Annotated in this window: 52 protein-coding genes and 1 pseudogene (1 of these 53 running past the window's edge); 35 read left to right on the forward strand and 18 right to left on the reverse strand. The window is 44.4% G+C overall.

What is annotated here, in order from left to right:
- From tamL to LWP20_RS16550, 9 genes are all read left to right on the forward strand, one after another.
- Positions 1 to 1,981, forward strand: the 3' portion of a protein-coding gene (gene tamL, locus LWP20_RS16510) for a translocation and assembly module lipoprotein TamL (protein ID WP_242929281.1). The gene continues 386 nt to the left of window position 1, outside the view; 1,981 of the gene's 2,367 nt are visible here — the last part of the coding sequence; its start codon lies off the left edge, out of view; the stop codon is at positions 1,979 to 1,981.
- A gap of 252 nt (positions 1,982 to 2,233) precedes the next feature.
- The gene (locus LWP20_RS16515) at positions 2,234 to 3,517 is read left to right on the forward strand and encodes a metal-dependent hydrolase family protein (RefSeq protein ID WP_242929282.1); all 1,284 of its coding nucleotides are present in this window, start codon (positions 2,234 to 2,236) and stop codon (positions 3,515 to 3,517) included.
- Positions 3,518 to 3,802: 285 nt separating this feature from the next.
- Positions 3,803 to 4,237 carry an HYC_CC_PP family protein gene (locus LWP20_RS16520; protein ID WP_242929283.1) on the forward strand — a complete coding sequence of 145 codons (435 nt, stop codon included), beginning with the start codon at positions 3,803 to 3,805 and terminating at the stop codon, positions 4,235 to 4,237.
- Between the two features lie 157 nt (positions 4,238 to 4,394).
- A complete protein-coding gene (locus LWP20_RS16525; protein ID WP_242929284.1) occupies positions 4,395 to 5,681 on the forward strand; it encodes an efflux RND transporter permease subunit in 1,287 nt (428 codons plus the stop codon).
- Positions 5,682 to 5,810: 129 nt separating this feature from the next.
- Positions 5,811 to 7,709, forward strand: a complete 1,899-nt coding sequence (locus tag LWP20_RS16530) for an efflux RND transporter permease subunit (RefSeq protein WP_242929285.1) — start codon at positions 5,811 to 5,813, stop codon at positions 7,707 to 7,709.
- A gap of 49 nt (positions 7,710 to 7,758) precedes the next feature.
- Entirely contained in the window at positions 7,759 to 8,988 is a 1,230-nt protein-coding gene (locus LWP20_RS16535; protein ID WP_242929286.1) for a TolC family protein, read from the forward strand.
- 91 nt (positions 8,989 to 9,079) lie between these two features.
- Complete coding sequence (locus LWP20_RS16540) at positions 9,080 to 10,387, forward strand: heavy metal-binding domain-containing protein (protein ID WP_242929287.1); 1,308 nt, start codon at positions 9,080 to 9,082, stop codon at positions 10,385 to 10,387.
- 75 nt (positions 10,388 to 10,462) lie between these two features.
- The gene (locus tag LWP20_RS16545; RefSeq protein ID WP_242929288.1) at positions 10,463 to 11,662 is read left to right on the forward strand and encodes an efflux RND transporter periplasmic adaptor subunit; all 1,200 of its coding nucleotides are present in this window, start codon (positions 10,463 to 10,465) and stop codon (positions 11,660 to 11,662) included.
- Between the two features lie 314 nt (positions 11,663 to 11,976).
- Positions 11,977 to 12,624 carry a DUF3347 domain-containing protein gene (locus LWP20_RS16550; RefSeq protein WP_242929289.1) on the forward strand — a complete coding sequence of 216 codons (648 nt, stop codon included), beginning with the start codon at positions 11,977 to 11,979 and terminating at the stop codon, positions 12,622 to 12,624.
- A 257-nt stretch (positions 12,625 to 12,881) separates the two neighbouring features.
- Here the strand turns inward: LWP20_RS16550 and LWP20_RS16555 are convergent, their stop codons facing one another.
- Positions 12,882 to 13,220, reverse strand: a complete 339-nt coding sequence (locus tag LWP20_RS16555; protein ID WP_242929290.1) for a hypothetical protein — start codon at positions 13,218 to 13,220, stop codon at positions 12,882 to 12,884.
- 467 nt (positions 13,221 to 13,687) lie between these two features.
- Between LWP20_RS16555 and LWP20_RS16560 the strand changes: the two genes are divergently transcribed.
- The 3 genes from LWP20_RS16560 (at position 13,688) to LWP20_RS16570 (ending at position 16,042) form a co-directional block, all read left to right on the forward strand.
- Complete coding sequence (locus LWP20_RS16560) at positions 13,688 to 14,140, forward strand: hypothetical protein (RefSeq protein WP_242929291.1); 453 nt, start codon at positions 13,688 to 13,690, stop codon at positions 14,138 to 14,140.
- A 151-nt stretch (positions 14,141 to 14,291) separates the two neighbouring features.
- Positions 14,292 to 15,452, forward strand: a complete 1,161-nt coding sequence (locus LWP20_RS16565; protein ID WP_242929292.1) for a DmpA family aminopeptidase — start codon at positions 14,292 to 14,294, stop codon at positions 15,450 to 15,452.
- A 167-nt stretch (positions 15,453 to 15,619) separates the two neighbouring features.
- Positions 15,620 to 16,042, forward strand: a complete 423-nt coding sequence (locus LWP20_RS16570) for a hypothetical protein (RefSeq protein WP_242929293.1) — start codon at positions 15,620 to 15,622, stop codon at positions 16,040 to 16,042.
- 82 nt (positions 16,043 to 16,124) lie between these two features.
- Here the strand turns inward: LWP20_RS16570 and LWP20_RS16575 are convergent, their stop codons facing one another.
- The gene (locus LWP20_RS16575) at positions 16,125 to 16,571 is read right to left on the reverse strand and encodes a nucleoside deaminase (RefSeq protein WP_242929294.1); all 447 of its coding nucleotides are present in this window, start codon (positions 16,569 to 16,571) and stop codon (positions 16,125 to 16,127) included.
- A 182-nt stretch (positions 16,572 to 16,753) separates the two neighbouring features.
- Here LWP20_RS16575 and LWP20_RS16580 point away from each other — a divergent pair, with 182 nt between their 5' ends.
- Together LWP20_RS16580 and LWP20_RS16585 are read left to right on the forward strand one after the other, a co-directional pair.
- Positions 16,754 to 17,791, forward strand: a complete 1,038-nt coding sequence (locus LWP20_RS16580; RefSeq protein WP_242929295.1) for a COX15/CtaA family protein — start codon at positions 16,754 to 16,756, stop codon at positions 17,789 to 17,791.
- 194 nt (positions 17,792 to 17,985) lie between these two features.
- The gene (locus tag LWP20_RS16585; RefSeq protein ID WP_242929296.1) at positions 17,986 to 18,312 is read left to right on the forward strand and encodes a hypothetical protein; all 327 of its coding nucleotides are present in this window, start codon (positions 17,986 to 17,988) and stop codon (positions 18,310 to 18,312) included.
- A 151-nt stretch (positions 18,313 to 18,463) separates the two neighbouring features.
- On the opposite strand, the gene LWP20_RS16590 is transcribed toward LWP20_RS16585, so the two are convergent.
- Both LWP20_RS16590 and LWP20_RS16595 read right to left on the reverse strand, forming a co-directional pair.
- Positions 18,464 to 18,739, reverse strand: a complete 276-nt coding sequence (locus LWP20_RS16590) for a hypothetical protein (RefSeq protein WP_242929297.1) — start codon at positions 18,737 to 18,739, stop codon at positions 18,464 to 18,466.
- Between the two features lie 120 nt (positions 18,740 to 18,859).
- Positions 18,860 to 19,306, reverse strand: a complete 447-nt coding sequence (locus LWP20_RS16595; protein WP_242929298.1) for a hypothetical protein — start codon at positions 19,304 to 19,306, stop codon at positions 18,860 to 18,862.
- A gap of 265 nt (positions 19,307 to 19,571) precedes the next feature.
- Between LWP20_RS16595 and LWP20_RS16600 the strand changes: the two genes are divergently transcribed.
- A complete protein-coding gene (locus LWP20_RS16600) occupies positions 19,572 to 19,781 on the forward strand; it encodes a response regulator transcription factor (protein WP_242929299.1) in 210 nt (69 codons plus the stop codon).
- A 28-nt stretch (positions 19,782 to 19,809) separates the two neighbouring features.
- On the opposite strand, the gene LWP20_RS16605 is transcribed toward LWP20_RS16600, so the two are convergent.
- Positions 19,810 to 20,520, reverse strand: a complete 711-nt coding sequence (locus LWP20_RS16605) for a helix-turn-helix domain-containing protein (RefSeq protein ID WP_242929300.1) — start codon at positions 20,518 to 20,520, stop codon at positions 19,810 to 19,812.
- 446 nt (positions 20,521 to 20,966) lie between these two features.
- Here LWP20_RS16605 and LWP20_RS16610 point away from each other — a divergent pair, with 446 nt between their 5' ends.
- Together LWP20_RS16610 and LWP20_RS16615 are read left to right on the forward strand one after the other, a co-directional pair.
- The gene (locus LWP20_RS16610; protein ID WP_242929301.1) at positions 20,967 to 21,650 is read left to right on the forward strand and encodes a hypothetical protein; all 684 of its coding nucleotides are present in this window, start codon (positions 20,967 to 20,969) and stop codon (positions 21,648 to 21,650) included.
- Positions 21,651 to 22,072: 422 nt separating this feature from the next.
- Entirely contained in the window at positions 22,073 to 22,264 is a 192-nt protein-coding gene (locus LWP20_RS16615; protein ID WP_242929302.1) for a cold-shock protein, read from the forward strand.
- Between the two features lie 224 nt (positions 22,265 to 22,488).
- Here LWP20_RS16615 and LWP20_RS16620 read toward each other — a convergent pair whose 3' ends face one another.
- Together LWP20_RS16620 and mscL are read right to left on the reverse strand one after the other, a co-directional pair.
- Positions 22,489 to 22,785 (reverse strand): hypothetical protein, encoded by a 297-nt coding sequence (locus tag LWP20_RS16620; RefSeq protein WP_242929303.1) that lies wholly within the window; start codon positions 22,783 to 22,785, stop codon positions 22,489 to 22,491.
- A gap of 181 nt (positions 22,786 to 22,966) precedes the next feature.
- Complete coding sequence (gene mscL / locus LWP20_RS16625; RefSeq protein WP_242929304.1) at positions 22,967 to 23,401, reverse strand: large conductance mechanosensitive channel protein MscL; 435 nt, start codon at positions 23,399 to 23,401, stop codon at positions 22,967 to 22,969.
- A gap of 509 nt (positions 23,402 to 23,910) precedes the next feature.
- Here mscL and LWP20_RS16630 point away from each other — a divergent pair.
- The 3 genes from LWP20_RS16630 (at position 23,911) to LWP20_RS16640 (ending at position 27,552) form a co-directional block, all read left to right on the forward strand.
- Entirely contained in the window at positions 23,911 to 24,120 is a 210-nt protein-coding gene (locus LWP20_RS16630) for a hypothetical protein (protein ID WP_242929305.1), read from the forward strand.
- Positions 24,121 to 24,488: 368 nt separating this feature from the next.
- The gene (locus LWP20_RS16635) at positions 24,489 to 25,337 is read left to right on the forward strand and encodes an alpha/beta fold hydrolase (protein ID WP_242929306.1); all 849 of its coding nucleotides are present in this window, start codon (positions 24,489 to 24,491) and stop codon (positions 25,335 to 25,337) included.
- 682 nt (positions 25,338 to 26,019) lie between these two features.
- Positions 26,020 to 27,552 carry a S8 family peptidase gene (locus LWP20_RS16640; protein WP_242929307.1) on the forward strand — a complete coding sequence of 511 codons (1,533 nt, stop codon included), beginning with the start codon at positions 26,020 to 26,022 and terminating at the stop codon, positions 27,550 to 27,552.
- A 92-nt stretch (positions 27,553 to 27,644) separates the two neighbouring features.
- On the opposite strand, the gene LWP20_RS16645 is transcribed toward LWP20_RS16640, so the two are convergent.
- The gene (locus LWP20_RS16645; protein WP_242929308.1) at positions 27,645 to 28,280 is read right to left on the reverse strand and encodes an SRPBCC family protein; all 636 of its coding nucleotides are present in this window, start codon (positions 28,278 to 28,280) and stop codon (positions 27,645 to 27,647) included.
- 294 nt (positions 28,281 to 28,574) lie between these two features.
- Between LWP20_RS16645 and LWP20_RS16650 the strand changes: the two genes are divergently transcribed.
- Positions 28,575 to 29,765 carry a sensor histidine kinase gene (locus LWP20_RS16650; RefSeq protein WP_242929309.1) on the forward strand — a complete coding sequence of 397 codons (1,191 nt, stop codon included), beginning with the start codon at positions 28,575 to 28,577 and terminating at the stop codon, positions 29,763 to 29,765.
- 162 nt (positions 29,766 to 29,927) lie between these two features.
- Here the strand turns inward: LWP20_RS16650 and LWP20_RS16655 are convergent, their stop codons facing one another.
- Positions 29,928 to 30,440 (reverse strand): hypothetical protein, encoded by a 513-nt coding sequence (locus LWP20_RS16655; protein WP_242929310.1) that lies wholly within the window; start codon positions 30,438 to 30,440, stop codon positions 29,928 to 29,930.
- A gap of 165 nt (positions 30,441 to 30,605) precedes the next feature.
- Positions 30,606 to 31,202 carry an AraC family transcriptional regulator gene (locus LWP20_RS16660; RefSeq protein ID WP_262914629.1) on the reverse strand — a complete coding sequence of 199 codons (597 nt, stop codon included), beginning with the start codon at positions 31,200 to 31,202 and terminating at the stop codon, positions 30,606 to 30,608.
- A 278-nt stretch (positions 31,203 to 31,480) separates the two neighbouring features.
- On the opposite strand from LWP20_RS16660, the gene LWP20_RS16665 reads away from it, so the two are divergent.
- The gene (locus LWP20_RS16665; RefSeq protein ID WP_242929311.1) at positions 31,481 to 32,944 is read left to right on the forward strand and encodes an aminoacyl-histidine dipeptidase; all 1,464 of its coding nucleotides are present in this window, start codon (positions 31,481 to 31,483) and stop codon (positions 32,942 to 32,944) included.
- Between the two features lie 789 nt (positions 32,945 to 33,733).
- Here LWP20_RS16665 and LWP20_RS16670 read toward each other — a convergent pair.
- Positions 33,734 to 35,668, reverse strand: a complete 1,935-nt coding sequence (locus LWP20_RS16670) for an ABC-F family ATP-binding cassette domain-containing protein (protein ID WP_242929312.1) — start codon at positions 35,666 to 35,668, stop codon at positions 33,734 to 33,736.
- Positions 35,669 to 35,994: 326 nt separating this feature from the next.
- Between LWP20_RS16670 and LWP20_RS16675 the strand changes: the two genes are divergently transcribed.
- A complete protein-coding gene (locus tag LWP20_RS16675) occupies positions 35,995 to 36,546 on the forward strand; it encodes a 2'-5' RNA ligase family protein (protein ID WP_242929313.1) in 552 nt (183 codons plus the stop codon).
- Between the two features lie 73 nt (positions 36,547 to 36,619).
- Here the strand turns inward: LWP20_RS16675 and LWP20_RS16680 are convergent, their stop codons facing one another.
- Together LWP20_RS16680 and hslV are read right to left on the reverse strand one after the other, a co-directional pair.
- Complete coding sequence (locus LWP20_RS16680; RefSeq protein ID WP_242929314.1) at positions 36,620 to 37,591, reverse strand: deoxyhypusine synthase family protein; 972 nt, start codon at positions 37,589 to 37,591, stop codon at positions 36,620 to 36,622.
- Between the two features lie 167 nt (positions 37,592 to 37,758).
- Positions 37,759 to 38,301 carry an ATP-dependent protease subunit HslV gene (gene hslV / locus LWP20_RS16685; protein ID WP_242929315.1) on the reverse strand — a complete coding sequence of 181 codons (543 nt, stop codon included), beginning with the start codon at positions 38,299 to 38,301 and terminating at the stop codon, positions 37,759 to 37,761.
- A gap of 368 nt (positions 38,302 to 38,669) precedes the next feature.
- On the opposite strand from hslV, the gene LWP20_RS16690 reads away from it, so the two are divergent.
- The 3 genes from LWP20_RS16690 to LWP20_RS16700 all read left to right on the forward strand — a co-directional run bounded on the left by LWP20_RS16690 (position 38,670) and on the right by LWP20_RS16700 (position 42,150).
- Positions 38,670 to 40,334, forward strand: a complete 1,665-nt coding sequence (locus LWP20_RS16690; protein ID WP_242929316.1) for a glycoside hydrolase family 26 protein — start codon at positions 38,670 to 38,672, stop codon at positions 40,332 to 40,334.
- A 175-nt stretch (positions 40,335 to 40,509) separates the two neighbouring features.
- Positions 40,510 to 41,499: an ABC transporter ATP-binding protein gene (locus tag LWP20_RS16695; protein WP_242929317.1), complete on the forward strand. Its 990-nt coding sequence runs from the start codon at positions 40,510 to 40,512 to the stop codon at positions 41,497 to 41,499.
- 114 nt (positions 41,500 to 41,613) lie between these two features.
- Positions 41,614 to 42,150, forward strand: coding sequence for a DUF922 domain-containing protein (locus LWP20_RS16700; RefSeq protein ID WP_242929318.1), 537 nt, complete (start codon positions 41,614 to 41,616; stop codon positions 42,148 to 42,150).
- A 126-nt stretch (positions 42,151 to 42,276) separates the two neighbouring features.
- On the opposite strand, the gene LWP20_RS16705 is transcribed toward LWP20_RS16700, so the two are convergent.
- Together LWP20_RS16705 and LWP20_RS16710 are read right to left on the reverse strand one after the other, a co-directional pair.
- Positions 42,277 to 43,947 carry a pyruvate dehydrogenase complex dihydrolipoamide acetyltransferase gene (locus LWP20_RS16705; RefSeq protein WP_242929319.1) on the reverse strand — a complete coding sequence of 557 codons (1,671 nt, stop codon included), beginning with the start codon at positions 43,945 to 43,947 and terminating at the stop codon, positions 42,277 to 42,279.
- Positions 43,948 to 44,070: 123 nt separating this feature from the next.
- Positions 44,071 to 44,697, reverse strand: coding sequence for a histidine phosphatase family protein (locus LWP20_RS16710; RefSeq protein WP_242929320.1), 627 nt, complete (start codon positions 44,695 to 44,697; stop codon positions 44,071 to 44,073).
- A 59-nt stretch (positions 44,698 to 44,756) separates the two neighbouring features.
- Between LWP20_RS16710 and LWP20_RS16715 the strand changes: the two genes are divergently transcribed.
- From LWP20_RS16715 to LWP20_RS16750, 8 genes and pseudogenes are all read left to right on the forward strand, one after another.
- Complete coding sequence (locus tag LWP20_RS16715; RefSeq protein WP_242929321.1) at positions 44,757 to 45,176, forward strand: PaaI family thioesterase; 420 nt, start codon at positions 44,757 to 44,759, stop codon at positions 45,174 to 45,176.
- 4 nt (positions 45,177 to 45,180) lie between these two features.
- Entirely contained in the window at positions 45,181 to 46,401 is a 1,221-nt protein-coding gene (locus LWP20_RS16720) for an isochorismate synthase (protein WP_242929322.1), read from the forward strand.
- A gap of 107 nt (positions 46,402 to 46,508) precedes the next feature.
- The gene (gene menD, locus LWP20_RS16725; RefSeq protein WP_242929323.1) at positions 46,509 to 48,212 is read left to right on the forward strand and encodes a 2-succinyl-5-enolpyruvyl-6-hydroxy-3-cyclohexene-1-carboxylic-acid synthase; all 1,704 of its coding nucleotides are present in this window, start codon (positions 46,509 to 46,511) and stop codon (positions 48,210 to 48,212) included.
- A gap of 713 nt (positions 48,213 to 48,925) precedes the next feature.
- On the forward strand, positions 48,926 to 49,381 hold the full coding sequence (locus LWP20_RS16730; protein ID WP_242929324.1) for a DoxX family protein: 456 nt from the start codon (positions 48,926 to 48,928) through the stop codon (positions 49,379 to 49,381).
- 175 nt (positions 49,382 to 49,556) lie between these two features.
- A pseudogene (locus LWP20_RS16735) lies at positions 49,557 to 49,700 on the forward strand (1,4-dihydroxy-2-naphthoyl-CoA synthase); the annotation flags it as partial.
- A 174-nt stretch (positions 49,701 to 49,874) separates the two neighbouring features.
- Complete coding sequence (locus LWP20_RS16740; protein WP_242929325.1) at positions 49,875 to 50,966, forward strand: AMP-binding protein; 1,092 nt, start codon at positions 49,875 to 49,877, stop codon at positions 50,964 to 50,966.
- Positions 50,967 to 51,123: 157 nt separating this feature from the next.
- Positions 51,124 to 52,056: a DUF1835 domain-containing protein gene (locus tag LWP20_RS16745; RefSeq protein ID WP_242929326.1), complete on the forward strand. Its 933-nt coding sequence runs from the start codon at positions 51,124 to 51,126 to the stop codon at positions 52,054 to 52,056.
- A 92-nt stretch (positions 52,057 to 52,148) separates the two neighbouring features.
- On the forward strand, positions 52,149 to 52,565 hold the full coding sequence (locus LWP20_RS16750) for a T9SS type A sorting domain-containing protein (protein WP_242929327.1): 417 nt from the start codon (positions 52,149 to 52,151) through the stop codon (positions 52,563 to 52,565).
- An 80-nt stretch (positions 52,566 to 52,645) separates the two neighbouring features.
- Here the strand turns inward: LWP20_RS16750 and hutG are convergent, their stop codons facing one another.
- The 3 genes from hutG to hutU form a co-directional block, all read right to left on the reverse strand.
- The gene (gene hutG, locus LWP20_RS16755; protein ID WP_242929328.1) at positions 52,646 to 53,620 is read right to left on the reverse strand and encodes a formimidoylglutamase; all 975 of its coding nucleotides are present in this window, start codon (positions 53,618 to 53,620) and stop codon (positions 52,646 to 52,648) included.
- A 35-nt stretch (positions 53,621 to 53,655) separates the two neighbouring features.
- Positions 53,656 to 54,900, reverse strand: a complete 1,245-nt coding sequence (gene hutI / locus LWP20_RS16760) for an imidazolonepropionase (RefSeq protein ID WP_242929329.1) — start codon at positions 54,898 to 54,900, stop codon at positions 53,656 to 53,658.
- A 110-nt stretch (positions 54,901 to 55,010) separates the two neighbouring features.
- Positions 55,011 to 56,723: a urocanate hydratase gene (gene hutU, locus LWP20_RS16765; protein WP_242929330.1), complete on the reverse strand. Its 1,713-nt coding sequence runs from the start codon at positions 56,721 to 56,723 to the stop codon at positions 55,011 to 55,013.
- A 119-nt stretch (positions 56,724 to 56,842) separates the two neighbouring features.
- On the opposite strand from hutU, the gene LWP20_RS16770 reads away from it, so the two are divergent.
- Entirely contained in the window at positions 56,843 to 57,466 is a 624-nt protein-coding gene (locus LWP20_RS16770) for a class I SAM-dependent methyltransferase (protein ID WP_242929331.1), read from the forward strand.
- The last annotated feature ends 205 nt before the right edge of the window (positions 57,467 to 57,671 follow it).

A 57,671-nucleotide genomic window follows, 5' to 3' on the forward strand; every position in this document is an offset into this window, starting at 1 on the left:
CCGCGGCTATTTCGATAATGAAGTAGAAAGCGCGACCAAGGTTAAAAAGAAAATGGCCACCATTACCTGGACTGCCACTGTAGAGCCTCCTTACCGCTTACGCAATATCAAATTCCCGGAAGATGACTCTTTAAAAGTAAACGCACGTATCCGGGAAACCAAAGCCGAATCACTATTAAAACCGGGCGATATTTATAACCTGCAGAACATGGTGTTGGAACGCGAGCGCATTGATCAGCAACTAAAAAATAAAGGCTACTATTATTTTGGCCCCGATCTCTTGCTTTTCAGCGTGGATACTACAGTAGGTAACCGCCAGGCCGATGTGATGCTGCGTGTAAAAAAAGGCTCGCCGGTAAGAGCGTTGCAGTCTTTTAACCTGGAGGATATTTACATTTTTGCCAATTACTCGCTCGCCGACAGTTTATCTACCAGCGACACCATCCGTTATGAGAAGTATTATTACATACCCAACGAAAACTATGTAAAAGCCAGGCACCTGCTAAAAGGAGTTTTCCTGGTACAAGACAGCTTATACTCGCGCCAGAATCACTTACTTACTACCAGCCGCCTGATGGAGTTAGGAGCCTACAAATACGCCAACATCCGTTATGTGCCTGATACAGCCGATCAGGGTAAACTCGATGCCTTCATCTACCTCACGCCCAGTCTGAAAAAATCATTGCGCGTAGAGGCACAGATGGTAAGCAAATCGAACAACTTTGCCGGGCCGGGCATAACAGCCTCGTTCAGAAACCGCAACGCATTTAAAGGCTCCGAATTACTAACTCTTAACCTTACAGGTAGTTTTGAGAGCCAGGTTGGCGGCCGCACCACTACAAGTGATACTCCTGAAGATAAGCAAACCCAGAACCTGACATCTTACGAATTAACAGCCCAGAGCACACTAACATTTCCGAGGGTACTGGCACCTTTTAAAGTAAGTAACCTTCGCTCAGAATTTGCCCCGAATACCCGTATCACAGCCGGTTATAGTTTCCTGAACAGGGTACAGTTTTTCCAGATGAACTCATACAATTTAACTTACGGCTACAACTGGCGCCCCCGCAGAGCTATAACCCACGAAATAACACCCATAAACGTGCAATATGTGCGGCTGGGCAGGGTAACACCCGAGTTTGCAAAGCGGTTACAGGAAAACACATTTTTGCAGCGCAGCTTTGAGAACCAGTTTATACTTGGCTCCATGTACCAATTTACTTTGAACACGCAACCATTTACAGAACGCGTGCACCAGTTCTATAATAACTTTAACATAGATGTATCCGGTAACCTGGCCAATGCCGCACAAACGCTCTTAGGTTATGAAAAACCTACCGACGAAGCACCACGCACTATTATAAACCAGGCATACTCGCAGTATACCCGTCTTGAGAATGATTTCCGCTATTACTTCAACTTTAATAAGCAAACCCAGTTAGCAACCCGTTTAATTGCCGGTGTGGGTAAACCTTACGGCAACTCCAGTACGCTGCCTTATGTGAAACAATTTACAATTGGCGGCCCTAACAGCATCAGGGCATTCAGGGCGCGCAGCCTGGGGCCGGGCACGTATGATGTACCAGATGAGCAAGCTTTTTCTTACTTCGACCAGACCGGCGATATTAAACTGGAAGCCAACATAGAATACCGTTTCCCGATAACCGGCTTTTTCAGAGGTGCCCTTTTTGTGGATGCAGGTAACATCTGGCTACTCGAAGATTATACAAACCCGGAAGGTATAATTGAAAAGCCGGGAGGCAAGTTTAACGCTGGAAACCTGTTTAGCGAGCTGGCTATCGGCACCGGTTTTGGCCTGCGTGTAGATGTGGAGTTTTTCGTAATCCGTTTCGATTTTGGCATACCGGTACAGAACCCAAGCCTGCCTGAAGGCCAGCGAAATGTACTGGGCAATTTTAAACCCCGCTTAAGAGGCGAAGATGGAATGGTGTTGAATATTGCTATTGGTTATCCATTTTAAGGAAATGAAGATCGTTGTGTTATTAATGCAGCAATTTTATACTTTAAAGCAAGTTCAGCCTTCCCAAATGCATAGCTTATAAAGTATAGCTTACTTAAATAGGCAACAGTAAAAAATAAAGTATAAAGTATAAACTATTAGCAAACTATAAACCTAGCAGTAACAACCCGGCTTTATCAAAAGTAGGTTATTTATACTTTCCTATTTTCTTCTTACCTTTTCAGAACTGTATAATCATACTTTTGCCAGGCCATGACCGCTCACCCTTGTATCCGGACACTTTTACTTATCATATTTATACTTTCTGCAGGTAGTCTTTCAGCCCAAACCAAAAGCACCGATAAGTATATATTGTTAAAACCGGATCGTGTTTTTGATGGCGAACGCATGCAAGAAGGCTGGCAGGTACTTGTAAAAAACGACAAAATAGAAGCCGCCGGCTCAGGTATAAATGTACCCTCGCAAACACAGGTTATTGAGCTTAAAGGCACCACCCTTTTGCCGGGTTTGATTGAAGGCCATAGCCACCTTTTTCTGCACCCCTACAACGAAACCGCCTGGAACGATCAGGTTTTGAAAGAATCGAGAGCAGAAAGAATTGCCCGCGCTACCGTGCATGCCGAAAAAACCCTAATGGCTGGCTTTACCACTGTGCGCGACCTCGGAACAGAAGGCGCCGGTTTTGATGATGTGGGTTTAAAGCAGGCCATCGAGAAAAACATTATACCTGGCCCGCGCATGCTCGTTGCCACCAAAGCCATTGTAGCTACAGGAAGTTATGGCCCTAAAGAATTGAGCTATGAGATAGATACACCAATCGGGGCTGCTGAAGCCGACGGAACTGATGCGCTGATCAAAGAAGTCCGTACCCAGATTGGAAAAGGTGCCGATATTATAAAAGTATACGCCGATTATAGATGGGGCACTAAAAAGGAAGCACAGCCTACTTTTACAGTAGATGAATTGAAAACAATTGTAGAAGTAGCAGGCAGCAGTGGCCGACCAGTTGTGGCGCATGCCTCTACTGCAGAAGGTATGAAACGAGCTGCCCTGGCCGGAGTATCCACCATCGAACACGGCGACGATGCCACACCGGAAGTATACCGCCTGATGAAAAAACACAACGTAGCTTTCTGTCCTACCCTGGCTGCCGGCGACGCCACTTCCCAGTACCGCGGCTGGAAAAAAGGCAGTGATCCGGAACCAGAACGCATTAAGGCAAAACGGAAAAGTTTTGCAGAAGCGCTTAAAGCTGATGTTACGATAGTGATGGGTGGCGATGTTGGTGTCTTTACACACGGCGACAATGCCCGCGAAATGGAAATGATGGTAGATTATGGCATGAAACCCTTACAAGTGCTCCGTTCCGCCACTTCCGTAAACGCCGATGTTTTCAGAATTGGTGATTCAGTTGGTAGAATTAAAACCGGTTTACTGGCAGATATTATTGCAGTGGAAGGCGATCCTTCCAAAACTATTTCTGATGTACGGAATGTGAAGTTGGTGATGAAAGGCGGCACTGTATACAAGCAATAGGTTTTATACCTGGTAGAAAATTATCAAAATTCAGAAGTATAAGTAGAAATAACAGACAGACCCGTTTTAAGGTGAACAATTGTTGATTTATACTTCTAAGATCCAACTCTCTCCTGTTATGTAGATGACAATAATACGTTCAGATAATATTCTTCTTTTAATAAAGGAGATTTTATAAACGTTTGAGCTAGAAAATATAAAACTGTAAAACTTTTAAGCAAAAGTGTAAAACTTTAATGCTAGTTATTGTTTTACTTTGTACCTGCTAACGTATAGCACCAAAACATGAAACTATACCGCCAGATTTTATTGCTTGCCCTTACGCTGCTGGTGTTTGTCTCCTCGACAGGCATCTCGGTTGGCATGCATTTGTGTGGTGGTGAGTTGCGTGATATTGCCTTTTTCGGTGCTGAGGCCGATTGCCCGATGGAGCAGCAGAAAGAAAAGCTGCCTGCCTGCCACAAAGTACCTGCTTCTGATGATAAGGCTAAAGATTGCTGCGACGACCATACCCTGGTTTTTGAACACGCTGATGCTACCTCAGATTCAAAAGCACTTATACTTACAAAAGCCTTAGACCTGAAATTTGTAGCTGCTTTTAAAGCAGTTATACTTCAGTTCTTTGCACCTGAGACTGATCTCAAACCAACTTACGCGCTCTACGAGTCGCCCCCTATTGCCCGGGACATTCCTGTTCTCGTGCAGTCATTCCTGCTATAACCTTACAGATTCCTGATGCCAACATTTGGCTGACCTAGCTGTGTCTTTTCCTAAAGATATGGACTGCTCAGGCTATACTTCATACTTCGGCATCAAGCTATACCTGCCACTTTCCTGTGGCTCCTCAATTTCCTGTTAAGGTTATACTTATACTTACATGATTGCGAAATTAATTTCTTTTTCGCTCCGTAACCGTTTCATTGTGCTGCTTATTTCTGCGGCACTGTTCGGCTGGGGCTTATATTCGGTGCAGACAAACAAGGTGGACGCTATCCCCGATCTGTCCGAAAACCAGGTGATCGTCTTTACCGAATGGATGGGCCGCAGCCCACAGATCATCGAAGACCAGATCACCTACCCGCTTGTGACCAACCTGCAGGGCCTGCCCGAGGTGAAGTATGTGCGCGGCAGTTCGATGTTCGGCATGAGCTTTATCTATGTCATTTTTGAAGACGAGACCGATGTATACTGGGCCCGTGAGCGGGTGCTGGAGCGCCTGAGCTCTGTTGGCAACATGCTGCCTGAAGGCGTTGCTCCTACCCTTGGCCCGGACGGTACGGGCGTAGGCCACATCCTATGGTATACTTTAGACGCTCCAGGCATGGACCTGGGCGAGCAACGCGCCCTGCAGGACTGGTATGTGAAATTCGGTTTGCAGAACGTGAAAGGTGTGAGCGAAGTAGCCTCCTTCGGCGGCTTCCAGAAGCAATACCAGATCACCCTTGATCCCAATAAACTTACATACTATAAGCTTTCCGTGCCGCAGGTTATCCAGTCCATTCGGGCCAATAACAACGAAGCCGGCGGCCGCAAATTCGAGCTTTCCGATATCGGTTACATCATCAAAACTTCGGGCTACCTTCAGTCGGCGGAAGAGATCCAGAACATTGCCATCACTACCAACAACACCATTCCGGTGCGGGTGCGCGATGTGGCCTCGGTGCAGATGACGGGCGAAAGCCGCCTGGGTATTTTTGATGTAAACGGCGAAGGCGAAGCGGTTGGCGGCATTGTAGTGATGCGCTACGGCGAGAACGCCGATGAGGTGATCGACAATGTGAAAGTGAAGATGGAGGAAGTCGCCAAAGGTCTTCCGAAAGGTGTGAAATTCAACATTGTCTACGACCGCAGCGGCTTGATCAACGAGTCGATAGATTCCATCAGAACTACCCTTATAGAGGAAATGCTGGTAGCTTCGGCAATTGTATTCCTGTTCCTATTCCACTGGCGCAGTGCTCTGGTTATACTTATCCAGCTGCCGCTCTCGGTTGCCATCGGTTTTATACTTCTCAATGCCTTCGGTATTTCATCCAACATCATGTCGCTAACCGGTATTGCCCTGTCAATCGGTGTGATCGTTGACGACGCCATTGTGATGGTAGAGAATGCCTACCGGCATTTAGCGGATGCTCAGAAAGGGAAAAAATGGATGGAAGAAGAGTAATGTGATTGAGCTATACCTATGTCATTTCGAGCTCAGCGAGAAATCTGATACAGAATACATTCAGATCTCTCCTATCGTCGAGATGACATAAGAAAATTCACTCAAACACTCATTCAAAATTGAATCAACATGAAATTATCAAAAGAAGATAGAATCCGGATCATTGAGAAGGCTGCCAAGCAGGTGGGGCCGAGCGTATTCTGGAGTACCATAATCGTGATCACGTCTTTCCTGCCGGTGTTCCTGCTCACGGGCCAGGAGGGCAAGCTGTTTGGTCCGCTGGCATGGACGAAGACATTTATACTTATTGTGGATGCCATTGTGGCTATCACACTTACGCCTGTGCTGATCTCCTTTTTCCTGAAAGGGAAATTCAAGGAAGAGACAGCTAACCCTATTAACCGCGCACTGGAACGTGTGTATGGGCCTTTGCTGCGTTGGTGCCTGAACTGGCGCAAAACAACTATAGGAGTGAATATACTTGCCCTACTGGTAGCTATCCCTATGCTCTTTAGTTTGGGAACTGAATTTATGCCGCCGCTGGACGAAGGCTCTATCCTGTTCATGCCGGTAACGCTGCCCGATATTTCCAATGCCGAAGCCAAGCGCATTCTGCAGGTGCAGGACAAGATCATCAAATCGGTGCCGGAAGTAGAAAGCGTGTTGGGCAAAGCCGGTCGTGCCAGCACCGCCACCGACAACTCCCCTATCAGTATGATTGAAACCATCATCATGCTGAAACCGCAGTCGGAATGGCGAGAAGGTATAACCAAACAGGATATCATCCGCGAACTCGATACCAAGCTACAGATTCCTGGTGTGGTGAACGGCTGGACACAACCGATCATCAACCGCATAAACATGCTGGCCACCGGTATCCGTACCGATGTAGGCGTTAAAGTATACGGCCAGAACCTGGACTCTATTGCAGCGGTGTCGGAAAAGGTTAGAACGGCGCTGCGTGATGTACCGGGTGTGAATGACCTGTACGTAGAACCGATCACAGGTGGTAAGTACCTCGAAATTGACATTAACCGCGAATCTCTGAGCCGCTATGGACTGACGGTAGATGACGTGAACATGATCGTGGAATCTGCTTTGGGTGGAACGCCAATTGGAAACACCATCGAAGGTCGTCAGCGCTTTAGTATTAACGTACGTCTGGCGCAGGAGTACCGCAACAGCGTGGAGCGCATTCAGCGCATTCCGATCCAGACGGCTTCTGCGGGTACCATTCCGCTTTCTTCGGTGGCTACGGTTGGTTTTACAGATGGTCCACCCATGATCACTTCCGAAAATGCGCAGCTGCGCGGAGCCGTACTCTTCAACGTGCGCGACCGCGACCTTGGCAGTACTGTAAAGGAAGCCATGGAGAAGATAAGCAACGAAGTAACAGGTATACCAAACGGCTATTACCTGGATTGGAGTGGCCAGTGGGAAAACCAGGTACGCGCTACCCAGACGCTGCAGCTTATCATTCCGCTGGTGGTAGTAATTATCTTCCTGATCTTATACTTCTCTTTTAACTCCCTGAAAGAAGCTTTCTTCAGTTTGGTAACTATACCGTTCGCGCTCATCGGCGGCGTGTTCATCGTCTACTTTTATGGCGTGAATTTGTCGGTGGCTGTGGCAGTAGGCTTTATCGCACTGTTCGGTATGGCCATTGAAACGGGTATGCTGATGGTGGTGTACCTGAATGAAGCCATGAAAGAGCTGGTAGAACTTAAAGGCAACTCCCACGAAACCATTACCAAACAGGACATCCGCGACTTTGTATTTAAAGGTGCAGTGAAGCGCCTGCGTCCGAAGATCATGACGGTATCAGTTTCTCTTTTCGGTCTGATTCCGGTGCTCTGGGCAACGGGTGTGGGTACCGATGTAATGTTACCGATCGTGCTTCCGCTGATCGGAGGCGTATTTACCTCTTCCATCCACATCCTGCTGGTTACGCCGGTGGTGTTTGAAATGGTGAAAGAATATGAATTAAAGAAACACGGCAAACTGGATATCTACGATGTTAAGCATTAAGAAATATAACATACATATTCCTCTCCCCGGAGGGGTCAAAGGTGGGTTAATGGTAGCTATACTTTATACCTTAATTATACTTCCCACACAGGCCCAGCAAACCATGAACCTGGACAGCGTACTGCAGCGGATAAGCAAAAACAATCCCATGCTGCAGATGTACGAATCGAGATCTAAAGCTATGGATGCTTATACCGAAGGCGCTAAAAGCTGGATGACACCTATGGTAGGTGGCGGTGTTTTCATGTATCCTTATCCGGGAGCTGAAGTGATGGAAGACCGCGACAAGGGCTCGATCATGGTTTCGGCGGAGCAGGATGTGCCCAACCCGGTAAAGCTGCGGGCCAAGGAAAAGTACATGAAATCCAGGGCTGGCATTGAGCTAGCGGCAAAGGATGTAACCTACAACCAGCTGCGCGCTGAGGCCAAAACCGCTTACTACAATTGGGTGGTGCTGGAGAAACAGATGGCAGTGCTGAAAGATAACGAGCGCATTATGGAGTTCATGCTGAAGCTGGCCCGAATCCGCTACCCCTACAGCCAGGGCAAACTGGGCAGCATTTACAAGGCGGAGGCCAGGCTGCACGAAGTGAAGAACATGCAGCTGATGACGGCCAACCAGATCGAACAGCAGAACGTGCAGCTCAATACCCTGATGAATCTGCCTAAAGACCAGAAGTATAAAATTGACACCACGATAACCATACCGGAACCTGCCATACTTGCTGTAGATACTACCTACCTGACCGGTGCCCGCAGCGACGTGCGCCAGCTCGACAGAACCATCGAATCGATGCAGCTCAATGTGCAGATGGAGAAACTGGAACGATTACCGGACTTTAAACTGCGCTTCGACCACATGTACCCGCGCGACCCAATGATGCCGCAGCAGTTCACGGCGATGGGCATGATCTCGATACCGATCGCGCCCTGGTCGTCGAAGATGTACAAGGCCAACACCAAAGCCATGAACCTGGAGATACAAAGCATGCAGCGCGAGCGCGAATCTATCCTGAACGAAGCACAAGGTATGGCCCGCAACATGGCCCTGGAGCTGAACACCATGCGCCAGCAGGCAGACAACTATCACAACAAGATCATTCCGGCTTTTAAAAAGAACTACGATGTGACCATGCTGGCTTACGAGCAAAACAACGCCGATCTGCCTTTGGTGATCGATGCCTGGGAGTCGCTGAACATGGCTCAGATGGAGTACCTGAAGATCCTTCAGTCGCTCTTCCAGATGACCGTGAACTACGAAAAAGAGATAGAGAGATAAATTAATTATGAATTACTGACTTTTGAATAACTGAATGAATTCCTTATTTCTTATTCAATTATTCAGTCATTCATTCATTCAAAATTAGATCATGAAACGATACCTGAACATACTTTTCCTGGCGCTGGCTATACTGATGGCGGCCTGCAAAGGGGAAGACCATAACCATGCAGCAGGCGCTACGGAGTATACCTGCCCGATGCACCCTCAGATCGTGCAGGACAAGCCCGGCACCTGCCCTATCTGCGGCATGGACCTGGTGCCAAAAGCGGTGCATGGCGATGGCGTGGAGATAACCGAAGACCTGGCTTTCCTGCTGAAACCTACCAACAGCACCGTAGTCGCCAGCATTGCCACTACCAAACCGGAGCAGAAAACGGCAGAGGCAAGTATAAAAATGGATGGCATTATCACCTATGATCCGCGCAGGGTGTACTCGGTGCCGGCACGCGTGGGTGGGCGCATTGAGAAGCTGTTTGTGAAGTATAATTTCCAGCCGATCCGCAAAGGACAGAAGCTGATGGAAATATACAGCCCGGACCTGATCACAGCACAGAAAGAACTTTTATACTTAGTACAGTCGGCTCCGGAAGATAAGCAATTGATACAGGCTGCCAGACAGAAACTGCAGTACCTCGGTGCTACCAACGAGCAGATCAACCGCCTTATTAGCCGCGGCGAAGAGAGCTATACTTTTGCGCTTTACAGTCCTTATGACGGCTACGTGATAGACCTGAATGCAACTGCTCCGGCAGCCACGGCAAGTATGGCAGCGCCCCCCGCAGCAGCCAGTGCAGGAGGCGGTATGGACGTGATGGGCGGAGGCAATGCAGCCGCAGCCACTACACCACCCGCAACTCCAGCCGGACAAGCTATACAATTGCGTGAAGGCATGTATGTAACGGTTGGTCAGCCGTTGGTGCGCGTAGTAAATGCAGAGCAGCTATGGGCTGAATTTAATGTGCCTGCCGGCGAGATGAGTTCCCTTTCTAAAGGCTCTCCTGTAGTGATCTCGTTCCCGCAGTTGCCGGGCGAAAAACTGGAAGCAAAAGTAGATTTCTTTCAGCCGTTTTTTGATGAAGGCGAGAACTTTGCCAAAGTGCGGGTATACCTGCCACGTGACAACAAACAGGTGATGGTAGGCCAGCTGGTGAGCGCCGAAGCCACTTATAAAACGGCAGCTGCATTATGGGTACCAAAAGCAGCTGTGCTGGATATCGGAACAAAAACCGTTGCTTTCAAGAAAGTAGATGGCGTATTTGAGCCAGTAGCCGTTACCACAGGCGCAGGTGCAGGTAATGAGATCCAGATCACATCAGGCCTGAAACAGACAGATGTGATCGCCACCAACGCACAGTTCCTGGTAGACAGCGAAAGCTTTATTAAGGTTAGTAATTGAATAACTGACTTATGAATGACTGAATAATTCAAAATCTTATTCAGTCATTCAATTATTCAAAATTCAAAATTAAACATGAAACGATACATAAACATACTTTTCCTGCTGGTTGCTATACTTGTAGCGGCCTGCTCTGCAGAAGAAAAATCACATGCAGAGGGTGAAAAGCCAACCTATACCTGCCCGATGCACCCGCAAATTGTGCAGAATGAACCCGGCACCTGCCCTATCTGCTTCATGGACCTGGTGCCGGTTACGCAGTCAGGAAAAGAGAACGGGGAGCTTATGCTGAGCGAGAGTCAGATCGCGCTGGGCAACATCAAAACCAAACGCGTTAAGTCAGGCTCTGTGGGCAGCAATGCTATACTTACCGGTAAGCTGGTGCTCGACGAAACCCAGACCGATGTGATCAGCAGTCGCGCCGCCGGACGAATTGAAAAACTATACCTGAAAGAAAGCGGACAAACTATAAAAAAAGGCCAGCCACTATACGAACTATACTCTGAAGAACTCCTGACGCTGCAACGCGAGTACCTGCTGGCTTTGGCGCAAAACCGTGAATTAGGGAAAGAAAACCCGCGCTTTGCTTCGTTTCTGGAAGCTGCCAAAAAGAAGCTTCTACTTTACGGCTTAACCGAAGGCCAGATCCGCAATCTTGCCAGAACAGGACAGGTTAGTCCAAGAATTACGTTTGTAGCCCCTGCAGGTGGTGTGGTAACGGAAGTAGCCGCTGCCGAAGGACAATATGTAGCAGAAGGGGGCGTGCTTTATCGCTTGGGAAAACTGGGCAAGATATGGGTAGAGGCCGAGCTGTATCCGCAGGAAGTTCCCAACGTGAAAGAAGGCGACGAGATCAAGGTATCGGTAGAAGGTTTTGGCCAGGAGCCGGTAACGGCAAAAGTTACTTTCATCAGCCCCGAGTTCAGGGCGGGTAGCCAGGTAGCCATACTTCGTGCCGAGCTGCCAAACCCGAACAACCAGTACTTACCGGGCATGCAGGCTAACGTTATACTTCCTTCAGATACGGGTTCATCGCTTACCTTGCCTACCGACGCCGTAATCCGCGACGAAAAAGGTGCGCATGTTTGGGTGCAGTCGGGTAAGGATACGTTCAAAGCCCGAATGGTTACGCTTGGCGAAGAAAGCGCTGATAATGTAGCTATACTTTCCGGTCTTAAGGAAAACGACAAAGTGGTGGTATCGGGCGCATACCTGCTGTATAGTGAGTTCGTGCTCAAAAAAGGCGTAGACCCGATGGCCGGCCATCAGCATTAATTTATACTTTGACTATTGGAAATAACCCACCACTGCCCCTCCGAGGAGGGATTTATACTTGCTCCTAATAGAAAAAGGGAAATAATAATGCAGGTTACTATTCCCCTCCTCGGAGGGGTTAGGGGTGGGTAAATCAATATCAGAAATATACTTGTATAGTTAATATGAAAGACTGCTGCAAAACAGGCGATGAAGAACCTAAAAGCAAATGGAGTAAATGGTGGAAGGTCATAGTTATTTCTGCCGTGGTACTGGCCATACTTATTGTACTTATGAATCAAATCAATTTTTAACTTTATACTTTATTCCAAAACATGAAAAACATCATGAAGAAAACGTTTGTAGCTGCTGCCCTTGCAGCGTTTGTACTGACCTCCTGTGGAGAGAACAAGCAGGAAACTACCGGTAACGATCATGCTCAGCACGAAGGCATGGAGCATGCTGACAGCGCCTCTGTAGAACCTACAACAACAGCAGTGGTAGTTGAAGTACCTGATTATTCGTCGGCTGCTGCTCCCGTAAAATCTCAGTTGGAGGCGATAGTAAGCGATTATATGAAGGTTAAAGATGGTCTTGTAGCTTCAAATGCACAGAATGCGCAAACTGGAGCAAAAGCTATACTTGCCGCAGCCGAAAAAGTTGATGTATCAGCACTGGGTGAAGAGCAAAAAACCTTTGCAGAAGAAAAACTTGGTGAGGTAAAGCAAAGCGCATCTAAAATAGCAGAATCTGCAGACCTGGCAGCACAACGCGGACAACTAGAGTTGCTTTCTGAAGCTACTTTTGCACTGGCAAAAGCTTTTGGTGTATCTAGCCAGACACTGTACTACCAGCATTGCCCGATGGCTAACAACGATCAGGGTGCTTACTGGTTAAGTACTGATTCTAAAATCAGAAACCCTTACTTTGGCGATGCTATGCTTACCTGCGGTAGCAACGAAGAAATATACACTAAGAAGTAATTATATTGAACCTAATGCAAAAGAGGCACCTGTAATCCAGGTGCCTCTTTCTTTTTATAAGCTGTAGGCAATAAACCAATAGCCTGGTTCAACCAAAAGAGGCGCACTTTAATGGTACGCCTCTTTTGGTTATAATCTTATTTGCCAGAAAGCTTTTAACTATGGCAGTTATTTTATTAAACTCAAGTATGAACTGTTTATACCAATAGAAATAGAATTATACTTAAAAACCTGGTTAAGGAGATTAAGTAATTAATTTAAGCAACGGCGTTTTCCCTGTACACTTCTTTGTAAACAGGCACCGGGTTAAGCTCCACCACTGCCGGATTCTTAAGTTGCTGGAAAAGCCTCTGAGATTTCACATGCAGCGAAAACATATCATACGTATTCTTAAGCGTTTCAAAACTACGTCCTTCCAGTATACCATTAACGCCTTTTTTTGTCAAAGCTGAAATCAGAATTTTATCTTCTATTAAAAGGCTATCTATCACGATACCTCCTTTTATAAAAGAACATGCCAGCTTATTTTGCTGCATCTTATAAACCATGGCATTGCTGTTTCGCAAACCCTGTTGAAGTTTAATTAATTCGTTCATAATTCATACTATTCATTCAGGAAACGAAGGTAAAAAGCTTATAGTTCAACTCAAAACAATTATAAAATAAATTTATTTATTACCATTATATTGCAGTTATACTATATAAAAGTATATTCTCTAGCAAAATAATTTTATATGAATTTTATACTTATTAAATACTGGAAAGACATATCTTGCTGCCTAATTTGGTTTGCTTGTTGTGCAGAAAGCATCTCTTCTTACATAGGGAAAAATATTGGCCCTAAAGTTTGTTAATAGAATTTAAGGAGATTAATTTTAACTTAATCTGTTTAGTATCAGTAATTGGGTAACTTGAATCAATAATTGCGGAAGCAGAGAATTGAGTATTGAGAAGAGGTAACTTGTCGGAAGATTGGGGCATCACCTACCGGGCAATAGTCAGCGCAATCCAGTTTATCCGGATATCTTTTAGAGCGATTACAGGAACAAGCTAAAAATACAGAATGGAGCCAGCTACAGATTATTTGTCTCATTACATAGACAGGGATAAAAAACTGCTCTATAGCAAGTGGTTGCGCGAGATAAGTAGCGATGAGTACCACGAAGGCATGCAAAAACTCTATGAACTGATCTGTAATAATGGTTTAACCCATTGGTTACACGACATCTCCATTCAAACACAACATAGCCAGGAAGACCAAAAATGGTCATCGGAAGATTTTGCGCTTATGCTTATTCAAAGCGGCCTTAAATATATGGCTATTGTAATACCAGAAAACCCAACATCTAAACAAACAGGAGAAATGCTGCGGGATAAATCATATCGTATTTTCGGTAAAACAGTCCTGATTGAATTCTTTGACTCGGTAGAAACAGCAACTGCATGGCTTCTTCCTAATCTGCAGCACTATCGCATCCCTCAGCTCAAATCTTCTGATACACAACTCGATAGTTAGTGTATTTACATAAGCTCCATTATACTTTACTTAAAAGGACAATGCAGACTGCATGAAAACTACTAGAGCTTTCATGCGCAGTTTATCCGGGTTCGATTTCAATATATAGTATTTTATAGTTTCCTTTGGAGTATACAACGATACTCGCACTATGAAAAAACAAGTAGCTGTAATTTTGCTCAGCCTCTGTACGGCATCAGCAATTGCCCAGACCAGTACCTCCAGAGCCCGCGATCTGGGTATACCTTTTGAAGGCTTGCCTGGCCGCTATAATGCCATTACCGATGTACCTGGTGTACTTGTCGGGTATAAAACGCTGATTAAAGGCAAAGGCGAGCTTAAAGTTGGCAAAGGCCCGGTACGTACAGGCGTTACGGTTATACTTCCGAAAGGGAAAACAAATGCCGGTGTACCTGCTGCATGGTTCAGTTTCAATGGCGACGGCGAAATGACTGGCCTGCCTTATATCGAAGATTATGGGCTTAACTATGGCCCTATTGGAATCACGAATACTTATAGTATTGGGGTAGTGCGCGATGCAATAGGTGAATGGAACTTCAAACACTTCTCGCAAGGCGAACTTTTCGACTTTTCTTTCGGACTACCTGTTGTTGGTGAAACCTTTGATGGTATTCTGAATGACATAAACGGCCTGCATGTTAAAAAACAGGACGTATGGGATGCCCTGGACGGAGCTAAGGGTGGCCCTGTTGCTGAAGGAAATGTTGGCGGTGGTACTGGTATGTCGCTTTTCCTGTTTAAAGGCGGCAGCGGTACGGCATCCAGGGTTATAAAAATAGACACAGCTACCTATACGCTAGGTGCTTTTGTGCAGGGTAATTTTGGAGGACGAAAAGATTTGATGGTGGCTGGCGTACCAATCGGCCAAGAAGTGACAGATTTGAAACCTATCATTAAAACAAAAGAAAAAGACGGCTCTATTATAGTGGTTATAGCTACCGATGCCCCGCTCCTGCCCTTGCAACTTAAACAAATTGCCAAGCGTGCAACTGTTGGTGTAGCCCGCACAGGTGGTATTGGCCGTAACAGTTCAGGCGATATTTTCCTGGCATTTAGTACCCGTACTCCGGAGGCTAATGCAAAAGGAACACTGGAAACGTGGCAGTCAGTACCCAAAGAGCAGCTTGATAAGCTTTACCAGGCAACAGCTGAGGCAACCGAAGAAGCAATTATAAATGCACTTGTGGCTGCCCAAACTATGGAAGGTATAAACGGAAACACTATTTATGCGCTGCCACACAATCGCCTGCAGGAAATAATGCGAAAGTATAACAGGCTCGAAATAAAATAAATTTACACCCTGCTTCTGTGCCTCCACTGAAGCAGGGATTTGACTTCTTGTGTTGAACAGCATCTATTCTTTAGTAAAACAACACCAGCTGTTAGTAACATATCGTATAACAAACTAAGCACCAACCACCTCTCAGAATCTGAAATTGAATTTGGCATTAGGTGCTTATGAGCCATCACGATTTCATATCTATCAGCCTTGATCACGGTAACAGCCTTGCTATCATCAGGTGGCTCAGGCAGGTAGAAGCCAAAGAGTATCGTTGCGGCGTATTAAAATCAGGTCGGATAATTATAAATACAAAAGTAGAGCGCTTGCTTGTAAACAGCCTGAAACTGGGCGTGCCCACTTTACAGGACCAAAACTGGGTGGCAGAAAAACTGAAAGAGATTTTTGACCGAAGCAATATCAGAAGAGTTGCCAGAGTTGTGTTCCCCGAAATCTTCTTCCAGATAGCTTCAGAACGTATTTTTAAAACACTTACAATACCTGGGAGCAATTACGAGATCGAAACTTTTACCTCGGAAGAAGAAGCAATGGAATGGTTACTTAACGATATACAAACTACCGAGCTGTTTGAGCAAGTATAAATAATGAGTACATCAGTATTTATACTTCCAGCCTGACTACAATAGTATAAAGAAGTATAAACCAGTTAACAGATTTCCGGTTTTAAACCCCGATATCTTCATTCCAGAGTGCTGGCTTTTCTGTTATAAACTGCTGCATTAGGTTATAGCATTCTTTATTATCGGTTACTACAACCTCTACTCCCCTCGATCTGAGCAGATCTTCTTCGCCCATAAAGGTTTTATTCTCCCCAATTACCACTTTCGGTATGCCATACAAAAGTATGGTGCCTGAGCACATGGGGCACGGCGAGAGTGTTGTGTATAATGTACATTCACGGTATACAGCGGCAGGTTGCCTGCCTGCATTCTCAAGCGCATCCATTTCGCCATGCAGAATAGCGCTACCCTGTTGCACGCGCTTGTTATGGCCACGCCCTATTATCTGCCCGTTATGTACCAGCACCGACCCGATAGGAATACCTCCTTCTTCATAACCTTTTTTTGCCTCGTCTATGGCTGCCTGTAAAAATTCGTCTGTATAGTTCATTTAGCTGTTTCTGTTTATTCAAACTCAGGTACGTAAAAGTAGCTGCATTTGCTAAAGTTTCCCGTCAGTAATAATTAACCTGCAACACATTAGTAGCAAGCAATGATAAAAATCACAAGCAGATAAAATAAGCATCAGTTCTGGCAAGTATACCGCACTATAACTTTGCTATTTATTTAACGATGCAAAAGAAGATGCAAAATAAAGCCATTGTGATTTGGCTGCTAAGCGGCGCAATTCTGATTCTTGTGATGGTTGTGATAGGCGGTATTACACGCCTGACAGGTTCCGGGCTATCTATAGTAGAGTGGAATGTAATTTCAGGTACGCTGCCGCCACTTTCGGATGCAGCCTGGCAATCGGCATTTGAAAAGTATAAACAGTTTCCGGAGTATCAGAAGCTTAACGCTGGCATGTCGTTGCAGGAATTTAAACACATATTCTACTGGGAGTATTCTCACCGGTTGCTTGGCCGCATTATCGGGCTGGTTTTCATACTTCCCTTTTTATACTTCCTGCTTACCAAAAAATTTACAGGATGGCTGTTGAAGAGATTACTCCTTATACTTATACTTGGCATGGCACAAGGGCTTATGGGCTGGCTGATGGTTAAAAGCGGCCTCGTTGATAACCCGCATGTAAGCCACTTCCGGTTAGCTGCCCACCTGCTGCTGGCACTTACACTTATTGGCGTTATACTTTTTACAGCAGCCGACCTTAGCACAAACAATAAAACAGATACCGCAACTCCGGAGCTACGCAAACCATCTATACTTGTGCTGGCTGGCATACTTCTACAAATTATACTTGGAGCCTTTGTGGCGGGCTTAAAAGCAGGCTTTTCCTATAACACATATCCGCTTATGAATGGTGAGATTTTGCCGGCACACCTGTTAGATGGCACGCTTACTTTTGCAGATCTGATGGAAAATGGTGTGCTTATGCAGTTTCTGCACCGGTGGTTTGCGATTGCAGTGCTGTTTCTGATAATTTGGTTCTGGAACAAAACTTTAAAAAGTAATGCTGCTAATAATACCAAAAACCTCGTCAGTATACTGTTGCTAACTGCTTTTGTGCAGGTAGGCTTAGGAATTATAACATTGGTTTTGGCTGTACCTTTAAGTATGGGGGTTATACACCAGGTGGTGGCAGCCATACTTTTTGCATTTGCCGTACTTGCCGTACATCAGCTGCAGCCTAAATTGCGAAACTTAAATTGAAAACAAACTGGTTGCAGCACTTTATTTCTGAAACAGCCAGTAAATTCTTACTTCGGCAATAGAATTTTGGAGCTTTAGCAAATTATTACAACTCAATATCTGTAAGGACATTACCGCATCAGGTTAGCACTCGTTTAACATAGTATAAACTATCTCAGCTTTATACTATGAAAACATATACTATACTTTTTATCATGCTACTGCTGGCTACTGTGGTAAACCAACAGGCAAAAGCGCAGACTTTACCTCCGCAAATAACACAAATCCAAAAACTACAGGAGGCGGAAGAATTATATAAAATTAAAGAAGAAAAGGCTGAAGAAACCCGGAAAACTCTAACCAGAGCCGAGGCCGAATATAAAAAGGCAGAAGCAACATACAAAGCTGCAAAGCAAGCTGATCAAGAAGCATCCCAGGCAGCCAAAAGCGCGAAAAAAGCAGTGCAATTGCATCAAAAATCAATAAAGGCCGATAAGAAAGCCCAGAAGCATAGCAACAGATCAGAGAATTTATCGAACTAAGAACAGTATAAAAAACAGCTTTTAATTAAAGTAGTTTTAAAGGCTTTACACCAGGAAACTACTGACACATATTTATACTTTCGCCTTCATACTTTCGCCATTATAAAAAGTGGAATTCTGAAAGCTTTAATAGAAGTGTAGCTGAAGTATCTTATGCGGCTTCTTTCAGGTCGCAGGGTTTAAATGACGCCAGTTTAGAAGGATAGTATTGCTCCATTTTCTGAAGCATGTATTTTAACAGGTAATAATCTTCAGGACCGGAGCCCGCCAGGTTGATTTTCATACGGTAATCCAGTACTTCTAAAAAGCATTGTGTGTCGTTGTACAAGATAAACTCATATACATTTATAAAAAGCCTTTTTGCCTGATCTGCATTTATTTTGCAGCCCAGTACCTCCCGAACAGCTCTTTTCTTAGACTCTTTCATACACACCTCCTTTGTAATCACCTCAAAGTAAATCACTTAACAGGAGCAAAAAAATGATTAGAATCAATAACCTACAAAAAGTAAGTAAATTTTGAAGGCTTTTAACCAGCAGTGTAGATGCTATTTAAGCTGGCTTGCTGTACTTTTTAGCTGATATGATAACAAATTGCTATCATAACCAGGTAGCAGAAACTCTAAGGCATCATGTACGGTGCAGCAAGCCTGCAGCTCAAAGCGTGGCCCATACGCATGAATTGCTTTTTCTATCATTATTTCACCCACCAGTTCTATAAGCAGATCATCATTGTGCACCAAGGCAACTTTTTTAAGGCTTGTGCTTTGCAGCAGCTGGCCAAGCTCCTCAACCTGCCACTTCTGGTCCTGCGCAATCGGGTTGTGCATAGAGCTATCAATCAGCCAGAGTTTTAGATTTTGATCTTTAATACACTGATAAGCGGAAAGCATAGCTTCCCGAAAGTATGCACTGTTTACGGAATGCAGCCAGGCAGTACAAATTAAGTTGTGCTCTTCTAGCACAATAGCAGTGAAGTCATCCTGAAAAGGCATACTTTCATTATTTGGTTTATATTAATTATAGCTATATTAATGTAACTACGCAAGAACTGTTTAATTGTGTTCAATTTAGCGTGAAGTAATGGCCAGATACTGTTATATTTTTTAGTGAACATCCTGAACCGAAATACCTGACTTTAATAAAATCGTCGAAAGTAAGTATTGCCTGTAACATATAAGTTATTGATATTGAATCTTTAACAAACCAACCACGGGAGAATGATATGAGGCTGATAAAATTGATAATTGAATTCTTTTCATGGAAAAAAATTTAAAAATCCTGAGCGACCGTGAATGCGAAATCTTAGCTATGCTGGCAGAAGGATGTACTATTAAACAGATTGCCGACAAATTGAAAATAAGTGAATCTACTGTAGAAAAACACAGCAGGAGCATGTTACGCAAAAAAGGTTTTGTACATCCTTACCAACTTGTGAGCTGGGCTTATAGCGAAGGTGTGCTACGTTAAGAAATAATGTTAGTGGTATACTTATACTTTAGATAAGATCAAAAGCGCGGGCATATTGTGTAAGGTCGTAAAACGAGTTGGTTTTTAGCTTACTCTTTATGTTACGACGGTGCGTTTCTACGGTAGATACTGAAATAAACAGCTCTTCAGCTGTTTGAGAGGCGCTTTTGCCCAATGCCATCAGGCGCAATATTTCCTGCTCGCGCTCTGATAAGTTACTGTATAAGTGGTAATGGAGCCTCAGGAAATTATTCTCTTCTAATAAGCGAGCCACTTTAGAAGTAACATGGTGTAACGGATCTATCGGGAAAGCCATGGTTATAGTTAAAAGGGGCTTGCCCTCCAAATCGCGCAGCAATACTTTAATGGTGCTCAGGTACCATGCCCAGGGCTCTTTTTCTGAACGGCGTACCTGCTGAAAAAATGATACGATCTCATCGTCATTGTTGCGCTCTACCAGCCCTATCACTTTAGGTATGTAATCTTTAGCATCTTCAGGGTTAAAAAACCTGGTATGATAATCAGGACCTAACCTGCGGATCTCATCTACGCTAAGGCCAAGCTCACGGGTTCCCCGAGGCGAAATATATTCTACTGCAAGCTCTTTTTGCAGGTTATGAATAATAACAACTCCCGGGAGGCTCTCGGCTACAGCTGCTATCTCACTGATCTTTTGCTCAATCAGGAGTTCAGTTTCAGCGTTTTGTGCTGTAGTTTCTGCGTCTGTTTTGTGCTGCATAAGTATAGATTAGCTGCTGGTTACCAGCCTTGCATACAGGCTGCACTAGAAAGATAAAGAATTACATATTAAATATACTATTAACGGGAATATATTTAGTGAATGGAAATTTTGCAGGTAACTGGACATTAATATTGAAATAAAGGAAAGAGAATCTGTAAAGAAGTGATCCTATTCAGCAAGTATGAAATTGGCCTGACAGCCTGAGTTAAAGCGCTGTTTATGAAGCAAAAGAACTATAAAACCACAACATATGTTTGCAGCTTATAAAGCAGGTAAACTACAAAAGCTACAATTTTTATAATAAAGGGAGTGGTTAGATAGTTAGTAGAGAAGGCCTGCCGCAAATAGGCAATGCCTATTTAAAAGCTTTTGCTGACCACATAAGCGTAATTTTTGTTATATTTACACTAACCACAACCTAATTCTTTACAACCAATCATCACATGAAGGCACTTTTTTATCCCTTGTTTTGTATGTTTTTGCTTGTAGCTGCAACCAGCCAGGCACAACAACCAGCTCAAAAAGGTACTACTGCGCCAAGCACACTTTCTACCCAGTTTAATAACCTGAAAGCGAATGCAAATTCGTACCGCGAAAAAAACCAGGAGTATAAGGTAATAAATGTAAGAACCCTGAACGCTTTCTGGGACAATGTGCAGCAAACTATAAAAGAAACAGAGCAAGGCATTCTGAAAGGACAAAAATCGGCGATGCTGGAATTGGCTGAGGCCCGCAAAACTATACAGGAGCAAAACACCCAACTGCAGCAGCTTAAGCAGGAAAATGCCCAGAAAGACCAGCAGGTAAAGCAAAGCCTGCATGATGTAAACAGCCTTACCGTACTTGGTATGGACATGCAGAAGCAATTTTATGTATTACTAACAGCCGGCATTATACTTGCCCTGATTATTGCATTAGCTGTAGTGTTACTGCAGTATAAGAGCAGCAAGCGTATAGCTACAGAAAAACAAAGCGCCTACAACGAAATAGACCAGGAACTGAACGAATACAAGAAGAGTGCCCGCGAGCGCGAACTTAAAATTAAGCGCGATCTGCAAACTGAGATGAACCGCATCGAAGAGCTTAATCAGGAACTGGCGCGCCTTCGCAAAAACCCGCAAGTATAAGTAACAGAATTAAGCAGCGTGCTTTTATACTTTTACAAGGCACATTTCTTATACTTTAATAAAGAATAACTAAAGCAGGAGCGGCAATTGTTGCTCCTGCTTTTTTTGTGCCACCAATTCTATCTGTGCTCGGCTTGCTTTATTACTTCAGAAGCTTTACTGGTATAAATGAAACGGCCTGCCTGTTTGGCTACCTTCCCCACTTGTTATAAGCAGGAAAAACCTTCGATTACTGAAGCTGTAAAGAAGTTTTTTCAGCAGACTTGCACTTGAAAAATCAATACTTCATAAAAATTTAAAAATATTTTATAGCCTACAGCCGTTTAAAGGCACATTTTCATAAATATTCAAAAAAAGATATAGAACAGAGTGAACATTTGTGCATCTTTAAACGTCTTAGTAGTATAATTTTTCAAAATATCATGAACAAAGGAACAGTAAAATTCTTCAACGACTCTAAAGGGTTTGGCTTTATCACAGACGAAGACTCTAACCAGGAGTATTTTGTACACGTTACAGGTCTTGTAAACGAGATCAGAGAAAACGATAAAGTTACTTTCGAGCTAAAAGAGGGTAAAAAAGGACTAAACGCAGTTAATGTTAAACTAGTTTAGTTTATACATACAGCACAGCAAAGAGCCTTACACATTGTGTAAGGCTTTTTTGTTACCCGTTATTTTAAATGTCTTGCTGCTTTTCTTTTAGGCTTTGTCCAGTTTTCATGACAAGCTCTAAACAACATACTTAAACTGATAGCCCAAATAAAGTGAGGGAATGGCACGGATCAGGATCAACATTTTATCCATGCAGGCAGCTTAAGGTATAAGCCAATTATACTTTACTCTACCAGTTTCAGAATCTCGCGGTGGGCGCTATCTATGTGTTGCTTAAAATCTACATACCACTTCTGCCACTCTTCAGTGCGCATACTTTCACCGAGGGTGCGCTCGTAATCAGCTAGTGTGCTGTGTCCCTCTTCAAATATCAGGCGATACGCATCTCCAGTAAAATCAGAAAGCACGCGCATGTGCTGGGCCTTCGGCATCAGGTTGCTTTTCAGCGCTTGGTCGAGCAAGTCTTTCGCGTTACGGAAATGGCCAAACTTCAAATAGAAAATATCCCGAACTATATACATAACAACTCCCCTTCTTTTAACAAAACCAACATAAACTATAAGTATAATAATTTACGCGCATGCGATGGCTTTGTTAAAATGCATGCCTTTGGTTATTATGCAGGTGATTTATACTTAAAACAAACAACCCTCTGGCTTTTAAAAACCAGAGGACTGACTGATAAAGTATAGTGTATAAAATTTACCTGGATGCTATCTGTCTTAATGAATCGCGCATTTCGGTAAGCAGAACTTCTTCTTTGGTTGGTGCCGGTGGTACATCCGGGGCAGCTGCTTTTTTGCGCATCATGCGGTTCATGGCCTTTACGATCATGAAAATGATAAAGGCCAGGATAATGAAGTTTAAAAGCACCGTAATAAAATTACCCCAGGCAAATACGGCACCTAGTTTACGGGCTTCTTCCAGGGCTAGGCCGGCAGGCACTTCTGATGAAAGCGGTACGTAAAGGTCAGAGAAATCCATATCTCCGATAAGTGCGCCTACTAGTGGCATGATCAGGTCGTTTACCACGGAGTTAACCAGCCCGCCAAATGCAGCGCCTATAATTACACCAATGGCAAGGTCCATGACGTTGCCACGCAAGGCAAATTCCTTAAATTCTTTCAGCATTCCCATAAGTAAGTTTAGTTAAGAGGTTATTGGTTGGTTAAGTAATTCAGGCTTAAAAGCACCTCCTAAACCATGACTTCCTGCTGCGGCTTTAAGCTAGTATCGGGTTACGTAAATATAGTATACTTGTTTTATTTTCAGAGCTTTAAGCAAGAGTAAGCTATCACCTGGCCTTTCTTATTCTGGAAGGTTATACCTTACAGTCTTTTCAAACCTCCTAATTCATTTCAGCTGTTTATTTCTCGTTAAGGCAACAGAAGAATTCCGAATCTGATACAGAATCTGAAGTATAACAAATGATAATTGCTGAGTACAATTTTTATAACAGCCTAAAACTCCGGTATATAGGTATGTTCCGGAATTCAAATATAGCCTTTAACAGCTTTATAAGCGCTTTTTGACAAAAATGCAGGTTTTACGAAATCATTTTAAAATGGTTACAACAAATGGAATTTTTTCTATTCGGGGTGGGTTACGATTAAAACCTGTACACTATGAGATATTACACAACTACTATGAAGCAAGAGAAAACGAAATTGACAACAACTGTGGAAATCAGCTTGGATGAGCTTCAGGCCTTACGCACGCTGATCGCTTCCGCTAAAGTTAAGTGTGATACCCTAACAGCAGACTCTACGACAATGTCCAAAAAGTCAGAGATTAATTCGCTTTCTGCAAAGCTTTACAAAATTGGTCTAAACAGAATTGATATAAAATGGCAGTAAATTAAAACATCCGGAAGCCATGCTTTTGCAGCTTCTGTTACTGCTAAATAGTTAAATAACCAAAACGGCCCGCCTATGCGGGCCGTTTTGGTTTGAAGAGGTTTGTGTTTGTTTATGCCGTGGGCACACCTGCCATATCTCTGCCAGGAAAATCTGAAGTATTAGCCTGACAAATACAGGAATAAAAGTCAGGGCCATAGTTTTCATACTTACAGCTACCGGCATACCATATACTTATAAGTTGATTTACACTTACCTGCACGCAACTTGCCAGCCTGCAACCGGCCATACCTTAAAATAACTGCAAGCCTACAACCACACTTGTTAATGCCTGTATATTAATAAGTTACACTTAAACTATAAAAAGTATGGCAAATGCAGTTTTATCCCAGAATTACCCGCTACAAAAACTCAACCTGCACATAGAAGAACGCAAAGGTGGCTCGCCGGCTATCATACTTTTACATGGCATATCTATGTCGCGTGAGGTATGGAAGAAGCAACTGGAAAGCGAGGCGCTGCAGCCGTACCATCTTATTTCTGTGGAGTTGCCGGGGCATGGCGGCTCGGGGTGGTCTGAGGAACCGGAAAGCAACTATACCTTGCCGGGTTATGCCCACACTCTTGCCGAACTGATACCGCAGCTAACAAACGAAAAGTATGTGATTGCCGGTTACTCGCTTGGTGGCAATGTGGCCATAGAGGCGCTGCCAGCTTTAAAGAACTGTATCGGGGTGATGATTGTGAACACGGCGGTAGCCAACAGCCCCGACGACCTGGCAGATGCTTTTTTGGAGGAAAGAACCGATGTGCTGGGAACGATACTGAAAGAGCAGGCCGATGATAAAGAACTGGAAACCTACGCCCATTATTTTTTTGCTGAACGAAACGCGAAAACACCCAACACGCTGGCCCAAGATTACAAAAACACCGACCCAAGGGCGCGCAAGGTGCTGGCGCAAAGTATAAACGATGGCAACTACCAGGACGAAATAGCCCTGATGCAGCAAGCCTCCGTGCCACTGGCCCTGATAACCGGCGAAGAAGACCAGCTGGGCGACAAAACCTACCTCGAAAACCTGGACGTACCCAAATACACCGGCCATACCATTATAGTACCCGATGCCGGCCACATGCCCCAACTGGAGAACAGTCGTTATTTTGACGCAAAACTGGTGGAGTTTGTAGAATACTGCCGCGCAAAAAGCGAGAAGTAAAAGCCCCAGACATCTGAGCGTGCTTGCCACCTCGGAGCATCTAAACACAGATTAACAGCTACTACCATGGAAGACGCTCCGAGGTCTGGAGGACGCTCGGGGGTCGGTTCTGCTTTTGGTTTAGTTGAGGTAGTAGTTCTATAGTTACCATGGGCCAACCAACCTCGCCCCTCAGAGCTACGCTCGCTAGTTTCGAACTCGCGTTCTCACTAGTTTAAGGTGGGGAGTTTGCCGCTACTTATAAAACTATATCAAATCTCTCCTATCATCGAAATAACAAAAGGTATAAATACGACATTCAGAATATGAACGGAGAATAGGTAAACTAATACCAATCAGTATCTAAGATTTTACGATCAGTAAATGCTCACTTAACAAAGCCTGCACGTTTAACAGGCATATAACTTAGTAGCGCCAATCCAAGCCAAAAATAGATCACTCAAACGTCATTATACTGTTTTCAGAACACAGGATGCATTATCCAGCTGCTTTTTTAACATGATAATTACGAAGTTTCACCTGATAATTCTAGACGTTCACATAGAATACTAACCAATCCTGAGAAGCCTTTCCGTCAATAGCCCGAAATAGCCGTATCATACTTCACACCAATTCATCACACTGGTAAATTCATAAGCACTAAATCTATTTTCATATTTTCATTCACCTTAACCCTTGTAGTATGGATAGCAAAAAGTTTACCCAGACCGGGCTCGTTGTTCCGTTTTTATTTGCATTTGCAGGTCTCTTTGGCTGTAGCCAGGAAAACGATATGGCACCGGATGCGAGCTTGAGCCAGAATGCAGTTAATGCTGCAACCGATGGTACAGTTCCATCCAATGTTTCATTCCGCTCTAAACACTACATCGTACTTTCGTCAGAAGAGAGACTTCCGGCCGGACTCGAAAACAAATTGGCTGCTGCTAATGGCCAGGTAACTAACCTGATGTCACAGGCCGGCGTTGCCACCGTTTACTCCGACGACCCTGCTTTTGCCGACAAAGCCCGTAAAATTGCCGGTGTGCGCTCTGTGGTGCGCGACATTAACATACAATGGTATAAACCTGAAAGCCAGAAAGCTGTAGCCCTGGAAGATTATGGTAACCCGCCAGCCAGCGGAGATAACGATACCTATTTTGACCTGCAGTGGGGCCACGCCGCCATACAGGCACCGGCCGCCTGGAATGCTGGTGCGCGTGGCAAAGGCGCACGTGTGGCAGTCCTGGACTCCGGTTTCGACCTGGACCACCCTGATCTGCAGGCAAACATTGATCTGGCTGCCAGTAAGAATTTTGTTATAGGAGAAGAGCTGTCTTACAAGTTAAATGACCCTTTCAGCCATGGCACCCATACAGCAGGCACTATTGCCGCAGCCGATAATGGTTTTGGAACGATAGGTGTAGCACCAGAAGCGCAGCTTATACTTGTAAAAGTGCTCCAAGATTCTGGCTCTGGTTCTTTCTCCTGGATGATTGAAGGTATTGTGCATGCTACCCAGCAAGGTGCCGATGTAATTAATATGAGCTTAGGTGCTGCCATTCCGGGCAACGGAAGGTTCCTGAACGATAACGCCACTCCTAACGACCCATCAGACGACTTTATTGAGCAGGATACCAAAGCTGTGCAGGAACTGTTTGTAGCCATAAACCGGGTAACCAATTATGCTACTAAAAACGGCGTTACAATTATTGCATCGGCTGGCAATGAAGCCAATAATGGCAACGCAGACCAGTCTTTGGTACACATTCCGTCGGGCGCTACAAATGTGCTTTCTATATCGGCTACAGCACCTATAGGCTGGGCTAATAACCCTGCCAGTACTTCTATGGATAACCTGGCTTCTTACTCCAACTATGGTACAGCTGATGTGCAGTTTGCTGCTCCAGGCGGTGACGGCATGTACCCGGGAAATGAGATCGCCAGGATCGGAGGTATTTTACAGTATGTGTTTGTGTTTGATTATGTATTCAGCACTGGCAGCAACTTAACACCAGGCAGAGCATCTTATTACTGGTCGGCAGGTACAAGTATGGCATCGCCCCATGCTGCAGGTGTAGCCGCATTAATTATTGGCAAAAACGGTGGGCAAATGGACCCGGCCCGTGTAACAGCTGCTCTCCGCGCATCTGCCGACGATTTAGGCAAACCTGGCCGAGATCCATACTTTGGTTATGGCAGAGTTAACGCCTTACGCGCTGTTTCTAATGCTTACTAAAGTATAACTAACTTATAAAACATCCTGCAGGAACTTGATCTTCATCCTGCAGGGTGTTTTCTTTTAAAATGAAGTATACTTGTGTTAAACAATTACATCATGTTACCAGATACTGTCTGGTATTCGCGCTCGGCACGTTCCTTAATGCCTAGTAGCATGCGGCGCTCCATTATAAAATGTATTGGTTCGAAAATCAGGAAATCCAGTGCTTTTTTAGTTATGCTCTCTTCAGGCTGCCCATGCGAGCGAATGATCAGCCGCGTGGTGTGCGCATTTATAGGTTTCAAAACAAAAGCACCCCAGCCTTTTAACACAAGATGCCGGTAAGGCTCCAAAGCCACAACAGGTAACAAAGGGAAATCGCCGTAAACTTTGCCGGTAGCCAACCGTACTTTATCCCCTACTTTCAGGTTTTGCCACTCGGGCACAATGCGGTTTGCATTATGAATATCTGCCGCTATCAGGTTCTCTAAAAAAGTATAACTGTAAAAACCTGCACGGTTCTGCCCTATCTGCACCAACCAGGGCCATACTGCCTCAGCAGGGGCATTTATAGTGATAGCATGTGTGGCACTGGCATAAGCCATCAGCTCATCTCCAGGCAAAGGCTGCTTTAATTCGTCATCGGTAGCGCCCCAGCGTAAGTGCCATTTACGTGCCAGGCTAAGTATGGCCATATACCCGCCAATTCCTAAGGCTGTGTTCCTGGCAATTTTAGATACTGCCATAAAGTAGTTTTAAGTTAATATTATAAAGTATACGCTATCGCGGATATAAAGTAATTAATAACTTATCTTACTTAAAGTCTATAATATATCATTTAAAATGCGACCAAACATAGAATATAACGTATACCTTTACCAATACAAACTTGTTTATTTTTGTGTTTACGTGAATTAATTACGTACCCTGCGCGTTGACTTTTTACCTCAAAGCAAGTTAAATATCTACAATATCCTTTACTACAAATGATTGAAGGGCAGTTTTAGATAATATCTATTGCAGCCTTACGCTTATTATTTATGAAGAAATCCCTGAATTTTATTCAGCAATCGATAAATATACTACCGGATGCTACCATTGTTATAGATCAGCAGGGCCATATTGTAACTGCTAACCATAATACAACGCTGCTCTTCGAGTATGAACTGGAAGAATTGGCCGGGCGCGAGCTAGCTATGCTTATACCACAGCAATACCGGGTAGCGCACAGCGAGCATATTAAAAAGTATATGGAGCAGCCTTCCGTCAGGAAAATGGGTGAAGGCATGCACTTATATGGCCAGAAAAAATTTGGGGAAGAGATAGATGTTGACGTTGCCCTTGCCCCTATTACCTTACGCGACGTGCCACTCGTAATTGCTACGATACGTGATATAACGGATAAAAAAGAACTGGAACGCAGGCTGCTGAAGAAAAACGAGCAACTGGAGATTATTAACGCAGAGCTGGAGCGCTTCAGTTATATTATTTCCCATGATCTGAAAGCACCTCTTATTAATATACATGCCCTAGTGCACCTGATGACAAGAGAGCTGCCGAAAGAAAAAGGCGCAAAGTTAGACCGTTACATTCAGGCGCTGCGTAGCAGCCTCGAAGCCATGTCAGGACTAATATCGGGCGTAGCTGCTTACTCCAAGGCAGGTATCAGCGAGTGCGAAGACGATGTGGTTGACTTAAATGAAACGCTGGACGAAGTGTTTAAACTGGTACATCTTCCGTCCCGTTTTCACCTGGATACCCAAGGCCAGCTTCCTGTTATAAGAGGCAACAGAACCAAGATATTACAGGTGTTCTTAAATCTGATCACCAACTCGGTAAAGTATAACGACAAGGAAGCACCTGTACTTGCCATCCATTCTAAAGAAACCAGCAGGTATCATTGCATTACGGTTGAAGACAATGGCCCGGGCGTGCCGGTAGAGCTGCGTAAAAAAATATTCCACCTCTTCCGTAAAGGCTCAATAGACCACATAGATTCGCAGGGTATTGGCCTGGCCGTAGTAAAAAAGATAATAGAAAACAGGGGCGGAAGTATAAATGTGGATGACAGCCCTTTAGGTGGAGCCGCATTTAGCTTTAAATGGCCTAAGTATAATTCAGAAAAAAAGCGCACGCAAAATCCGGACGGCATCAAGTATAAACAAGGCGCTACAGATGGCAGCACCATTATGCAGGTAGGCACAAATACCATTGAACTGAATCCGGAGTAAAAAATACAAGTATAAAACCCGCCCAAAAAATTAAGGCGGATTTTATACTTGCCGCAGCTTTATTTGACTAGCTGTTAAAACTCTTTTCCGAACTCAACTAATGTGCCCTCTAAACTACAGAGATTATACTATTAACCATCAGCTAATAAGCATGTCCAAAAACTATATTTTCTGAAATACCAGGTAATCTACCATGCGCCAGGTAGTACCATCTTTGCTTACTTCAAACGTCATTTTAAAAGGTTTCTCTGAAAGCTTTTCGTAAATAAAATGCTGCAGCGTTGGGTTTGCTCCTTTATTTTCCTGGCTGAAAGTCAAGGTTAATTTCCCATTTTTCCAGCCGTCGCCGGTAAACTTGCGATGGCCACCGAAGTTATCAAAAACGTAAGCCACAAACTCTCCGCTCTGTGCATCAAGGCCCCACCACGAGGTGGCTTTATAGGTATTAGGCACTTTATCAATGTGCCTATATTCTACCCAACTGCTATCCAGGGAAGGTGTGAAAGAAAGATCAGCGGCAATAGGCTTCCCGTTCGAAAATTTCCCTTCGCCGGTCCAGTTGCCAGCAAAATAACTGATCAATTCTTTAGAGGGTTTAGCTTGTTTTGGTTTTTGCTGCGCCTGTGTGCCAAGGGCGGCCATAAAAAGGCCCAGTGCTAACGTTACTTTTTTCATTCGTTTTATTTTGGTGTATTGGTGGCAGTACTATGCTTAATTGAAATAAAGCATTCAATGGTAAAGGTTGTGAAGGGGCTTACAAAGCAACTTAATGGACTGAAGTATGAAATGTGATTCTACTTAAAGCTTAGGCAAAAACATTACATCCAGGTATAAGCAGACTTATTCCTGCACTTTATCAATCGTTTTGCGCTTGGTTTCTTTTACTTGCCGGAAATGGCCAGGCGTAAGTCCGGTAACTTTTTTAAATTGGTTAGAAAGGTGTGCTACGCTGCTGTAGCCTAATTCATAAGCAATCTCTTTCAGGCTTAATTCGTTGTAAACCAATAATTCCTTAACCCGCTCAACGCGCTGCAGTATCAGGTATTTCTCTATGGTAATGCCCTCAAAAGCTGAAAAAAGAGAGCTGATGTAATTGTAATCCAACCCTACTTTCTGAGCAATATAATCCGATACATTGATATGAAGATCTGCCGTGCCCTGTTGGTGAATAAGCTCAATAACTGCCAGTTTAACCTGCTCTATTAACTTTGTCTTGCGGTCATCGAGTATATCAAAACCATTGGCTTCCATTACCTGCTTTATTATCTCCATATCGAAAGTATTATCAGGAGAAGAAATTTCGGCTTCGCCTAAGCCTACGCTTATAACAGTATAGCCCAGGTTAGTAAGCTCTTCGGCAACCACGCGTTTGCAACGGTCGCATACCATGTTTTTAATGTATAGTTTTATACTTGCCATTTCCTTGAATTTCGACAAAAATAAACAATGCAAAACCTTTCGTTATTACATTATATCTGCAATCTTTTACAAATTTAAGGTAATTGCAGTTTATCATTCATCAAACGTAGCACCAAACCTCCTGCATAAAAAACAGGGTATGAATCAAAGAGTTATTCCTTCCATATTTGGGTGCTATCTCTCTTTATATAAACTATACTTTAGGCTGCACAGTATCGGTAAACTTACTTAATTTGCACCAATTACCTTTTTCTGAAGTATAACATGCTGCAAAGCAAAACTAAAAAATATACACTATGAGCACAGCAGTACGAGATCTGGAGCCAAAAGCACTCTGGAACCACTTTGCCGACCTGAATGCCGTTCCGAGGCCATCCAAAAAAGAAGAGCGGGTTATTCAGTTTATCAAGGATTTTGGCAATAGCCTGGGCCTGGAAACCATAGAAGACGAAACCGGAAATGTGATCATCCGCAAGCCGGCCACAGCGGGTATGGAGAACCGTAAAACCGTTCTGCTGCAAAGCCACCTCGACATGGTACACCAGAAAAATGCCGATACCAATTTCGACTTTAACACACAAGGTATCGATATGTTTGTAGATGGTGATTGGGTTAAGGCAAAAGGCACTACTTTGGGCGCTGACAACGGTATAGGTGTTGCTACCATTATGGCTTTGCTGGCATCTAAAGATATTGAGCACCCTCCCATCGAAGCGTTATTTACCATAGATGAAGAAACCGGCATGACTGGTGCACTAGGTTTAAAAGGCGGCTTGCTGAACGCCGAGATCATGCTGAATTTGGATACGGAAGATGACCATGAACTAACAATAGGCTGCGCCGGTGGCATTGATGTAACTGCTACTGGCACTTACGAAACTGAAACTATCGGTACCGATTTTAAAGCTTACAGCATCGGTGTAAAAGGCCTTACAGGCGGCCACTCTGGCATGGATATTCACTTGGGGCGGGGAAATGCCAATAAGTTAATGAATCGTGTCTTGTTTCAGGCTGCCGGGCAGTTTGGGTTACGCATAGCGGCAGTAGATGGCGGTAGCCTGCGTAATGCTATTCCGCGCGAATCGTTTGCGATTGTTGCAGTTCCGCATGCGCAGGATACCGCATTCCAGAGCTTCCTTAATTCTGAAAAAGCAGCTTTGAAAAGCGAATACGCTACAACCGATCCTAACCTGGAGGTAATGTTGGAAACTGCAGAGCAACCACAACAGGTATGGGCTCCGGATTTCCAGTATAAATTATTGCGTGCCATTTACGCCTGCCCTAACGGCATTTTCCGCATGAGCCCTGACATAGCCGGCCTGGTACAAACATCCAATAACCTTGCCCGTGTACTGGTAAAAGATGGAAACTATTCGTTGCAGTGCCTTACCCGCAGCTCTGTAGATACTGAAAAAATGGATCTGGCGCGTGCCATACAAGGTACTTTTGAACTGGCTGGTGCAAGTATAACTATGGCTGGCTCCTACCCTGGCTGGACACCACGCCCAGGTGCCAGCATTGTAAAGCTGATGAGCGACCTATACCGCGAAATGTACCACGAAGAGGCAGATGTTAATGCCTGCCATGCGGGATTGGAATGTGGTATAGTCGGATCTAATTACCCTGAAATGGAGATGATCTCTTTCGGGCCTAACATACGCGGTGCCCACTCCCCCGACGAGAAAGTACAGATAAGCTCTGTTCAGAAATATTGGGAGTTTACATTGGAAACCCTGAAAAGAATACCTGCAAAAGCGTAAAGTATAAATTAAAAAAGCTGCCTGTTGCAAAGGCAGCTTTTTAGTTCCAGCTAGAAAATTCTGATTGAGAACAAATTTAAAGTATAATCCAAAGCCTGCTACTGGTTATATTTTAAACAAAAAAGCACCTGCTTTAATACAGGTGCTTTTTTATGTATCTAAACTTCAGAAAGTTGAAATCATTTAAATGTCAACTACTGTCTTACACCTATACTAAGTATAGATGGTGTTACACGCGCAATATTATCTACGGCCGTTTTCAGTTAGAAATGTCGGTTTGTATTTAGGCTTAAAATCGATCTTGCTATAAGCCGGGCATTGTGTACGCTGGCAAGACGAAATTGTAACTAACAGAATAAGAAAGGTTAACAATTTAAGTAATTGTGGTTTCATGAATTGTTTTTTAGTGTTTTGTATAAGGTTGATAGATGAATGTTTACTCTGGTTTCCTATACTTTTAAACAAAACACACATACCTTCCCTTCAGCACTAGTTTATACTATTGCATTAGTTATCTGTGTAAAAGAATAGATAGATTAAGTTTGATTTTATATAGCGGTGCAAACATATATATATTATTTAATGTATAACAACTTTAGTGCAACTATTTTTAATATTGTTTAATGATTCATGGTTATTATTGACTTAAACCAGCAATAAAAGTATTTAGGCGGCTTTAACAATTTTTAAAGAACTTCTTTTTGACCAAAAATATAATGTTATAAAAATATAAAAGCAGCTAAACCTTCGTTTAGCTGCTTTTAAAAATCTATCTGAGTATAAAACTATTTAAGCCAGTTTTCCCTGCAACTCTTCTACTTCCATCATCAGGGTTTCCCATTTCTCGTTTGTAGAATCAAGCTCTTTCTTTACCACTTCAAATTTCTGCGAAGTTTCCTGAAGCAAACTTACATTACCGTATACTTTAGGGTCTGCAAGCTGAGCTTCATAACTAGCCAGCTCCTGCTCCAGTTTTTGTACCTGCTTTTCTACCTCGCTTAGTTGTTTATTTGCCTGCTTCAGTTGGTTATTAAGCGCAGCAAAATCAGAATTATCGCGTTGCTTTGGCTTAACATCTTCTTTCTTAGCCGGTGATGGTGCATTGGATGCTGTTTTTTTGGCTTCTTTATCGCGCTTCTCTTGGAACTGTTCATACTCTTCGTAGGTACCCGGGTACTCTTTCAGCTGATAATCCTCGATGTACCAGATTTTGGTAGCTACATTTTCTACAAAATAACGGTCGTGGGAAATTACTACAAACGTACCTTCGTATTGCTCCAGTGCCTGAATCAGGATATTCACAGACTGCATATCGAGGTGGTTGGTAGGTTCATCCAGCATCAGGAAGTTAGCTTCTGAAATAAGCGTTTTAGCCAAGGCTACCCTACTCTTCTCGCCTCCTGATAATACTTTGATCTTTTTGAAAACAGTATCGCCGGTAAATAGGAATGAGCCTAACAGCGTGCGCAATTCGACTTCAGATTTTTTAGAACCTGCCTGCTGTAGCTCCTGCAGAATTTCGTTCTCAACGTTCAGTGCTTCCAGCTGGTGCTGCGCGTAAAACGACATGATGACATTATGCCCCAATTCGCGTTTACCGTCAATCTTTTCGGTGCCGGCAATTATGCGCAGTAAAGTGGATTTACCTTTACCATTGGCACCAATCAGCGCTATTTTATCACCTCGTTCTATGTGCACATTTGTATCGCGGAAAATGATCTTTTCATCAAAACGCTTACTCATGTGCTCCAAGCGAAATATATGGCGCCCGGGCTGTGTGCTGAATTTAAAGCTGAAATTAACTTTAGCAGCATCCGGTGCCACATCATCTATCCGGTCCATGCGGTCCAGCTGCTTCATGCGGCTTTGAGCCTGCTTCGCTTTAGATGCCTTGGCCTTGAAACGCTCAATAAAGCGCTCTGCCTGTCGGATCTGTGCCTGCTGGTTCTCGTATGCGCCTTTCTGAATCTCGTTGCGCATAGCTTTTTCTTCTAAGTAAAAGCTATAGTTGCCCGGGTATACATTCAGTTTGCTATTCGAAACCTCTACGGTTATATTGGTCGTCTTATCCAGAAACTCCCGGTCGTGCGATACAATGACAACAGCCCCTTCAAAACGCTCCAGGTAATTCTCAAGCCATTTGATAGAAGGTAAGTCCAGGTGGTTGGTAGGCTCATCGAGCAGCAGCAGCGATGGTTGCTGCAAAAGTATTTTAGCCAGCATAACGCGCATACGCCAGCCACCCGAAAAAGAAGCCAATGGTTTTTGTAACTCCTCCGTACTGAAGCCAAGCCCTTCCAGAATAGCTTCTGCCTCAGCCTGCATGGTGTAGCCACCTAAAGCCTCAAAACGCTCCTGCAATTGTGCCAGTTTATCTACAAGCGCATCATGGAAGTTGTTCTCAAACTCCACCAGCACCTTATCAATTTCCTTTTGTAAGCTTAGCGCCTCATCAAAGGCCTGCATGGCTACCGAAAGTATACTTTCATGTGTTTCATAGCTCAGCAGGTCCTGGTTCAGGAAACCAATGGTAGTTTCCTTGCTCATTTGTATGCTGCCGCCATCCGGTTTATACTCGCCTACTATAATGCGTAGCAAAGTGGATTTACCTGTACCATTCAGCCCGATCAGACCAATTTTATCTTTTGGTTTAATGTGCAGGTTGGCATCCTCGTACATAGGGCGGCTGCCGAAATGAAAGTTAAGGTTATTGATGGAGATCATGTGTCCGGAAAATCTTTAAAACGCAAAGGTACTTAATTTACAGCATACGATGCAGCAATAGCACCACATTGAGCCGTTTGCACAACTATAAACCATTAAGTATGGTTAAAAGTGCAAACAAGATGTAAATGGCCATCTGTTGCCCAAGTTACAGAAGTGCATAATATTTATACCGGCTGTACTTATTCACAGGAAGATCATGTAAATTTGAACAAAAGTATTTGCCATAGGTTAAACTATATCATAGAAGGTGCGTTTCATACTTCAGTACCATAAATCCTGAGGTTTTTACTTATTATGACCGACGCTGTTCCCTTTTTGTATACATGGTTGCAATTACCTCATTATTAGACCCCAAGCACTCCGAACTTGTAACAGAGCTCACGGAGCTGATGGAGCTTAAGTTTGGCATCAAAGGTGTTAAGATGACACCTTACCCCCATCTTACACTGCTCACAGCAGAAATAGCTGACAAAGAAGAACTGAGAGAATACCTGGAACAGCTTTGCCTTGAAACGCCGACTTTTACGGTAAGAACAACCGGCCTGGGCATCTTTCCTGGGGCTTACCCTGTAATTTACGTACCTGTTCTTCGCACTCCGCCTTTAAACCTACTGCACGCTCGCCTGCACCGCGATATTTCGGAAATGAGTATAGAAATGGGTATACATTACAGTCCCAATACCTGGTTGCCTCATATTTCGCTTGCCCTCGGCGATACTTCGCAGGAGTTGTTAGGGCCTATACTTGACTTTTTGAGCAACTATAATTTTAACTGGGAAATTAAATTAGATAACCTCACCATTCTGCAAAAACGTGGTGACTACTTCCTGAAAGATGAAGAATTTCATTTTGGAAGACCGGCTCTTATACATTAATAAAAATCTCTATAAAGTATAAAAGGCCAACTGCATTAGCTGGCCTTTTATACTTTATAGAGTTTGGGACAAATTACATATCCAGTACAATCGCGAAAATCAGCGGAGCTACAATCGTTGCATCCGATTCGATCATATACTTTGGTGTTTCCTTACCTAGTTTACCCCAGGTAATTTTCTCATTTGGCACAGCGCCAGAGTAAGAACCATAGCTGGTAGTAGAGTCAGATATCTGTGCGAAATAACCCCACAACGGAACACCGGTGCGCTGAAGATCCTGGTGCAGCATTGGTACCACGCATATCGGGAAGTCACCGGCAATACCGCCACCTATTTGGAAGAAACCTATCGTAGATTCTTCTTTCGCATTCTGAGTATACCAATCGGCCAGGTAGATCATGTACTGGATACCGGTTTTCATGGTATGTACATTCTTGATGTCGCCAGCGATAACGTGACCTGCGTAGATATTACCCAGTGTAGAATCTTCCCAGCCCGGGCAGATGATAGGAAGGTTCTTTTTGGCAGCTTCCAGCATCCAGCTATTCTTAGGGTCGATCTGGTAATATTGCTCCAGGTCACCTGATAATAATATCTGATAGAAAAATTCGTGCGGGAAGTATGATTTGCCTTCCTGGTCTGCTTTCTCCCAGAACTTAAGTACAGTGTGCTCCAAACGGCGCATCGCCTCTTCTTCCGGAATACAGGTATCGGTAACGCGGTTCATGTGGCGCTCCAGCAGGGCTTCTTCATCAGCTGCAGAAAGCTCACGGTAATGCGGTACACGCTCATAATAATCGTGGGCAACCAGGTTAAAGATATCTTCTTCCAGGTTGGCACCGGTACAAGAAATAGCATGTACTTTGTCCTGACGGATCATCTCGGCAAGTATAATACCCATCTCAGCCGTGGACATGGCACCCGCCAGCGTGATCATCATTTTACCACCGTTGTTCAGGTGGGTTTTATAGCCTTCGGCAGCGTCTATCACAGAGGCTGCGTTAAAGTGTTTGTAGTGTTTCTTTAGAAATTCTGATACGTTCATAGTATATAGCGTAAAGCCAGCTAGCTCATGAGAGTTGTTTCGGGCCGCAAGTTAACAATTATTCGTCTTTAGATTATGGTTATTCGAACCTTACAAGTATAAAGTTCGGGATACAAACTATAAACGCGCCTGTACAGTTCAATTAGCCTTAAACTTTAACCGGGAGCTTACTTAGCCGGCTTTTCGATGATCAGGTTATGATTAGTGTAGATGCAGATATCGGCTGCAATGTTCAGAGACTCACGCACCATTTCCTCAGCTGTTAAATGCGGAGCATGTTTTTTAAGTGCCAAAGCGGCAGCATGGGCATACATACTTCCGGAGCCAATGGCGGCAATCTGGTTATCCGGTTCTAATACATCGCCTGTGCCTGAGATTATAAGCAGTTCATCTTTATTGGCTACCACCATCATAGCCTCCAGTTTGCGCAGGTACTGGTCTTTACGCCAGTCTTTTGCCAGCTCAATAGCAGCGCGCTTCATGTTGTGCTGATACGCATTCAGCTTCTCCTCAAAGCGTTCGAGCAAAGTAAAGGCATCCGCAGTAGAACCTGCAAAACCAGTTACAATTTTACCATCCAGCAGCTTACGAATCTTTTTAACATTGCTTTTTGCAATGTGCTTATCCATGGTAGCTTGTCCGTCGGCACCCAGGGCCACTTCGCCGTTGTGGTAAATGCCACACACTGTAGTTGATCTTATTTTGGTCATTTGTTTCTGTTTTGATGATTATACGCAGCACTACAGGTAAATTATACTTCGCCTTTGCTTGCAGCTACAGCATCTTCAAACAAAAAGCCAAACCTCTACTTCCCGCCAAATTGTCTGAAAATAAAAAGCACTTCCCAAGATACTCAAAATTAACGGAGCTAATTAACGCTGCGCCTGTAACATAAAACCCTGTTACTCGTCAGAACTATAAATCTTAGATTTATAATTTTTTTTCATATTCAAAATATTAAAAATAGCTATATATGAATGTTTCTTACAATCTTAATCATAAGATAATCAATAAGAAAGTATTTTTATTAGGCTTGGTAGCATTATTTACCGGAACTGCACTTTTCACAGTACTTAAAGTGGCAAATAATATTGAAGCCATCTGGCCTGCAACAGATAGTTTTTACCTGCAGCCTGACATTCCTGTTTTAGGTGCCTATAATACTGGTAATAAGCTGAATACGACCACTGATTTAACCCATTATACTTACCGTTTAAATAACCCTGAACCCAACAAGATACCCCAGGAACTGGAAACAGCTTTAAAGGCAAACAACAATATACTACTGACAATGGAAATGTGGGAGAAACCAGGTATAGGCCTGGCAGACTACGATGTATTGCAGTCAGTACTGGATGGCAAGTATGACGAAAAATTACATGCCTTAAGCGCTAAAATAGCAACAAGTAAGAAGGAAGTATACCTGCGCTGGAACCCCGAAATGGAAGTACCCGTGCAGCTTTATCCGTGGCAAAATCAATCGCCCGAAGTTTATATTGATGCTTTCCGGCATGTGGCTATGCTTTGCAAAAAGACGGCTCCAAATATCAGCATAGTATGGGGAGCGGCAGGCTATCCGGGCACACTGGAGTACTGGCCAGGAGCTGATGTGGTAGATGTCAGCAGCGTTACCTTACAAAGCGAATCCGAATTGCTTACAACAGCTTATGCAAAGGAACCAGATACGCCAACTCTGATTCGCAGAAAATTGCACCGCCTGCGTTTTACAGATAAGCCTATACTTATACTTGGTTCGAAACAACTGGGCAAATCAAATTTTAACAAAGACTGGTTGCAGACTGCTATTTCCAGAACAGCCACTTTCCAAAGTGCTTACCCTGTTGCAACGTCGCCAACTTTGGAAACTTCAACGCAAATACCAACCACCCGGAAAAGCGAACTACAGGTTGGTGTCTACGATCCTAAAAAAGAGCTTGTAGAGCAGCCTGAAATAACAGTAGAGCATTTGTTCGCAGATTGGGGAAGCCTGCAGGATGGCCGGTTTCAGAAAGAATTTGAAGCTGCAGTTGCCCGCAAACATGAAGTTATAGTAACCATGGAACCCTGGCGGGAAAAAAACATGGAGAAAAACCCGCAGGTGCTGCAACACACGCTTGCCGGTAAATATGATAATGAATTAAAGCAACTTTACGACATCATTTCAAATACCGACCAAACTATATACCTGCGTTGGGCACACGAAATGGAGATACCAATCACGCGTTACCCGTGGCAGAGCCAGGATCCTGAAACCTATATTAAAGCGTATCGCTATGTGGCAAATTTCATTAAAAAGCCTGCCCCGAATATTCGTTTTGTATGGGGCCCGGCCGGCGACCGTGGTTCTTTGGAATGGTGGCCCGGCGATGATGTAGTAGATTATATCAGTATTGCTATTTATGGTTTGCCGGATAAAAACATAACCGACCATAACCAACAGGAAACTTTCAGCACTATTTTCAGTCGTAAGTACTATCGCATGCGATTTGTGAACAAACCCCTGTTTATTACTGAATTCGGCGTTAAAGGCCCTGAAAAGTATAAAAAGGCCTGGCTGGAAGATGCTGCCCAAACTATTAACATTAACCCACAGGTAAAAGGTGTGTGCTACTTTAATATACATGACTCTCCAAAAGCATGGGGCGAAATTCAGCCACCGGACTGGAGCGTAAGCCCGGCTACCTTTCAGCATTTTACAAATAAGCTTGATCAATCACAGCGTAGCATTACAGCAAAACATTAAAATTTAGTTGGGTTAACTTTAATCGGGTTGATTAACGCCCTAAGGTGTACCTTTGTACCTGCTCTCAACAGAAAAAATTAGTTTTAAATCAACTAGTTACAAAGTATAAACTATACTTTAAACATGTTCACGAGCAGCATATAACAAAGCATAACAGCATTCCCAACCCGGTTAAATGAATTTATTAGAGGTATCAGGCATTCGTGTAGAAGAAAACAATACGGTTGTTTTACAGGATATTAATTTCAGCCAGAAAGAATTTCAGAAAATAGCCATTGCAGGAGAAACAGGTTCCGGCAAAAGTACGCTTCTGCAAACTATAGCAGGCTTGGTAGAGCCTGTTGCTGGCAAAGTAGTGTTCGATAACGAAACCGTGATCGGGCCGGCTGAGAAACTGGTACCGGGTCATCCGGGCATAAGCTATTTATCCCAACATTTCGAGTTGCCGCCATTTCTGCGCGTAGAACAGATTTTGAAGTATGCGAACACATTGCCCACAGGCGAGGCAGAAAAGCTATACGAGTTATGCCACATCAACCACCTGATGCTGCGCAAAACCAACCAGCTTTCCGGCGGCGAAAAACAACGTATTGCTTTAGCGCGCTTGCTTCTCTCCCAGCCCAGACTGTTACTGCTGGATGAGCCCTTCTCGAATCTGGATATGGTTCATAAAAGTACCCTGAAAACGGTTATACAGGCTATTGGAGAAGAACTCGATATCACCTGCATCCTCATCTCGCACGACCCGCTGGATACCCTTTCCTGGGCAGATGAGATAATGGTTATGAAGGACGGGCAAATAATTCAGAAAGGTAACCCGGAGCAGATCTACAGAAAACCTGTAAACACTTACGCTGCCGGCCTGTTCGGAAACTATAACCTGATACCTGCTTCCAAAGCAAACACGCTGGCAGTTTTACCCGGAATTAAGCCTGATAGCAAAGCTATACTTATTCGGCCGGAGAGTTTTAAGCTAACAGCAGATACTAAAAATACTTTAACAGGACTGGTGCAAAAAGTGAAATTTTACGGCAGCTATCACGAACTGGAAGTTTTGGTTTCTGATGTTACTGTAAGTATAAAAACAGGAGCATTTAGCCCAGCTGAAAGTGACATTATTAATTTTACAGTTTCTGCTGCCGATATCTGCTATCTGGAAGTATAATTTTTGAATCAAGTATAAAATAAAATAGCCCTACGTTTAAGGTTTTATCATACTTTGGCTACAATTGGCCTGCTTTATGCATTAGGAGATTGCTAGCAACAATAAAACTATAAAATGAAAAGGTTTTCTCTGTTAATAATCGGACTCATACTTTCCTTTAGCGGGTATTCCCAGTCGGATGACACCCTGCCTTATGATTCGAAAACGAAATTAACCTGGCAGGATTTTAATGGAAAACCCAACTATGCAGACAGGTCTAAAGGCGCTGAAATTACGGTAAGTATATTTTTGAAGGTACGTGAAACCAGTTTTTGGTCCGGAGGGATTTCTTACGACGCTTATGCCGTAGCTTTTAAAAATGATTCTTGGGTAAAAGCTGGCTATAAAGATGACTATTCCTTAAAACATGAGCAGCTGCATTTCGACATCGCCCATTTGTATGCCGAATCATTGGAGATAGAACTTAATAGCCTGGATAGAAAAACGCTGAAGCAAAAAGACCTGGTGCAGCAAAAGCTACAGGAGCAAATAAGATTAATGCAGGAATACCAGGATCTGTATGACCGCCAAACATACGGCGGCAACAATACCCGCATGCAGAAAGTATGGGAAAACAAAATTAAGAAGGAGTTCCAGATCATTCATATCTGATAGTATAGGTTGCCTTCTATTCTGGCTCCGTCAGGCATTTTTTCTACTGACTCAATCAGTTTTTAAAGTATAAAAAAAGCCTCTCCGTTTCGGGAGAGGCTTTTTTTATACTTTATACTTTGTGGATTATACCAGAATTCTAACTGGGTTCTCCAACAGGTTCTTAAACGTTTGCAGGAAGGCGGAACCAACAGCGCCATCAACTACACGGTGGTCGCAAGACAACGTAACTTTCATTACGTTACCGATCTGGATATTACCGTTGCGCACAACCGGTGTCTGCTTAATGCCACCTACAGCCATGATGCAGGCATCCGGCGGGTTAATGATAGCCGTAAACTCTTCGATACCGAACATACCCAGGTTAGAGATAGTAAACGTGTTACCCTCCCACTCAGCCGGCTGCAATTTCTTGCTCTTTGCTCTTCCGCCTAAGTCTTTAACTTCAGCAGCAATCGCAGAAAGAGATTTGTAGTCAGCGTTGCGTACCACTGGTACCAGCAGGCCTTCTTCTACCGCCACGGCTACACCAATGTTGATGTGCTTGTTGTAACGTATCTTATCACCTAACCAAGACGAGTTTACAGCGGGGTGCTGACGAAGTGCAGCAGCAGCAGCTTTAATAACCAGGTCGTTGAAAGAGATCTTAACCGGAGATACCTCATTGATGCTGGCGCGGGCTTCCATCGCCTTGTCCATGTCAATTTCCATGGTCAGGTAGAAGTGCGGAGCAGAGAATTTGCTTTCAGCAAGACGGCGGGCAATTACCTTGCGCATCTGCGATACAGCTACCTCTTCGTAAGAATCAGACGGAACACCCGGGATAGCCTGTGGTGCAGCCTGAGGAGCACTTGGAGCAGCAGCTTGCTGTGGTGCAGCAGACGGCGTATAATTTTCGATATCGCGCAATACGATACGGCCACCTTCACCTGTGCCTTTTACAGCAGCCAGGTTTATACCTTTATCTTTTGCCAGTTTCTTTGCCAGCGGAGATGCTTTTACGCGTCCGTTAGCAGTTGCCTCAGCGGCAGGCACTTTAGTTTCTTCTACTTTTTCAGAAGTTACAGCAGATGTACTTGCTTTAAAAGCTGTATCAGTCTGTGCATTTTCCTGTTGGGTTTGCTTTCCGGCAGCAGCGCCACCGTTTAGCAATGCTTTATAGTCAGCGCCTTCTTCACCAATGATAGCAATAACAGCATCAACAGCTACAGAATCGCCTTCGTTTACGCCGGTGTATAAAAGCGTGCCATCTTCGTAAGATTCCAGCTCCATGGTAGCCTTGTCGGTTTCCACTTCTGCCAACACATCACCGGATTTAACTTTATCGCCCACTTTCTTCAGCCACGAAACAAGCACACCTTCTGTCATGGTGTCACTCATTTTAGGCATGCGGATAACATTTGCTTTGATGTTTGAGGTATCAACTGTAGTTGTAGCGGCTGGAGCTTCCTGTTTTGCAGGGGTTGCTTCTGGCTTTGCTTCAGTTTTCTCCTCGGTTTCGGCAGCTGGCTTACTGCCACTTTCAGCACCACCGTTCAGCAGGCCGGAAAAGTCCTCACCTTCTTTACCAATGATAGCAATAACGGCATCAACCGGTACAGATTCCCCTTTTTTCGGTCCGATGTAAAGGAGTGTTCCATCGTTATAAGATTCCAGTTCCATGGTAGCTTTGTCGGTTTCCACCTCAGCCAGCACGTCGCCGGAACTAACGCTATCACCCACATTTTTGAGCCAAGATGCAATAACCCCTTCGGTCATCGTGTCACTCATCTTAGGCATTCTTATCACTTCAGCCATATATCTCGTGTTGTTTTATTCGCCCTGCAAGGGGCTTCGTATAATCCGCCCAAAATTAGATTTAAAAATATTTTATTCAAACTATAAGCTCTAATTTGTTACCAACACTTCTGGCAGCATAGTTTATACTTCTAAATCCTGCAGGTGTTCTACATCGCAATACTGCTTCACAGTGAACATACTACCGGTATAATCCAGCTGATAAAGGCAAAGATTCTGGTGCAGAAACTGGTCCATACAATGCAGCGGATAGTGCAGCAACTGGGCCAGTAAAATGCGCATTGCGCGCCCGTGCATGCAAATCAGTACAGTTTCTTCTTTCGGGCGGCTTAATAATATATCTACAAAAGGCTTCTGGCGTGCTGCTACCAGGTCAGGGCTTTCGCCGCCTTCTATGCACACATGGGTTTCGCCTTTGCTCCAGCGCTCCAGCATGCCAAAATAATACGCATCTTCTTCTGGTGTTATGCGTGTTCCTTCTCTTGTGCCCCAGTTTATCTCGTTCAGCCCGGCATGGCACTCGTGTGGTATACCCGCATCTATAAAACCCTGCACCGATTGTATGCTCCGCTGCAGCACGGAAGTATAAATTTTATCGAATGCAACTGCTTTATACTTCTGATAAAATAAGTCAGCCTGTCGCATTCCTTTCTGGTTTAAAGATGAATCTACGCCGCTGCCCTGTACAATTCCCTGCAGGTTGTAATCTGTTTGCCCGTGGCGGATAAGGTATACTTTCTTAATACTCAAAATTCTTCTACTTTTGCCTTTTTACAATTTACAAAGCGCGAAATTAAAAATCGCAGCCTATGCACAAAAACGATAGTACGTTAGAGAAGCTGAACGAGTGGCGAAAAAATACCATGGTTGAGCACCTGGGCATTGAACTGACAGAGGTTGGCGAAGGCTACATTTGCGGAAAAATGCCCGTAGACCGCCGTACGCACCAACCAATGGGCCTGCTGCATGGTGGTGCCTCAGTTGCCCTGGCCGAAACGCTTGCAAGTATAGGCGCTGCCCTGCAGGTAGATCTAACAAAGAAAGCCTGCGTTGGTTTAGAAATTAATGCCAACCATATACGTAGCGTACGCGAAGGCTGGGTTTATGGCAAAGCTACCGCGCTGCACATTGGCCGCACCACGCAAATCTGGGAAACAAAAATTACCACAGAAGCTGGCGATATTGTTTGCCTAAGCCGCATGACAGTGGCCGTTATCGATAAAAAGTAAGCCTATGACAAAGGCATCAGCTGCCTTCACTGATAAGACAGATAATATTTATACCGCTACTTTTATACAAGTAGTAAATACGGCTATAGCACAAAGTTTGGCTGTAGCTGCCTGGCGGTTGCCGAACGCAACTGGTTTGCACGCCTGCATTTCTTTTTCCAGCAACCTTAGTACCAATTCACCAGAGCTCGAAACAAGCGCTTTTGGATTTTATTTCTGCCCTTTCGAGGTTTCTGAAACAGAGTCAAATTTATTTATACAGGCAGATTTATACTTTAATTCTGAATCCGGCACTATTACCGCAGGCCCCGATGCGGATAAAGCTAAAGTAGCGGCTTTTTATACTTTGCTGAAGTCTGACCCGGAAAGTATAACAGGGGCTAACTGGCATACAGCGGCAACCTTTGCTGATAATAACCAGCAGACCGAAGAGGCTTTTACAACCGCAGTCTCCAAAGCTGTAAGGACCATACAAGCCGAGGAAATGGAAAAAGTAGTACTCTCACGTAATCTGCTGCTGCCCCTGCCTGCTAAGTTTGAGTTGCTTCCTGCTTTCGAAATTATACTTCAGACATACCCGCAGGCTTTTGTTTCGCTGGTTTCGGTGCCGGGTGCCGGAACATGGCTGGGCGCTTCGCCTGAGATCCTGGTAAGTATAGATAAAGATCAGATTTTCCGGACAGTGGCACTTGCTGGTACGCAACCAGCCGCCGAGCCTGTGTCTGAAGCGATCTGGCGGCAGAAGGAAATAGAGGAACAAGGCATGGTGGAGCGTTACATCCTGAGCTGCTTTAAAAGATTGCGCCTGCGCGAATACTCCGAAATCGGTCCCAGAACTATAATTGCCGGCAACCTGATGCACCTGCGCACCGATTTTAAAGTAGACCTTAAAGAAGTAGACTTTCCGACTCTGGGAACCGATATGCTGCAACTTCTACATCCTACATCGGCAATATGCGGTTTGCCTAAAGAACCGGCGCTGCAATTTATACTTGCCCACGAAGGGTACAACCGCAGCTATTACAGTGGTTTTCTGGGTCCGGTTAACAGCCCAGACGGCACACACCTGTATGTAAACCTGCGTTGCATGCAACTGTTACCCAACACAGCCGTTTTGTACGCTGGTGCAGGCATTACAGCCGAATCTTCGCCGGAAAAGGAATGGCAGGAAACCCAGCACAAAATGCAGACGATGGGGAAAATACTTTCAGAATTTTATTTCTGAATAACTGAATAAATGTAAATCAGTTTTCATTCTTAGATCCGATACAGTTATTCAGAATTTATTTAACATTCAGCTATTCAATTATTCAGTCATTCAGAATTGACCTCATGATCCTACAGCCAGTTGTTAATATAGCCGAGATTTGTGCTCAGAGAGGCATTGAAAATGTAGTGTTATCACCGGGCTCGCGCTGTGCGCCATTAACAATTGCTTTTGCCCGCCACCCGAAGCTAAACGTGCGCACTGTAAGCGATGAGCGTGCAGCTGCCTTTATAGGTCTGGGCATGGCACTTACAACTGGCAAGCCAACCGTATTGATCTGTACTTCAGGCACAGCTGCCCTGAACTATGCGCCAGCTGTTGCCGAAGCTTTTTTTCAGCAGGTACCGCTGCTTATTCTTACCGCCGACCGACCTCCGGAGTGGATAGACCAGTTAGACGGGCAAACAATCCGCCAGCAAAATGTATATGGCCAGCACATTAAAAACAGCTATACTTTCCCAGCTGACCTCTCGCACCCCGATGCAGTCTGGTACAGCAGCCGCATGGTTTCTGAAGCGGTGAATGAGGCTATGGCTTTTCCGGCTGGCCCGGTGCATATAAATGTGCCCTTGCGCGAGCCTTTCTACCCTACTGCGGAAGAAAATATAACGTTTGATGCCCAGGTAAAAGTAATTGAGGAAGAAGCCAGCGAGTATACTTTAAGCTTAGACCAAGCACAGAAACTTAGCAAAGAATTACAACAGTACAAGCGGATTTTGATAGTAGCCGGCCAGGATAAGTATAAGCCTGACTTACTCCAAAGTATAGCTGAATTTACAAAAGCAACCGGAGCGGTTATAGTTGGCGACCTGATCGCTAACGTACATGCTTTACCGGAAGCAATACGCCACCAGGATGCCATACTTGCTTGCCCGGATGATGAAAAAATGCGCTCTCTGCAACCAGATATGCTCCTTACATTTGGTAAATCCATCATCTCTAAAAGCCTGAAACTATACTTGCGGAAATATAAACCGAAAGCGCATTGGCACCTGCAACCCGCCGGAGCCGTTGCCGATACGTTTCAATCGCTACAGAAAATTATCCGTTGCCAGCCTGAGCAATTTTTCAAAGCCTTATCAAGTACAAATCATACTTCTACAGAAACTACATTCACAGATTCATGGAGTGAAATTGAGCGCAAAGCATCTGATTTTTTGCAAAACTATACTTCCGAAGCCGAATTCAGCGAGCTAACTGTAGTAGCTAAAGTCTTACAGCAACTGCCTGCGCAGAGCAACTTGCACCTGGCTAACAGTATGGCCGTGCGCTATGCCAACATACTTAATTTGCCTGCAAACAGCACCGTTCAGGTGTATGCAAACCGTGGCACAAGCGGCATAGATGGCAGCACCAGCACAACAGTTGGCTGCGCACTTGCTAATTCCGGCATCACCACGCTACTTACCGGCGACCTCGCTTTTTTCTACGACCGTAACGGGTTATGGCACAATTACCTGCCTCAAAACCTGCGCATTGTATTGCTCAACAATCACGCTGGTGGTATTTTCAGGCTGATAGATGGCCCCAGACAACAACCAGAGTTAGAGGAATTCTTCGAAACAAGGCAGGAATTAAATGCTGAAAACACAGCCAGGGATTTTGGAATGAATTATACTTCCTGCTCAACTTTGGAGGAATTGCAAAACGCATTGCCAGCTTTTATGGCGGCTGATGCTGGCGCAGGAATACTTGAGGTTTTCACTGACAGCAAAGCAAATGCTGCTTCTTTTGCAACATATAAGCAGGCGCTGTTACAAGCTTTTTAAGTATTAAGCTGCCTTTCCTATTGGCTTTTGTTAATGTTGTTATTTGAGAGCTCTTGAAGCGAAGAGTGCCAGTATTACTGAAAGAAATCTGAGTTTTTTAGTTGGGGTTTTGCTATTTATTCTTTTGTCATTTCGAACGATAGTGAGAAATCTGCTATTGTTTCATAGCAAAGGTGTCTGCAACTAGCAAGCAAGCTATACTTACAAGTATACTTTCTTCCTCAGTTTTATTTACCTGCAGTTTTATAGTTTGCCTTGGTTCGCTCCAAGTCCGCGAGGGCTCGTCCTTTGGCATCACGCTGTGTTGAGTCCTGCCTTCGGCTCCGCCTGCAGGCTGCCCTTTCGGGCACCGGACACACCAAGGCGCTCAACCCAAGGACTGGGATTGTCACTTCTTAGTTAGCGCCTATTTAATTGGAACCAGTGACAGGGAAAGGTTACGTCCTCTCCCTAAAACTTTAAACTACAGCATCAGCATAATTCCCAATCTTGGAGGGGTACAGGGGTGGGCTTATTACCTTCAACTCTCAAATCTGTATCCATCTTTTTAATTAGAGCAGAAAACGAGCAGAAGCCAATGCTGGAACTTTATAAAAGTACTATCAATTACCAATTTCACGCTCACTAAATCAACCCTGCTAAATCTGTCTTAAATCTGGAATTATTCGTTTAAATAATTGAATAGCTTTTGTTTAACCGAAAACCCAACAGCCATGAATTTAACACAAGATATGCACCGCATAGAGCATTGGGCTGATACACACCACCCGATCTGGATAGATTTTCTCCGAATAGCGCTCGGGCTTTTCCTTTTAGTTAAAGGCATTATGTTTATTCAGGATACTGCTGCCCTGCATAGCATGATGATGAAAAGCCAGTTCAGGTGGGTATCCTTCGGACTGGTACATTATGTAGCTTTTGCGCACCTGGTAGGCGGACTTTTTATTGCATTAGGGTTACTTACCCGCGTGGCTATACTTTTCCAGTTGCCAATCCTTATCGGGGCCGTTTTCTTTATAAATCCGCAGCACGGATTTTATTCTGAAAACACTGAGTTATGGTCTTCTATTATCGTGCTCGCGCTATTAGTTTTCTTCCTGATCTTCGGCTCGGGCCGCTTTTCGCTCGACAGAAAGATGCGGAAACCTAAGAAGGACTGGCTATACTAAACCAAACATTACAGTAGCTAACATATCATTTACAGGCCAAACTTACTGGCTTGCTGCCCGGTTTATGCGCCTATACATTACGGTTTCATTTATACTTTTCAGATTAAAAACCCAAACCGTTTTAAACAATAGCCACAATTTGTACTTATAGAGCCAGAAAGCTTTTCTCAGCATTGAACTATACAAACAGGCTGGTATCCAGCAACTTGCCGGCGATGCTACTTTGCTTTATTACTTATCAGAAGAAGCAAAAGAAGGTAAAGATGCTTTCCTGGAGAAGCGTACGCCTGATTTCTCTAAGTATCCTAAATTTCCGTAACAGAAACTTAATTGCAGTATAAATTTTTTATTTTTATAATGCTTCAGAAGCAGGAAGAGCTGTTTGGCTAAAAAAACAGTTCTTCCTGCTTTATTTGTTTATACACCGGCTGCGCCCTAATTTGCGGCGGCACGTATTTGCATGTAACCTTACCATCAACTTAACTAAAAACCTATGCCCGATTCGCTTTTACTTAACGGCAAAAAGTTTTACTACGACGAAATAAGAGACTACTCCTTCCGGAACAGTATACCGCTGAACGGTTATGAGGCTAAAACGCTGGAGTTTTGTCGCAACTGGCTCAATGGCATTCAGGAGTTCCCGCTGCATACTTCCGGGTCTACCGGTGAGCCAAAACCTATTACCCTTAGCCGCAAACAATTAGAAGTAAGCGCTGCACGCACCCTTAAAGTACTCAACCTGAAAAAAGGAGACCGCATGCTGGTTTGCCTGAATACCGAATTCATTGCAGGTATTATGATGTTGGTTCGGGGCTTTGAAGGCGAGTTGGAGATGATAATAGTAGAGCCGATCTCTAACCCGCTGGCCTTGGTTCCGAAGGAGGAAAAGATCGATTTTGCTTCGTTTGTGCCCATGCAATTGCAGATCATACTGCAGGAAATGCCCGATGCCGTTGAAAGACTGGATCAGATGAAAGCGATTTTAGTAGGTGGTGCACCGGTTAGTTTTACCTTGCAACGCGACCTGCAACAGCTGCAAACCCCGGTTTACCTTACTTATGGCATGACCGAAACTGCTTCTCATATAGCCCTGCGCCTGATTAACGGGCCAAAAGCTGCTGAATATTTTGAGGTGCTAGATAACATAGAGATCGGCCAGGACAGCAGAGGTTGCCTAACTATAAAAGCAGATGTTACAAACAACGAACTTATCATCACTAACGATATTGTAGAACTGCTCACCACTACCCGCTTCCGTTGGGTTGGCCGTGCAGATAATACGATAAACACTGGGGGCGTAAAAGTGCAAAGTGAAAAAGTAGAAATTGCTGTTGCAGAAGCCTTTGCAACCATGGATACTCCTCCACGCTTTTTTGTAGCATCTGAGCCCGACGAATTGCTTGGCGAGCGTATTGTGCTGGTAGTAGAAGGTAAGCCATTGCCTGCAGAGCACGAACAGGCCCTAATGCAGGCTATGGGCAACTTGCTTAGTAAGTTCGAAATGCCGAAACAGTTTATCTACCGGAAAAAATTCTACGAAACATCCACAGGTAAAATAAACAAGCAGAAAACAATGCACTCTTAATACCTGACCATACTTTAACTTATCAAAATTTCACACGCAACTATAACAATAAAGAATTACTGCACAGCGTTATAGAATAGTGTTTTAATTTCATGATGAAAAGCAGCCAAAGCAATTTTGGCTGCTTTTTTCGTAAGAAAGCCTCATTTACTTCCCGATGAAAAAACTCCCGAGCCTGCACATACTTAACGGAGATGCCAGCATTCCTGCTTTTAAGGCAGCATCGTTACCCGGCGAGGTAATCGTGTGGCGCGAAGTTTTATCAGAAGGTCCTGCGATTTATACTTTGCCTGAAGAGGAATTCTGGCGAAAACGCCAGGAGTTTATTACAAGCTCATATAATAGCTCTGCTGAAGAGTATAAGACCAAGGTATTAGACGAAGTAAAAAAGCTAAAGGAGGCACATGCTTTTTTTGAAGTTATACTATGGTTTGATGCCGACCTAATGTGCCAGGTAAACCTGTTATACTTGTTGCAGTTGCTTTACCACCAAAAAGTCAGAATTGTCTCGATTTGCATTCCTTTCGAGGATAAAAACATTTCATATCTAAAACCGGAGCAGATTCGGGAGTTGTTTGACAATAGAATGCAGTTACAACCCGAACAACTGGAACATACAGATACATTGTGGCGCCTTTATGCAGGACCTGATCCGATGGCACTCCAAAATTACCTGCAACAGCACGCTGGTAGTTTGCCATTGCTTTACAACGCGCTAAACTTACATCTGAAACGTTTTCCCGCTATCAATACAAGTATAAATCATGCGCAAATGGTGCTTTTACAAGCGATAGCGGAAGGTTATACTCCGCAAAAGGCACTTATGCAGCAGTTCTGGAAACTGGAGCACGGCTACGGGTTCGGAGATTACCAGTTACTTGATCTGTTAGAGTCTTTACAGCCTGAACTGGTAAGTACAACAGAGCCATTTATACTTACAGAGCAAGGGAAATTGGTAGCAACCGCAAAGCAAAAGTATAAGCGCTGGCTTGAGCATAAACCGTGGCTGGGGGGTGTGCAACTTTCTGCTCATTCGCCCTGGTTTTACGATGCTGAAAAATCGCAACTTGTTGTACAGCAACAAGTATAAAAAAATTTATCAGCATATACTTTGCACTTAAAATTCTGGCCTGAAAAATGTAGTAGCGCTGATAGACTTATACTTTTAACCTACAGGAGTTTATGAAGATGAAGACAAAGTATGCACTAACGATAGCTGCCGCACTGCCTCTTTCCGTTTTAGCTTTAACGGCATCAGCACAAAGCACAAAAACAAAATTACCAAACCAACAGCACGAACAAATACTGATAGCAGAAACCCCGCCAGATTCTGTTAATATGGAAACGCTTTCAGGCATTAACCTTAAACCAGCAAAAAAAGGCACTTTCCAGCTTAGCTTTGATCAGAAACTAAAAGAAGATGCCGTACTGGAAATAAAAAATAAAGCCGGCAAGCTCGTATACCAAAAACCGGTAATGCTTGCAAAAAACACAAACATGTGGAGCTATAATGTAGGCAAACTAAAACCGGACACCTACCTCGTAGAAGTTAAAACCTCCGACACCACTTACTGGACCAAATTCAAGATTGGAAATTAATCTCAACTATAGTTACCATAAAAAAGCGGTGGACTTGCAACATAAATGCAAGGCCACTGCTTTTTTATACTTGTGCTGCTTTATACCTGGCTCCATTGCTGCACCACATGGTAAAGCAGCGAGGCCCCCAGTTTGGCAGTCCGGTTATCTATATCCAGTTTTGGGTTAAGCTCTACTACATCTAGCGTTAGCAATTTGCCACTATTGATGATCTCTTGCAGTAACAGCAACACTATTTCAGGATCTATACCTAATGCAGCCGGGGCACTTACACCCGGGGCATAAGCAGCGGCAAACACATCCATATCTATACTTACATAAAGCACATCCACCAACGCCATAAACTGCTGTAGCTTCTCCTGCAGGTTCTGGAAGTTGTATACCTGCATAGCAGGCGCAAATACATAGTCCGTCCCATAGCTTTCTGCCGTGTTAAACAGCTTTTGGGTATTACCAGATTGCTGTATGCCCAGGCACAGGTAATTAAAATCTATACTTTCAGCAGCCAGGTCATCGGCTATCTGTAGAAAAGGAGTGCCGGAACTGGATTGTTTTTCATAGCTTCTAAGGTCGAAATGTGCATCGAAGTTAATGATACCCAGTTGCTGTCCTTCAGGTAATGCCTGTTTTATACCTAAAAAATGCCCGTAAGCTGTTTCGTGGCCGCCACCAAGTATAATTGTTTTGTAAGTGTTAGTAAGGAGTGTGTGTATTTTTTTACCGAGTTGCTTCTGGGCTTCTTCCAGGTTCTGGTTGGTACAGTATACATCTCCGGCATCAAACAACATTACATCATCATCCAGGTGCCACGCAAACGAAGCCATTGCCTGTCGTAAAGCTGCAGGTCCATCTACAGCCCCTTCCCTGCCCTGATTGCGTCGCACACCTTCGTCGCAGCAAAAACCCAGCATTGCAATGGCTTGTGTAGCATCAGCTGGCTCCGCAGTTTCTGTCAGGTTAAGCAGTTTTATGCCCTGGTGCCAGCGTTTTCCTTCTTCGCCATCGTGGGCATCTACTCTACCTTTCCAGGTGCCTGCTGCGGTTGGTTTATACATGGCTTTATTGTTGGTTGCTAATTGTTAATTGTTGTTTATACTCTTTTGCCTCGTTTCCAGACTATTCCTGGCTTCAGCTTTCCCTGAAAGTATAGAATCTCTTTATAGTTATCTGTCGGGAAAGCAATAAAATCAGCTACCCGATCCTTGCTTAAATAGCCACGGTCTTTCATATTTAACGCACGCGCAGCGCGGGTGGTAATGGCAGCCAGTGTTTCGGCTATAGTTAGCTTTTCTGCGGCGCCAATTAAAGCAGCCTGCAACAATAGATCGCCCATAGGGGCAGAACCAGGGTTCCAGTCAGTGGCGATGGCAACACACAAGCCGCCATCCAGCATTTTACGGGCTGGTGCATAATGCATTCCTAAACCCAGCGAAGCGCCAGGCAGCACAGTAGCTACCACTCCGGCTTTTTTCAGTAACGCAATTTCTTCTTCGCCACTGGCTTCCAAGTGGTCGGCACTAACAGCGCCAACTTCTGCAGCCACCCTGCTCCCATCTGTGCTGAACTGGTCGGCATGCACCGTTATCTCAAACCCTTGCTCCTTTACAGCCAACAAATACTCCATCGACTCCTCTTCGGTAAAAGCTGTGTCTTCAATAAAAATATCAACTCTGCTTGCCAGATTCTGCTCTTTTACCTGGGGCAACAGTTCATCTAAAATGTGTTTCAGGTAAGCCTTGGAATCAGTGAATTCGGGGGGGCGCATGTGGGCGGCAAGGCAGGTTGGTACTAAATCCAACGGGTGATGCTTATCTACCAGTTTTATGGCCTCCAACATTTTCAGTTCGTCTTCTACGGTAAGGCCGTATCCACTTTTTACTTCGCAGGTGGTAATGCCTTCAGCTAAATGTCGGTCGCTGCGTTTTTTAAGCAGATCCACTAATTCTATTACAGTAGCTTCGCGGGTTTTACGAACACTGTCAAGTATACCGCCACCGCTTCGGGCTATTTCAAGGTAAGATTTTCCGGCAACGCGCATAGCATAATCGTTGGCGCGGGAGCCGGCAAAACAGATGTGTGTATGTGCATCTATCAGGCCAGGCAGTAAAACCATCGGCTCTTCAATCTTCTCTATTTTATAGTGCTCTTCGTTCGCAACCTTCAATAAGATATTATACTTCCCAACCAGTTTAATAAGACCCTCGCTCACCACAATCCCGCCATCTTCCAGTACTTCCAGTTCATCATCAACAATAGACCCTGTTTCCGGTAAATTAGCCATGGTCAGTATCTGGGAGAAAGGACCGATTAAAGTATAGTTCTCGTGTTGGTTCATAGAGTTTATAGATTCTGAAGTAATTATACTTACAACGTGATAAGTCAGATCTTTCGTCAGGATGATAGAAAGAAAATCCCTTCCCTGTTGTCGGGGAAGGGATAAAGAGTTTATAGTTTCAGCCCGAATTTCTCTGCATTCTGCTGGGCGGTTTCGTAACCGGCGTCGGCGTGGCGGAAAATGCCCATGGCCGGATCGTTGTGCAGCACGCGGCTCAGGCAACGATCGGCACGCTCGGTACCATCGGCCAATATAACCATGCCCGCATGCTGCGAATAGCCTATACCTACGCCACCACCGTGGTGGAACGATACCCATGTTGCACCACCCGCTGTGTTCGACATCAGGTTCAGCAATGGCCAGTCCGATACGGCGTCAGAGCCATCCAGCATACCTTCGGTTTCTCTGTAAGGCGATGCCACAGAACCGCAGTCCAGGTGGTCGCGACCGATAACGATAGGCGCTTTAACTTTACCATCTCGCACAAGTTGGTTAAACATCAGACCGGCTTTTTCGCGCTCGCCCATACCCAGCCAGCAGATACGGCAAGGCAAACCCTGGAATGCCACTTTTTCTTCAGCCTCATCCAGCCACTTTATCATGTGCGTGTTGTCCGGGAAGAGTTCTTTCAGCGCTGCATCGGTTACTTTAATATCCTCAGGATCGCCGGACAAAGCAGCCCAACGGAAAGGTCCTTTGCCTTCGCAGAACAACGGGCGCATGTACTCCGGCACAAAACCCGGTATGTTGAAGGCGTTTTTCTCACCGCCCTGCTGCGCAAACTCGCGCAGGTTATTGCCATAGTCGAAGGTCTTACTTCCGCGCTTCTGCAGTTCCAGCATAAAACCAACGTGGCGGGCCATACTTTTCAAAGAGCGAGTTTTATAGGCTTGCGGATCGCTTTCGCGCAGTACTTTGGCTTCTTCCAACGTTAAGCCGTTTGGTACATAACCATTTATAGGGTCGTGTGCAGATGTCTGGTCGGTTAAGATCTCTGGTGTAATATTATCCTGAATAAGTTTTTCCAGCACATCGCCAATATCACCTACCAGACCAATAGAGATGGCTTCGCCTTTTTCTTTGGCTTCCAGGGCCCAGCGTTTTGCTTCTTCGTAGTCGTAGGTCATTTTGTCGATGTAATGGGTTTCCAAGCGCTTTTTAATACGCTCCGGGTCCACATCTACACCCAGGAAAGTAGCTCCGGCTATAGTTGCGGCCAGTGGCTGCGCGCCACCCATGCCGCCTAAACCACCAGTTACCAATAGTTTGTGGCGCAGGTCGTCGTTAAAATGGATTCTTCCGCAGGCAGCAAACGTCTCGTAGGTTCCCTGCAAAATGCCCTGTGTACCGATGTAGATCCAGCTCCCCGCCGTCATCTGCCCATACATCATCAGGCCACGTGCGCGCAGTTCGTTAAAATGCTCCCAGGTAGCCCAATGTGGTACCAGGTTAGAGTTGGCAATAAGGACACGCGGCGCTTCGGCATGTGTTCTTACTTTTCCCACCGGCTTACCCGATTGTACCAGCAAACTTTCGTCTTCTTCCAGGTTCAGCAACACTTCAATTATCTTCTGCGCATCAGCCACGGTTCGAGCAGCCTGGCCAATACCACCGTAAACTACCAAACGTGATGGGTCTTCCGCTACTTCATCAGTCAGGTTGTTCAGGAACATGCGCAACGCAGCCTCCGATTGCCAGTTTTTAGCGTTCAATTCCGGGCCGGTTGGCGGAATGTAAGTGGGATGGTTAGCGTATTTCTGGATAAACTCGCTTACCGAAAGGCCGGAGCGTTGTATCGTTTCTGTTTCAGGTGCAGTATTCATAGTCAGTTATAGCGTATTTTCTTCTTCAATATTCTTAAAAATAAAGCAAAAAGGATAGTAAAACCTGCTTAATTTCGACAATTCCCAGTAAAATTATACTTGCAAAAAGAAGAGCCATTATGTTTCATTTGCCCATCACATCGCTTAAAACCCAATTCGGAGACCTGGATATTTACCTGTTCGACCAGTTGCTGAAGGGTCGGATACAAAAAGGTATGAAACTCCTGGATGCGGGCTGTGGCAATGGCAGAAATATACACTACCTGTTACAGGCGGGTGTAGAAGTACACGGAGCCGACACCTCAGAAGCAGCTATCGAGAAAGTGAAACAGTTGGCAAAAGAACTGGCTCCTACCCTGCCTGCCCGTAATTTTATAGTTGCTGACCTGGCTACGCTCCCTTATCCAAATCTATACTTTGATGTAGTGACCTGTAGTGCTGTGTTGCATTTTGCAAAAGATGAGCAGCATTTCAGAAGTATAGTTCAGGAACTATGGCGGGTAATAAAACCGGGCGGCATGCTGTTTTGCAGGCTTAGTACAACTATAGGTCTGGAGGGTAAGTTACAGCATTTACAAGGCAGATTTTACCAGATGGCACATGGGCCTGTCTGGTTTTTAGCGGATGAAAATCTATTAGCTGAATTGGAGAAGCAAATGGATGCCGAACGTTTGGATCCGTTGAAAACGACCGTGGTAGAACAGGATAGAAGTATGACTACCTGGGTGCTGGGGAAAGTATAGTTATCAAACCACCCCTACCCCTCAGAGCTATGCTCGCTAGCTTCGAACTCGCGTTCTCCCTAGTTCAAGTAGGGAAGTTTTATTTAATTATGGCGCGAGCGTCTTCACTTGTGTCGAACTATAGTTGGGCGTCCCGCCCAGTTGAGTTAAAACAGACAATCTAGTAATTGTGCGATTAACTATAGTTTCAATAAAGGGGCCAAAG

The sequence above is a fragment of the Pontibacter vulgaris genome (assembly GCF_022758145.1).
Classification (GTDB): domain Bacteria; phylum Bacteroidota; class Bacteroidia; order Cytophagales; family Hymenobacteraceae; genus Pontibacter; species Pontibacter vulgaris.

Excerpts from the sequence above, each read along its gene's own strand:
- LWP20_RS16515 (WP_242929282.1), top strand. The coding sequence starts at position 2,234 with ATGACCGCTCACCCTTGTATCCGGACACTTTTACTTATCATATTTATA.
- LWP20_RS16520 (WP_242929283.1), top strand. The coding sequence starts at position 3,803 with ATGAAACTATACCGCCAGATTTTATTGCTTGCCCTTACGCTGCTGGTG.
- LWP20_RS16525 (WP_242929284.1), top strand. The coding sequence starts at position 4,395 with ATGATTGCGAAATTAATTTCTTTTTCGCTCCGTAACCGTTTCATTGTG.
- LWP20_RS16530 (WP_242929285.1), top strand. The coding sequence starts at position 5,811 with ATGAAATTATCAAAAGAAGATAGAATCCGGATCATTGAGAAGGCTGCC.
- LWP20_RS16535 (WP_242929286.1), top strand. The coding sequence starts at position 7,759 with ATGGTAGCTATACTTTATACCTTAATTATACTTCCCACACAGGCCCAG.
- LWP20_RS16540 (WP_242929287.1), top strand. The coding sequence starts at position 9,080 with ATGAAACGATACCTGAACATACTTTTCCTGGCGCTGGCTATACTGATG.
- LWP20_RS16545 (WP_242929288.1), top strand. The coding sequence starts at position 10,463 with ATGAAACGATACATAAACATACTTTTCCTGCTGGTTGCTATACTTGTA.
- LWP20_RS16550 (WP_242929289.1), top strand. The coding sequence starts at position 11,977 with ATGAAAAACATCATGAAGAAAACGTTTGTAGCTGCTGCCCTTGCAGCG.
- LWP20_RS16555 (WP_242929290.1), bottom strand. The coding sequence starts at position 13,220 with ATGAACGAATTAATTAAACTTCAACAGGGTTTGCGAAACAGCAATGCC.
- LWP20_RS16560 (WP_242929291.1), top strand. The coding sequence starts at position 13,688 with ATGGAGCCAGCTACAGATTATTTGTCTCATTACATAGACAGGGATAAA.
- LWP20_RS16565 (WP_242929292.1), top strand. The coding sequence starts at position 14,292 with ATGAAAAAACAAGTAGCTGTAATTTTGCTCAGCCTCTGTACGGCATCA.
- LWP20_RS16570 (WP_242929293.1), top strand. The coding sequence starts at position 15,620 with ATGAGCCATCACGATTTCATATCTATCAGCCTTGATCACGGTAACAGC.
- LWP20_RS16575 (WP_242929294.1), bottom strand. The coding sequence starts at position 16,571 with ATGAACTATACAGACGAATTTTTACAGGCAGCCATAGACGAGGCAAAA.
- LWP20_RS16580 (WP_242929295.1), top strand. The coding sequence starts at position 16,754 with ATGCAAAAGAAGATGCAAAATAAAGCCATTGTGATTTGGCTGCTAAGC.
- LWP20_RS16585 (WP_242929296.1), top strand. The coding sequence starts at position 17,986 with ATGCTACTGCTGGCTACTGTGGTAAACCAACAGGCAAAAGCGCAGACT.
- LWP20_RS16590 (WP_242929297.1), bottom strand. The coding sequence starts at position 18,739 with ATGAAAGAGTCTAAGAAAAGAGCTGTTCGGGAGGTACTGGGCTGCAAA.
- LWP20_RS16595 (WP_242929298.1), bottom strand. The coding sequence starts at position 19,306 with ATGCCTTTTCAGGATGACTTCACTGCTATTGTGCTAGAAGAGCACAAC.
- LWP20_RS16600 (WP_242929299.1), top strand. The coding sequence starts at position 19,572 with ATGGAAAAAAATTTAAAAATCCTGAGCGACCGTGAATGCGAAATCTTA.
- LWP20_RS16605 (WP_242929300.1), bottom strand. The coding sequence starts at position 20,520 with ATGCAGCACAAAACAGACGCAGAAACTACAGCACAAAACGCTGAAACT.
- LWP20_RS16610 (WP_242929301.1), top strand. The coding sequence starts at position 20,967 with ATGAAGGCACTTTTTTATCCCTTGTTTTGTATGTTTTTGCTTGTAGCT.
- LWP20_RS16615 (WP_242929302.1), top strand. The coding sequence starts at position 22,073 with ATGAACAAAGGAACAGTAAAATTCTTCAACGACTCTAAAGGGTTTGGC.
- LWP20_RS16620 (WP_242929303.1), bottom strand. The coding sequence starts at position 22,785 with ATGTATATAGTTCGGGATATTTTCTATTTGAAGTTTGGCCATTTCCGT.
- mscL (WP_242929304.1), bottom strand. The coding sequence starts at position 23,401 with ATGGGAATGCTGAAAGAATTTAAGGAATTTGCCTTGCGTGGCAACGTC.
- LWP20_RS16630 (WP_242929305.1), top strand. The coding sequence starts at position 23,911 with ATGAAGCAAGAGAAAACGAAATTGACAACAACTGTGGAAATCAGCTTG.
- LWP20_RS16635 (WP_242929306.1), top strand. The coding sequence starts at position 24,489 with ATGGCAAATGCAGTTTTATCCCAGAATTACCCGCTACAAAAACTCAAC.
- LWP20_RS16640 (WP_242929307.1), top strand. The coding sequence starts at position 26,020 with ATGGATAGCAAAAAGTTTACCCAGACCGGGCTCGTTGTTCCGTTTTTA.
- LWP20_RS16645 (WP_242929308.1), bottom strand. The coding sequence starts at position 28,280 with ATGGCAGTATCTAAAATTGCCAGGAACACAGCCTTAGGAATTGGCGGG.
- LWP20_RS16650 (WP_242929309.1), top strand. The coding sequence starts at position 28,575 with ATGAAGAAATCCCTGAATTTTATTCAGCAATCGATAAATATACTACCG.
- LWP20_RS16655 (WP_242929310.1), bottom strand. The coding sequence starts at position 30,440 with ATGAAAAAAGTAACGTTAGCACTGGGCCTTTTTATGGCCGCCCTTGGC.
- LWP20_RS16665 (WP_242929311.1), top strand. The coding sequence starts at position 31,481 with ATGAGCACAGCAGTACGAGATCTGGAGCCAAAAGCACTCTGGAACCAC.
- LWP20_RS16670 (WP_242929312.1), bottom strand. The coding sequence starts at position 35,668 with ATGATCTCCATCAATAACCTTAACTTTCATTTCGGCAGCCGCCCTATG.
- LWP20_RS16675 (WP_242929313.1), top strand. The coding sequence starts at position 35,995 with ATGGTTGCAATTACCTCATTATTAGACCCCAAGCACTCCGAACTTGTA.
- LWP20_RS16680 (WP_242929314.1), bottom strand. The coding sequence starts at position 37,591 with ATGAACGTATCAGAATTTCTAAAGAAACACTACAAACACTTTAACGCA.
- hslV (WP_242929315.1), bottom strand. The coding sequence starts at position 38,301 with ATGACCAAAATAAGATCAACTACAGTGTGTGGCATTTACCACAACGGC.
- LWP20_RS16695 (WP_242929317.1), top strand. The coding sequence starts at position 40,510 with ATGAATTTATTAGAGGTATCAGGCATTCGTGTAGAAGAAAACAATACG.
- LWP20_RS16700 (WP_242929318.1), top strand. The coding sequence starts at position 41,614 with ATGAAAAGGTTTTCTCTGTTAATAATCGGACTCATACTTTCCTTTAGC.
- LWP20_RS16705 (WP_242929319.1), bottom strand. The coding sequence starts at position 43,947 with ATGGCTGAAGTGATAAGAATGCCTAAGATGAGTGACACGATGACCGAA.
- LWP20_RS16715 (WP_242929321.1), top strand. The coding sequence starts at position 44,757 with ATGCACAAAAACGATAGTACGTTAGAGAAGCTGAACGAGTGGCGAAAA.
- LWP20_RS16720 (WP_242929322.1), top strand. The coding sequence starts at position 45,181 with ATGACAAAGGCATCAGCTGCCTTCACTGATAAGACAGATAATATTTAT.
- menD (WP_242929323.1), top strand. The coding sequence starts at position 46,509 with ATGATCCTACAGCCAGTTGTTAATATAGCCGAGATTTGTGCTCAGAGA.
- LWP20_RS16730 (WP_242929324.1), top strand. The coding sequence starts at position 48,926 with ATGAATTTAACACAAGATATGCACCGCATAGAGCATTGGGCTGATACA.
- LWP20_RS16740 (WP_242929325.1), top strand. The coding sequence starts at position 49,875 with ATGCCCGATTCGCTTTTACTTAACGGCAAAAAGTTTTACTACGACGAA.
- LWP20_RS16745 (WP_242929326.1), top strand. The coding sequence starts at position 51,124 with ATGAAAAAACTCCCGAGCCTGCACATACTTAACGGAGATGCCAGCATT.
- LWP20_RS16750 (WP_242929327.1), top strand. The coding sequence starts at position 52,149 with ATGAAGATGAAGACAAAGTATGCACTAACGATAGCTGCCGCACTGCCT.
- hutG (WP_242929328.1), bottom strand. The coding sequence starts at position 53,620 with ATGTATAAACCAACCGCAGCAGGCACCTGGAAAGGTAGAGTAGATGCC.
- hutI (WP_242929329.1), bottom strand. The coding sequence starts at position 54,900 with ATGAACCAACACGAGAACTATACTTTAATCGGTCCTTTCTCCCAGATA.
- hutU (WP_242929330.1), bottom strand. The coding sequence starts at position 56,723 with ATGAATACTGCACCTGAAACAGAAACGATACAACGCTCCGGCCTTTCG.
- LWP20_RS16770 (WP_242929331.1), top strand. The coding sequence starts at position 56,843 with ATGTTTCATTTGCCCATCACATCGCTTAAAACCCAATTCGGAGACCTG.